The organism is Corynebacterium frankenforstense (assembly GCF_030211955.1).
GTDB classification, from domain to species: domain Bacteria; phylum Actinomycetota; class Actinomycetes; order Mycobacteriales; family Mycobacteriaceae; genus Corynebacterium; species Corynebacterium frankenforstense_A.
This window is the reverse complement of record NZ_JASODI010000015.1, coordinates 1-57,671: the sequence shown is the minus strand read 5'-3', so window position 1 is coordinate 57,671 and position 57,671 is coordinate 1. Positions and strand designations below refer to the sequence as shown.

Annotated in this window: 44 protein-coding genes (1 of these 44 running past the window's edge); 7 read left to right on the top strand and 37 right to left on the bottom strand. The window is 72.3% G+C overall.

Features of this window, described 5'->3' with window-relative positions; genetic code table 11:
- From resB to QP119_RS08525, 16 genes are all read right to left on the bottom strand, one after another.
- On the bottom strand, positions 1-1,037 hold the 5' portion of the coding sequence (gene resB, locus QP119_RS08600) for a cytochrome c biogenesis protein ResB (protein ID WP_284775305.1). The gene continues 628 nt to the left of window position 1, outside the view; the window shows 1,037 of its 1,665 coding nt (coding positions 1-1,037); the start codon lies at positions 1,035-1,037; its stop codon lies off the left edge, out of view.
- A 149-nt stretch (positions 1,038-1,186) separates the two neighbouring features.
- Complete coding sequence (locus QP119_RS08595) at positions 1,187-1,996, bottom strand: cytochrome c biogenesis CcdA family protein (RefSeq protein WP_284775304.1); 810 nt, start codon at positions 1,994-1,996, stop codon at positions 1,187-1,189.
- A complete protein-coding gene (locus QP119_RS08590; protein WP_284775323.1) occupies positions 1,993-2,532 on the bottom strand; it encodes a TlpA disulfide reductase family protein in 540 nt (179 codons plus the stop codon). The genes QP119_RS08595 and QP119_RS08590 overlap by 4 nt, the downstream gene beginning before the upstream one ends.
- Before the next feature lie 155 nt (positions 2,533-2,687).
- Positions 2,688-3,296 carry a histidine phosphatase family protein gene (locus tag QP119_RS08585; protein ID WP_284775302.1) on the bottom strand — a complete coding sequence of 203 codons (609 nt, stop codon included), beginning with the start codon at positions 3,294-3,296 and terminating at the stop codon, positions 2,688-2,690.
- A gap of 9 nt (positions 3,297-3,305) precedes the next feature.
- Positions 3,306-4,634 (bottom strand): glutamate-1-semialdehyde 2,1-aminomutase, encoded by a 1,329-nt coding sequence (hemL, locus tag QP119_RS08580; protein ID WP_423777785.1) that lies wholly within the window; start codon positions 4,632-4,634, stop codon positions 3,306-3,308.
- A 68-nt stretch (positions 4,635-4,702) separates the two neighbouring features.
- Positions 4,703-6,274: a protoporphyrinogen oxidase gene (gene hemG, locus QP119_RS08575; RefSeq protein ID WP_284775322.1), complete on the bottom strand. Its 1,572-nt coding sequence runs from the start codon at positions 6,272-6,274 to the stop codon at positions 4,703-4,705.
- Between the two features lie 47 nt (positions 6,275-6,321).
- Positions 6,322-7,398, bottom strand: coding sequence for a uroporphyrinogen decarboxylase (hemE, locus tag QP119_RS08570; RefSeq protein ID WP_284775298.1), 1,077 nt, complete (start codon positions 7,396-7,398; stop codon positions 6,322-6,324).
- 48 nt (positions 7,399-7,446) lie between these two features.
- Positions 7,447-10,182, bottom strand: coding sequence for a heavy metal translocating P-type ATPase (locus QP119_RS08565; RefSeq protein WP_284775297.1), 2,736 nt, complete (start codon positions 10,180-10,182; stop codon positions 7,447-7,449).
- A gap of 217 nt (positions 10,183-10,399) precedes the next feature.
- Positions 10,400-10,897: a hypothetical protein gene (locus QP119_RS08560; protein ID WP_284775295.1), complete on the bottom strand. Its 498-nt coding sequence runs from the start codon at positions 10,895-10,897 to the stop codon at positions 10,400-10,402.
- A 19-nt stretch (positions 10,898-10,916) separates the two neighbouring features.
- The gene (locus QP119_RS08555; RefSeq protein WP_284775293.1) at positions 10,917-11,651 is read right to left on the bottom strand and encodes a hypothetical protein; all 735 of its coding nucleotides are present in this window, start codon (positions 11,649-11,651) and stop codon (positions 10,917-10,919) included.
- Between the two features lie 90 nt (positions 11,652-11,741).
- Positions 11,742-12,740 carry a porphobilinogen synthase gene (hemB, locus tag QP119_RS08550; protein WP_284775321.1) on the bottom strand — a complete coding sequence of 333 codons (999 nt, stop codon included), beginning with the start codon at positions 12,738-12,740 and terminating at the stop codon, positions 11,742-11,744.
- Between the two features lie 147 nt (positions 12,741-12,887).
- Positions 12,888-14,639 (bottom strand): bifunctional uroporphyrinogen-III C-methyltransferase/uroporphyrinogen-III synthase, encoded by a 1,752-nt coding sequence (locus QP119_RS08545; protein WP_284775292.1) that lies wholly within the window; start codon positions 14,637-14,639, stop codon positions 12,888-12,890.
- 387 nt (positions 14,640-15,026) lie between these two features.
- Positions 15,027-15,446, bottom strand: coding sequence for a hypothetical protein (locus QP119_RS08540; RefSeq protein ID WP_284775290.1), 420 nt, complete (start codon positions 15,444-15,446; stop codon positions 15,027-15,029).
- Positions 15,447-15,464: 18 nt separating this feature from the next.
- Positions 15,465-16,382: a hydroxymethylbilane synthase gene (gene hemC / locus QP119_RS08535; RefSeq protein WP_284775288.1), complete on the bottom strand. Its 918-nt coding sequence runs from the start codon at positions 16,380-16,382 to the stop codon at positions 15,465-15,467.
- Positions 16,379-17,851, bottom strand: a complete 1,473-nt coding sequence (locus QP119_RS08530; protein WP_284775286.1) for a glutamyl-tRNA reductase — start codon at positions 17,849-17,851, stop codon at positions 16,379-16,381. Before QP119_RS08530 ends, hemC begins: the two co-directional genes overlap by 4 nt.
- Before the next feature lie 155 nt (positions 17,852-18,006).
- Positions 18,007-18,225, bottom strand: coding sequence for a glutaredoxin family protein (locus QP119_RS08525; RefSeq protein WP_075664795.1), 219 nt, complete (start codon positions 18,223-18,225; stop codon positions 18,007-18,009).
- Between the two features lie 414 nt (positions 18,226-18,639).
- Here QP119_RS08525 and QP119_RS08520 point away from each other — a divergent pair, with 414 nt between their 5' ends.
- The gene (locus QP119_RS08520) at positions 18,640-19,695 is read left to right on the top strand and encodes an HAD-IB family hydrolase (RefSeq protein WP_284775285.1); all 1,056 of its coding nucleotides are present in this window, start codon (positions 18,640-18,642) and stop codon (positions 19,693-19,695) included.
- 146 nt (positions 19,696-19,841) lie between these two features.
- Here QP119_RS08520 and QP119_RS08515 read toward each other — a convergent pair whose 3' ends face one another.
- The 5 genes from QP119_RS08515 to QP119_RS08495 form a co-directional block, all read right to left on the bottom strand.
- Entirely contained in the window at positions 19,842-19,943 is a 102-nt protein-coding gene (locus QP119_RS08515; RefSeq protein WP_075663151.1) for a 30S ribosomal protein bS22, read from the bottom strand.
- A 183-nt stretch (positions 19,944-20,126) separates the two neighbouring features.
- A complete protein-coding gene (locus QP119_RS08510; protein WP_075663150.1) occupies positions 20,127-20,318 on the bottom strand; it encodes a helix-turn-helix domain-containing protein in 192 nt (63 codons plus the stop codon).
- Between the two features lie 329 nt (positions 20,319-20,647).
- Complete coding sequence (gene proC, locus QP119_RS08505; protein WP_284775283.1) at positions 20,648-21,490, bottom strand: pyrroline-5-carboxylate reductase; 843 nt, start codon at positions 21,488-21,490, stop codon at positions 20,648-20,650.
- A gap of 216 nt (positions 21,491-21,706) precedes the next feature.
- Positions 21,707-22,756: a hypothetical protein gene (locus QP119_RS08500; protein ID WP_284775281.1), complete on the bottom strand. Its 1,050-nt coding sequence runs from the start codon at positions 22,754-22,756 to the stop codon at positions 21,707-21,709.
- An 11-nt stretch (positions 22,757-22,767) separates the two neighbouring features.
- Entirely contained in the window at positions 22,768-23,697 is a 930-nt protein-coding gene (locus tag QP119_RS08495; protein ID WP_284775280.1) for a Ppx/GppA phosphatase family protein, read from the bottom strand.
- 34 nt (positions 23,698-23,731) lie between these two features.
- On the opposite strand from QP119_RS08495, the gene QP119_RS08490 reads away from it, so the two are divergent.
- Positions 23,732-24,682 (top strand): hypothetical protein, encoded by a 951-nt coding sequence (locus tag QP119_RS08490; protein ID WP_284775279.1) that lies wholly within the window; start codon positions 23,732-23,734, stop codon positions 24,680-24,682.
- Positions 24,683-24,913: 231 nt separating this feature from the next.
- Here the strand turns inward: QP119_RS08490 and QP119_RS08485 are convergent, their stop codons facing one another.
- From QP119_RS08485 to mshA, 4 genes are all read right to left on the bottom strand, one after another.
- Positions 24,914-25,606: a response regulator transcription factor gene (locus tag QP119_RS08485; RefSeq protein WP_284775277.1), complete on the bottom strand. Its 693-nt coding sequence runs from the start codon at positions 25,604-25,606 to the stop codon at positions 24,914-24,916.
- A complete protein-coding gene (locus QP119_RS08480) occupies positions 25,603-27,018 on the bottom strand; it encodes a sensor histidine kinase (protein WP_284775276.1) in 1,416 nt (471 codons plus the stop codon). The genes QP119_RS08485 and QP119_RS08480 overlap by 4 nt, the downstream gene beginning before the upstream one ends.
- Positions 27,019-27,034: 16 nt before the next feature.
- A complete protein-coding gene (locus tag QP119_RS08475; protein WP_284775275.1) occupies positions 27,035-27,778 on the bottom strand; it encodes a phosphoglyceromutase in 744 nt (247 codons plus the stop codon).
- Between the two features lie 428 nt (positions 27,779-28,206).
- The gene (gene mshA / locus QP119_RS08470) at positions 28,207-29,469 is read right to left on the bottom strand and encodes a D-inositol-3-phosphate glycosyltransferase (protein WP_284775273.1); all 1,263 of its coding nucleotides are present in this window, start codon (positions 29,467-29,469) and stop codon (positions 28,207-28,209) included.
- A 251-nt stretch (positions 29,470-29,720) separates the two neighbouring features.
- Here mshA and QP119_RS08465 point away from each other — a divergent pair, with 251 nt between their 5' ends.
- Positions 29,721-31,442, top strand: a complete 1,722-nt coding sequence (locus QP119_RS08465) for a long-chain-fatty-acid--CoA ligase (RefSeq protein WP_284775271.1) — start codon at positions 29,721-29,723, stop codon at positions 31,440-31,442.
- 52 nt (positions 31,443-31,494) lie between these two features.
- Here QP119_RS08465 and QP119_RS08460 read toward each other — a convergent pair whose 3' ends face one another.
- On the bottom strand, positions 31,495-33,738 hold the full coding sequence (locus QP119_RS08460; protein ID WP_284775269.1) for an HNH endonuclease signature motif containing protein: 2,244 nt from the start codon (positions 33,736-33,738) through the stop codon (positions 31,495-31,497).
- 830 nt (positions 33,739-34,568) lie between these two features.
- Between QP119_RS08460 and QP119_RS08455 the strand changes: the two genes are divergently transcribed.
- Positions 34,569-43,952 (top strand): fatty acid synthase subunit beta domain-containing protein, encoded by a 9,384-nt coding sequence (locus QP119_RS08455; RefSeq protein WP_423777784.1) that lies wholly within the window; start codon positions 34,569-34,571, stop codon positions 43,950-43,952.
- Here the strand turns inward: QP119_RS08455 and QP119_RS08450 are convergent.
- Positions 43,892-45,013, bottom strand: a complete 1,122-nt coding sequence (locus tag QP119_RS08450) for a UDP-N-acetylmuramate dehydrogenase (RefSeq protein WP_284775267.1) — start codon at positions 45,011-45,013, stop codon at positions 43,892-43,894. The two genes, QP119_RS08455 and QP119_RS08450, sit on opposite strands and share 61 nt — an antisense overlap.
- Before the next feature lie 39 nt (positions 45,014-45,052).
- On the opposite strand from QP119_RS08450, the gene QP119_RS08445 reads away from it, so the two are divergent.
- Both QP119_RS08445 and QP119_RS08440 read left to right on the top strand, forming a co-directional pair.
- Positions 45,053-45,556 carry a DUF2505 domain-containing protein gene (locus tag QP119_RS08445; protein WP_284775264.1) on the top strand — a complete coding sequence of 168 codons (504 nt, stop codon included), beginning with the start codon at positions 45,053-45,055 and terminating at the stop codon, positions 45,554-45,556.
- A 150-nt stretch (positions 45,557-45,706) separates the two neighbouring features.
- Entirely contained in the window at positions 45,707-46,609 is a 903-nt protein-coding gene (locus QP119_RS08440) for a DUF2993 domain-containing protein (protein WP_284775319.1), read from the top strand.
- A gap of 93 nt (positions 46,610-46,702) precedes the next feature.
- On the opposite strand, the gene QP119_RS08435 is transcribed toward QP119_RS08440, so the two are convergent.
- From QP119_RS08435 to QP119_RS08400, 8 genes are all read right to left on the bottom strand, one after another.
- Positions 46,703-47,383: a hypothetical protein gene (locus tag QP119_RS08435; protein ID WP_284775262.1), complete on the bottom strand. Its 681-nt coding sequence runs from the start codon at positions 47,381-47,383 to the stop codon at positions 46,703-46,705.
- Positions 47,380-47,676: a DUF2516 family protein gene (locus tag QP119_RS08430; protein ID WP_423777783.1), complete on the bottom strand. Its 297-nt coding sequence runs from the start codon at positions 47,674-47,676 to the stop codon at positions 47,380-47,382. Before QP119_RS08430 ends, QP119_RS08435 begins: the two co-directional genes overlap by 4 nt.
- A 28-nt stretch (positions 47,677-47,704) precedes the next feature.
- A complete protein-coding gene (locus QP119_RS08425) occupies positions 47,705-48,340 on the bottom strand; it encodes a CGLAU_01105 family protein (protein ID WP_284775261.1) in 636 nt (211 codons plus the stop codon).
- Positions 48,341-48,438: 98 nt separating this feature from the next.
- The gene (locus QP119_RS08420) at positions 48,439-49,821 is read right to left on the bottom strand and encodes a DUF445 domain-containing protein (RefSeq protein WP_284775259.1); all 1,383 of its coding nucleotides are present in this window, start codon (positions 49,819-49,821) and stop codon (positions 48,439-48,441) included.
- Between the two features lie 290 nt (positions 49,822-50,111).
- The gene (locus QP119_RS08415) at positions 50,112-50,471 is read right to left on the bottom strand and encodes a hypothetical protein (RefSeq protein ID WP_284775257.1); all 360 of its coding nucleotides are present in this window, start codon (positions 50,469-50,471) and stop codon (positions 50,112-50,114) included.
- A 45-nt stretch (positions 50,472-50,516) separates the two neighbouring features.
- Positions 50,517-51,266: a succinate dehydrogenase/fumarate reductase iron-sulfur subunit gene (locus tag QP119_RS08410; RefSeq protein ID WP_284775256.1), complete on the bottom strand. Its 750-nt coding sequence runs from the start codon at positions 51,264-51,266 to the stop codon at positions 50,517-50,519.
- A complete protein-coding gene (locus QP119_RS08405; RefSeq protein WP_284775255.1) occupies positions 51,266-53,278 on the bottom strand; it encodes a fumarate reductase/succinate dehydrogenase flavoprotein subunit in 2,013 nt (670 codons plus the stop codon). The genes QP119_RS08410 and QP119_RS08405 overlap by 1 nt, the downstream gene beginning before the upstream one ends.
- Before the next feature lie 48 nt (positions 53,279-53,326).
- Positions 53,327-54,097 carry a succinate dehydrogenase cytochrome b subunit gene (locus tag QP119_RS08400; RefSeq protein ID WP_284775253.1) on the bottom strand — a complete coding sequence of 257 codons (771 nt, stop codon included), beginning with the start codon at positions 54,095-54,097 and terminating at the stop codon, positions 53,327-53,329.
- A gap of 365 nt (positions 54,098-54,462) precedes the next feature.
- On the opposite strand from QP119_RS08400, the gene ramB reads away from it, so the two are divergent.
- On the top strand, positions 54,463-55,923 hold the full coding sequence (ramB, locus tag QP119_RS08395) for an acetate metabolism transcriptional regulator RamB (protein ID WP_284775251.1): 1,461 nt from the start codon (positions 54,463-54,465) through the stop codon (positions 55,921-55,923).
- Positions 55,924-56,025: 102 nt separating this feature from the next.
- On the opposite strand, the gene ybaK is transcribed toward ramB, so the two are convergent.
- On the bottom strand, positions 56,026-56,544 hold the full coding sequence (ybaK, locus tag QP119_RS08390) for a Cys-tRNA(Pro) deacylase (protein ID WP_284775250.1): 519 nt from the start codon (positions 56,542-56,544) through the stop codon (positions 56,026-56,028).
- 14 nt (positions 56,545-56,558) lie between these two features.
- On the bottom strand, positions 56,559-57,632 hold the full coding sequence (locus QP119_RS08385) for a hypothetical protein (protein ID WP_284775248.1): 1,074 nt from the start codon (positions 57,630-57,632) through the stop codon (positions 56,559-56,561).
- Positions 57,633-57,671 lie beyond the last annotated feature (39 nt).

Here is a 57,671-nt window from a genome sequence, read left to right as displayed (position 1 = left end):
CCGGCCGGCGGGTCGAAGCGCATCGCGCCCGAGGACAGGAAGTTCGTCGGGTCGTCCGGGCGGAACTGGATGGTCTGGGTGCGGGTCTCGCCGTTGGGCCACTTGACCGTGAAGGTCGGCGCGAAGCCGTGGCCCTGCAGGTAGACGCGGTCGCCGCCGAGGCGCAGCGGGTGGTTGACCTTGAGCTCGTAGTCGCGCCAGGTCGCCGGGTCGCTGGTGATGTCCTCGCCCTCGGCGTAGGAGATGTTCGAGGTGAACATCTCGGCCTGGCCGTTGGGCAGGTAGTCCGCGGTGAAGTCGTGGGCGATGAAGCAGAACGGGCTGAGCTTGCCGCGGTAGAGCGGCCCGGAGCGGAAGGAGTCGAAGTTGGAGTCCGAGGTGTTGCAGAACTCCGTGGACTGGCCCAGGGCGACCGCCCCGGTCGAGCCCGACTCCGTGACGACGATGACCTGGCCCTCGTAGTAGACCATCCGGCCGGCGGCGATGGTGACCAGGATGGCCACCAGGCCCAGGTGGAAGACGAGGTTGAAGAACTCGCGGGCGTAGCCGCGCTCCGCGGACAGCGAGCGGACCCCGGCGCGGTCCTCCTCGGCGGAGAAGACCGACACACGCCAGCCCTTGAGCCGGCCGCGCACCTGGTCGAGCACCTCGTCGGGGGTCGCGTCGAGGTGGCCGGTGTGGTGGTGCGGCATGCGCGTCAGGCGCTTCGGGGCGCGCACCGGCTTGGCGCGCATCGCCTTGTAGTGCTCCCAGCTGCGCGGGATGATGCAGCCGACCAGCGAGATCGTCAGCAGGACGTAGATCGCCGTGAACCAGGACGAGGAGAAGACGTCGAAGAGCTGGAGCTTGTCGTAGATCTCGGCGAGGCGGCCGTTGTTGGCGATGTAGTCGTTGACCTTCTCCTCGTTGAGGCTGCGCTGCGGCAGCAGCGCGCCCGGGATCGCCGCGACGGCGACGAGGAAAAGGAGGATCAGCGCCGTGCGCATGCTGGTCAGCCAGTTCCATGCGCGACGCAGCCAGCGCGTCACCTGCTTCATCTGTTCCTTCTCCTCTGTCGTCTGGTCGTGTATCGGATTGTTCCGGGGTCGTGCTGCCCGGGTGGTGGCTGCCGCTGGGGGGCCATGGCACCGGCCGTGCACCGGTCGCGCGCAGGTCACGCCTGCGACGGCGCCGGCCCCGGGAGGCCCTAGATCACGGTCGTGCCGTAGCCGACCGTCCACTGCCGGACCCAGCCGACGAACTCGGCCCACACCCCGGTCACCAGCGCGAGGCCCACGAGGATCATCAGGACCCCACCGATGACCTGGATGGTACGGGAGTGCCTGCGCAGCCAGCCCACGCCCCGTAGCGCCCAGGTCGAGCCCAGCGCGAGCAGCAGGAACGGCAGGCCGAGGCCCAGGCAGTAGGCCACGATGAGCACCACCCCGCGCGCGGCCGTGGTGCCCTCGGTGCCGGCGGCCACCGAGATGATCGCCGCGAGCGTCGGACCCAGGCACGGCGTCCAGCCCAGGGCGAAGACGCCGCCGAGCAGCGGCGCGCCGACCCAGGTGGTCACCCGCTTCGGGCTCATGCGCGTGTCGCGCTGCAGCCCCGGGATGAAGCCCAGGAAGACCAGGCCCATCACGATGGTGACCACCCCGCCGACGCGCATGAGCGTCTCGGCGTTGAGGGTGAGCATGCCGATCGCGCCGAAGACGGTGGCCGTGCCGAGCACGAAGACCACCGTGAAGCCCAGGATGAACAGCAACGCGGCGATGACCACGGCCCACTGGCGGCGCCGGCCCACGGTCGGGCCGTGCTCGCCGGAGTAGTCCATCTCCCCGCCGACCGTGCCGGCCAGGTAGGAGAGGTAGCCGGGCACCAGCGGGACCACGCACGGGGTCGCGAAGGAGACCAGGCCGGCCAGCGCCGCGGCCACCAGCGCCAGCACCAGCGGGCCGCCGGCGACCGTCTCGGCGAAGGTGCCGCCCGCCGCCAGAACGTCAGCTTCCGTCACTGCTCCTCCAGGAGGCCGTCGACGACCTCGGAAATCTCGGTGTCGGTGATCCCGCGCAGGAAGACGGCGGCCGGACGGTGCTGCTTGTCCAGCACGATCGTCGTCGGCACCACGGAGGTCGGCACGCCGCCCAGGGCGGCCGCGGTGCGGAACGGCGGGTCGTAGATCGAGGGGTAGGTCACCCCGTTGTCCTTGACGAAGTCCCGCGCGATCTCCGCGTTGTGGTCGCGCACGTTGATGCCGAGCACCGTGGCCGGCTTGTCCTCCGCTCTGAAGGACTCCTGCAGGCGCTCGAGGTCGTCGACCTCCGCGCGGCACGGCGCGCACCACTGGCCCCAGGCGTTGAGCACGACGACCTGGCCGTCGAAGTCCGACAGCGAGATCGTCTCGCCCTCGTCCATCAGAGACTCACCCGAGAAGCCCTGCAGGGGGGCGCGCTCGGACTCGTCGTAGAAGACCTCGGTGCTGCCGCTCGGCGAGTAGAAGTCGAAGGTGCCGCCGATGGCCACGGCGTCGTCGCCGCCGGCGTCCTCCATCGAGCACGCCGACAGCGCACCCGCCGCCACCACGACGGCGCCGAACAGCCCGGCCACGCGCGCACCGCGGCGCACGCCGGTGCTCCCCGCACCCACGGCACGGGAACCGCGGCGGCGCAGGGCGGGACGTCGGAAATTGATGGGGTCCGCCACAGTCAGATCTCCTGCGCGGGCTCGGTGTAGACGCACTCGGCGACGGCGGCGCCGCGGAAGACCAGAGAGGTCACGCTCGCCAGCTCGCAGCGGCGGTCCCACGGCATGTGCGCGACGTCGAGGCCGGCGACCCAGCGCTGCACGGTCACGATCGGCAGCTGGTGGGTGACCAGCACGGCCTCGTGGCCCTCGGCGGCCAGGCGGGCGCGCTCGACGGCGTCGAGCATGCGCGACTGGATGTCGCGGTAGGGCTCGCCCCAGCTCGGCTCGGAGGGGTCGACCATCAGCGGCCAGCGCACCGGGTTGATCAGCTGGGTGCGCCAGCCCTTGGTGCGCAGCCCCTCGAAGCGGTTGCCGGCCTCGATGAGGGACTCGTCGACCTGCGGCTCCAGGCCGGTCACGCACGCCATCGGCAACGCGGTCTGGCGGGTGCGCTGCAGCGGCGAGCAGGCCAGGTGCGTCACGTCGTGGCCCTCGAAGGCCTGGGCCGTGCGCGCGGCCTGGGACTCCCCGCGCGCGGAGAGGCGGAAGCCCGGCAGGCGACCGTAGAGCACGCGCTCCGGGTTGTGCACCTCCCCGTGGCGCACGAGGTGGACGATCGTCGTGGACATGGCTGTCTCCTAGGAGTTCGGGTCGGCCACGGCGGCGGCGCGGGCGGCCGGGGCGAGCGCGGCCTCGATGCGCTCAAAATCATCGTCGGTGAGCGCCGACGAGACAAACCAGGTCTCGAAGACGCTCGGCGGGGCGTAGACGCCCGCGTCGAGCAGCGCGTGGAAGAACGCCGGGTAGCGGAACGTGTCCGCGGCCTTCATGTCGGAGAAGTTGCGGCCGGCGCCCTCGGCGAAGCGCACCGAGAGCATCGTGGCGGCGCGCTGGATGTGGTGCGGCACGCCCTCGGCCTCGAGCGCGGTGTCGATCAGACCGGCCAGGCGGTCGGCGTTGGTGCACACCGTGTCGTAGACCTCCGGGGTGGCGCTGGTCAGCGAGGCCACACCCGCGGCCGTGGCCACCGGGTTACCGGACAGGGTGCCCGCCTGGTAGACGGGGCCCTCCGGGGCGAGGTGCTTCATGATCTCGGCGCGCCCGCCGAAGGCCGCCGCGGGCAGGCCGCCGGAGACGACCTTGCCGAAGGTGGTCAGGTCGCCGGCGACACCGTCGACGCCGTACCAGCCGTTGTAGGAGGTGCGGAAGCCGGTCATGACCTCGTCGAGGATGAGCAGCGCGCCGTCGGCGTGCGCGATCTCCTTGAGCGCGGCGTTGAAGCCCTCGTCCGGGGCGACGGTGCCCATGTTGCCGGCGGCGGCCTCGGCGATGATGCAGGCGATCTCGCCCGGGTGCTCGGCGAAGGCGCCGCGCACGGCCTCCAGGTCGTTGTAGGGCACGACGATGGTGTCGGCGGCGGCCGCGCCGGTCACCCCCGGCGAGTCCGGCAGCGCGAAGGTCGCCACACCCGAGCCGGCCGAGGCCAGCAGCGCGTCGACGTGGCCGTGGTAGCAGCCCTCGAACTTGAGCACCTTCGGCCGGCCGGTGTAGCCGCGGGCCAGGCGCACGGCGGACATCGTCGCCTCGGTGCCGGAGTTGACCAGGCGGACCTCCTCGACGGAGGTGCGGTCGACGATCAGGCGGGCCAGCTCGACCTCGCCGTAGGAGGGCGTGCCGAAGGACAGGCCCTTGAGCGCGGCCTCACGCACGGCCTCGACGACGGCCGGGTGCGCGTTGCCCATCAGCATCGGGCCCCAGGAGCAGACCAGGTCGACGTAGTCGTTGCCGTCGACGTCGGTCAGGTGCGAGCCCTTGGCCGACTCGATGAAACGGGTCTGGCCGCCGACGGAGCCGAAGGCGCGCACCGGGGAGTTCACCCCGCCGGGGGTGAGCCGGCGGGCCTCGGTGAACATCTCGGCGGACCGGGCGGTGTTTTCGGAGGTGGGCTGGGAACCGGGGGTAGTCATGGGGACCATTGTAGGGGTGCCCGGGGCGCCGCCGGGAGGTCCCCACCGCCCGGCGCGCGCCCGGCGGGTCAGTCCCCCTGGCCGAGCAGCCGGGCCGCGGCGGCCCGCGCGTCGGCGATGACGGCCGGCACGCCCACGCCGCCGGCCCAGGAGCCGGTGACCTCGACGCCGGGCACCTCGGCGACGGCCGCACGGGCGGCGGCGACGTGCTCGAGGTGGTGCTCGTCGTACCGCGGGATCCCGCCGAGCCAGCGCTGCACGTAGATCTCGGCGACGCCGGCCTCGCGGGCGTCGAAGCCGGTGATCGTCTTCAGGTCGTCGAGGGCGTAGTCGACGAGGGTGTCCTCGTCCTCGCGGATCAGCGCGTCGTCGCCGAAGCGGCCGAAGCTGGCGCGCAGGATCAGCCCGCCGCGCTCGGCCAGGTGCGGCCACTTCTTCGACGAGAAGGTGAAGGCCTTGGCGTGCACGCCCGGCTCGTCGCCGGCGACGAGGACCCCGGAGTTCTCCGGGAAGCCCTCGCCGGACTCGAGGCGCAGCCCCACGACGACGGAGCCGGCGAGCTTGACCGGCCTGAGAGCCTCGGCGGTCGCCGGGGAGACGGCCGCGAGCAGGCGCGCGGTGGTCGGCGCCGGGGTGGCCACGAGCACGGCGTCGTAGGTGCCCTCGCCGGCGCCGGTCAGGCGGTAGCCCTCGCCGTCGCGGGCGAGCCCGCTGACGAAGGCGTCGAGGTAGATCCTGGCCCCGGAGGCCTCGGCGAGCGCCTCGTAGAGCTCGCGGAAGCCGCCGCGCAGGGTGCCGAAGATGACGGGGCGCTTCTTCCGCTTGCCGACGCCGTCCTGGTCGCCCTCGGCGCTACCCGCACCGTCGGCGGGCTGGGCGCCGTCGCCGGCGACGGCGCCGGTGGCCTGCGTCCCGGCCGGGTGCGCGGCGCTGGTGGTCGGCTCGGCGGTCGCGGCCACGGAGCCGCGTGCGCCCTTCTCCCCGCGCTTGGCGGCGGCCTGCGCGGCCCGGGAGTCGAGCACGCGCTTGACGGCCCCGGAGAGCGTGGGCTTCTCGCTGGCCTCGACCATCGCGTCGAAGGCCTCCGCGAGCTGCGGCACGGTCGCGCGCACGCCGAGGTCGTCGGCGGTGCAGGAGTAGACCCCGCCGAGCAGCGCGGAGACGGCCCGCTCGACGACCTCGCCGCCGTAACGCGCCCGCACCAGCTCGCCGACATTGAGGTCGCCGCCGACCGGCCAGTCGACCGGCTCGGCGTCGCCCTCGGCGTCGATGCGCGCGGCGGTCTCCGCGGAGACCAGGTGGGCCACCGGCTCACTGGTCGCCGGGATGCCCATGACGGTGCCCGCCGGCAGCGGCTTCATCACCCCACCGGTGAAGACGGTCGAGTGCAGCCCGGAGGTGCCCACCACGTCGTCGCCCAGGCCGAGCTCGTCGATGAGCTCGCGGGCCGCGGGCCGGCGCACCAGGAAGGCCTCGGCGCCGAGGTCGACGGGGCCGGCCTCGAAGGGCACCGAGCACAGCTTGCCGCCGATGCGGTCGGTGGCCTCGAAGACCTCGACCTCGGCCTCCGGGTCGCGGCGGTGGATCTCCCAGGCGGCGGTCAGGCCGGCGATGCCGGCCCCGATGATGGCGTAACGCAACGGGGTGTGCTCCTTCACTACTCGACTACCCGCGTGTCTCGCGGGCGCTAGTCCGTCTCGTGGACGATGCGGACGGCCTCGGTGACGGCCTCGGCGGGGGTCTCGGGCAGCACGCCGTGGCCCAGGTTGAAGATGTGGCCGGTGGCGTAGCCCTCTTCGACCGCCCGGCGCGCGGCGGCGCGGATGCGCTCCACCTCGGCGCGCACGACGTCGGGACCGGCGAACAGCAGCGCGGGGTCCAGGTTACCCTGCAGCACCTTCGGCCCGGCCGCGCGGAAGATGCGCTCGGCGGCGCGGTCCAGCGGCACGCGCCAGTCCACGCCGACGACCTCGGGTCCGGCCTGCGCCATGTCGGCGAGCAGCTCGCCGGTGGTCACGCCGAAGTGGATGCGCGGGATCTCTGCGCCGGCGACGGCCTCGAAGATGCGCCGCGAGTACGGCAGGACGTGCTCGCGGTAGTCGTACTCGGAGAGGTAGCCGGCCCAGGAGTCGAAGAGCTGCACGGCGTCGACGCCGGCGGCGATCTGCCCGGACAGGAACGCGGTGACCGTGGACACGAGGCGCTCCATGAGCGCGTGCCAGGTCTCCGGCTCGGTGTGCATCAGGGCCTTGGTGTGCCGGTGGTTCTTGCTCGGCCCGCCCTCAACGAGGTAGCTGGCCAGCGTGAAGGGCGCACCGGCGAAGCCGATGAGCACCTGGTCGTCGCGCAGGCCGTCGAGGATCCCGGAAATACCCTCGCCGACTGCGGCGACGGGCTCCTCGAGGACGGGCAGCGCGTCGACGTCGGCGCGGCTGCGCACGGGGTGGTCCATGACGGGCCCGCGGCCGGGCACGATGTCCACGCCCACGCCGGCGGCCTTGAGCGGGACGACGATGTCGGAGAAGAGGATCGCGGCGTCGACGTCGTGGCGGCGCACCGGCTGCAGCGTGATCTCGGTGAGCAGGTCGGGCCGGAAGCAGGACTCGAGCATGCCCACCCCGGCGCGGATCTCGCGGTACTCCGGCAGCGAACGGCCTGCCTGGCGCATGAACCACACCGGCGTGCGCGTCGGGGTCCGCCCGGCGACGGCGTCGAGGAACGGGGCGCGGGTGAGCCGGCGACGTGCCGGGGAAGGGGTGATCATGCCCCCGATTGTGCCCGAACCCGTCGGCGCCCGACCAACCGGCGTGCGCTACACGGCCACGGGGCGCGCGGCGAGGTTGGACATCCCCTCGATGACCAGGGAGGCGGCGAGCATCGCGACGGTCGCGCCGAGCGGGTGGAGCACGCCGGTCAGGGCGCCGACGACCGCGACGGCGTTGTAGCCCCAGGCGAAAAGGATGTTGCGGTCGATGATGCGGCACACGCGGCGGGCCAGGGCGAGCAGCTCCTCGATGGCGCGGACGTCCTTGCGCAGCACCACCACGTCGACGCCGCGGTCGATCTCGTCGCTGTCGCGGTCGGGCTCGAGCGGGACGGTGCCGGAGACGAGCACGCCGACGTCGGCGACGCGCAGCGCGGCGGAGACCGACTCGTCGCCGACCATGGTCACGGTGTTGCCCTGGGTGTGCACGGTGCGCACGGTGCGGGCCTTGCGGCCGGGGGCGATGCCGGCGAGCACCCGGGAGATGCCGACGCTGTCGGCGAAGCGGCGGGCGACCGGGTAGATGTCGCGCGAGATCATCATGGTCTCCACGCCGAGGGCCTCGATGCCGTCGACGGCCTCGGCCGCGTCCTCCTTGACCGGGTCGTGCAGGGTGATCACGCCGCGGTCCACGCCGCCGATCGCGACGATGATCGGGGTGCCCTGCACGGAGGCCAGGGTGGCCAGCGGCTCGTCGAGGTCACCGACGGTGCACGGGCGCCACAAACGGGCGTTGACGTGGCGCTCGCGGCGCTTGCCCTCGGGGCCGTCGACCGGCAGCGTGCAGGTGGCCACGAAGTCGCCGCCGGCGGTGACCTTGGCGCTGGTGACGGGCACGCGGCGGGGCACGACGGTGTCGCCCGGGGCGTGCGGGATGGAGCGCGCGGCGCGCACGATGGCGCGGGCGGCCGGGTGCGGCGAGTCCGCGACGAGGCTGGCGGCCACGCGCAGCAGCAAGTCACGGTCGTTGCCGGGCAGCGCCTTGACGGACTCGACGACCATGTCGGAGGCGGTCAGGGTGCCCACGCGGTTGAAGATCAGCGTGTCGGTGCCCTCGAGGCGGCGCATCACGCCGCCGTCGCGCAGCAGCAGGCCGTGCCGGGCGCCGGCCTCGGTGCCCAGGCGCAGCGCCAGCGCCGAGGAGAGCGCCAGGGCCGGCGGGGCCACGCAGGCGAGCACGGCCAGGCCGGTGGCGAAGGCCCCGGTCGGGTTGCCGGTGAACCACCACCAGCCGAGGAAGGAGACGACGGCCAGGAAGCAGGAGACGACGATCAGCCAGGACGCCGAGCGCGTCGAGAGCATGACCGCGTCGTTCTGCCGGCGGTTGACCTGGGCGACCCACCGCTCGACGGCGGCGATGCGGGTGGCGTGGCCGGTGCGGCGCACGCGCACCTTCAGGGTGCCGGACCCCACGCGGTCGCCGGCGCCGACGTGCCCGCCGACGCTGACCTGGTAGGTCGGCTTGGTGTGGCGGTGGTGGCCCAGGCCGTGGCCGCGCATGTGGGTGTGGCCCTCGCCATGGCCGTGGTCCGGGCCGCGGGCGGCGGAGAGCACCGAGGCGACGATGACGCCGGAGCCGCCGACGACCATGCCGTCGACGGGCACGAGCTGGCCCGGCGTGAGCACGATGTCGTCGCCGACGTTGACCTCGCCGAGCGGCAGGCGCTCGCCCTCCGGGTCGTTGGGGTGGCGGCGGCGCTGCGCGATGGTGACCTCGGAGTGCAGGTCGGGGCGGGCGGCGGCGAGCTCCTCGACGAGGCTGGAGCGCGACTGGATCGACCAGCGCCGGCCGACCAGCAGCAGCGTGGTCATGCCGCAGGCGACGTCGAGGAAGATGTCCGGCCCGGAGCCGCCGAACATCGGCGGGGTGAAGAAGCCCGACGCCGAGAGCCAGCCGGGCCGCCCGGCGTCGGTGAACAGCAGCGCGCCGAGCGACCAGACGAAGGCGGCGGCCACGGCGATCGAGCTCGCCCCGTCGAGGGCGGTCGCGCCGCGGCGCACGCCGCCGGCCAGGGCGCGGTGGAACGGCCAGGCGCACCAGGTGACCACGGGCAGCGACAGCGCGAGGGTGACCCACTGCCAGTAGTCGAACTGCCAGCCGGTCACGAGGCTGAGCAGCAGCACCGGCACGGTCAAAATCACGGCGGTGACCAGGCGCGGGGTCGTGATCAGCCCGCGGGCGGTGTAGAGGACGTCGCGGCTCGCGCCGAGGTTGCCGCGGCGCGCGGCGTGCGCGACGGTCGCCGAGGCGGGCGCGCCGTTGGTGCGGCGCTCGGCCTCGGCGTCCTCGCGGGCGGCGGCGCGCAGCCAGCCCTCGCGGCGGGCGCGCTGCAGGGCGCGCTCCTCGCCGACGGAGCGGCGCACGGGCCGCCGGTTGCGGCGCACCCGGGCGTGCCGGGTCTGCTCGAGCTGCTCCACGCGTCGGCGCGTGGCCGGCGTCGGGGTGGCGGTGAGCCCGAACTGCGCGAAGATCGCCGTGAGGCGCTCCCCCGGAATTTCCGACGGCGCGCTGACCCACGCCCTGGCGTCCGGGTAGATGATGCGCGCATGGACGCCGGGGACGGCCTCCAGGGCGGCGACGAGGTGCTCGACGTCGCTGGCGTCGACGGTCTCCTCGCCCAGGCCCTTCAGGTCGAAGGCCCAGGAGACGAGGGTGACCACGTCGTCCTCGACCTCGACGCCGGCGCGGGCGGCGGCGTGCCGGGCGCGCTGGATGACCTGGTCGAGGCCCTCGCCGGACGGCGGCGTCTGCTCCGCGCGGGCCGCCTGCTCCTCTGCGCTCACCCCGTCTCCGCCTCCTTGCGTGTGTCTCGGGTGTCCCGGGTGTCTCCCGGCGTCGGCCGGTGTGCGTCCGGTTACCGGGCGTTTCCCGGCCGGTTGATCCGTTCCACTGTAGACCGCCCGGACACGAAACGCCCGCCCGACCGGAGATCCGGCGGGCGGGTGCGGGCGCTGGCGGGGCCGACCGGGCGTCACCGCTGTCGGCCCCCGGCCCGGGGCGCTAGGCGCCCGGGGTGTCGACGCCGCTGTGGTAACGGATGAAGCCGTTGGCGTCGGGGCGGAACATCGCCACCGCGGCGGCGGCGAAGACGACCAGGCTCAGCAGCACCGCCGGGCCGACGACCTTGGCCACCAGCGCGATCATGTTGCCCACCACGAGCAGCACCAGGAACACAGCCACCCAGCGCCGCCAGACGCGCGAGCCGGCGCGCACCTGCGGGGCGCACAGGCCGACCAGCAGCGCGCCGACGAGATTGAACCAGGCGACGAAGCGCATGTTGGAGCGCACGTTCTCGGCGTGCTCAGCGTTCCACTCGACGATCTCCTGCGGCACGTCGGTGGTCAGCAGCATCAGGCCGGCCACGGCGCACAGCACGGCCCCGGCGGCGAGCAGCCAGTAGGCCACGTCGAGCGAGCGCGGCCGCCCGGACTCCGGGTCGTAGTGGTAGTCGCGGTTCGGGTCGGGCCGGTTTCCCCCGCTGGCGGGGGTCGGGAACATCGTCACGGCGGATCCTCTCTCAGCGGTTGCCCGGGTCGGTCCAGGTGCGGTCCTGCTCGGCGGCGGCCTCGGCCGTCCAGCGCACCGTCTCCGAGTTGAAGATGTACACCAGCGCCAGGGCCGCGGCCACCCCGGCGAGCACCTGCACCGAGCCGTCGACGGCGAGCAGCGCGACGGGGATGGAACCGGCCCCTGCCGCGCCGACGCCGAAGAGGGCGACGGCCCGGATGACCAGGTAGATGCTGAAGAACATCAGCAGCCGGCGCGAGCCGTCGGACCAGCGGTGGCGCCGGGCGATCATCACCGTGGCCCACAGCAGGATCAGCTGGATGGCGATGCCGACCAGCGCCGAGAAGCCCGCGGAGGCGTATACGGCCACGTCCAGCATCTGCGGGGAGACGTCCGCGCCCTCGGTCTGCTCGAGGGTCTCGCGGGCCATGGTGCGCAGCGCGCCCGGGTCCGCGAGCACGCCGGCCACGCTGAGCAGCTGGTGCAGGATCTCCAGGCCGACGATGCCGCGCCACAGCGCGACGAGGATGCGCACCGCCTCCGGCGGCCGCTTGGCGTCCTCCTTGCGGGACTTGCTGCCCTTGCCCGACGTGCCGGCTACACCGGTCGAGCCGGCCGTGCCCGGGGCACCGGGCGCGCCGGAGCCGTTGTCCACGGCGGCAGGCGCGTCGGCCGGCGCCTGCGGGGCGCCGGACCCCGTCCCCGGGGTGCCCGGCGCTCCCCGGCGGTCGTCTCCGGTGGTCATCAGGTGCTCCTCCTTCGTCCGCGGCGCACCACGGCCCCACGTTACGCAGGACGCCGCGCAGCGCGGCGTCGTCAATTCAACTCCGCGGCGTCAGTCGCGGGCGAGCGCGCGGGCGGCGTCGACGGCGAAGTAGGTCAGGATCTGGTCGGCGCCGGCGCGCTTGATGGAGGTCAGCGACTCCATCATCACGCGGTCCAGGTCGATCCAGCCGTTGGCGGCGGCCGCGTGGATCATCGCGTACTCGCCGGAGACCTGGTAGGCCGCGACCGGCACCGGGCTCGAGGTGGCGAGCTCGTGCAGGATGTCGAGGTACGGCAGGGCCGGCTTGACCATGACGATGTCGGCGCCCTCCTCGATGTCCAGCTGGGTCTCCAGCATCGACTCGCGCGCGTTGGCCGGGTCCTGCTGGTAGGTGCGGCGGTCGCCCTTTAGCGAGCTGCCCACGGCGTCGCGGAAGGGGCCGAAGAACGCGGAGGCGTACTTGGCGGAGTAGGCCATGATCGCCACGTCCTCGAAGCCCTCGGAATCCAGCGCCTCGCGGATCACGCGGATCTGGCCGTCCATCATGCCCGAGGGGCTGACGATGTGGGCGCCGGCCTCGGCCTGGGCGACGGCCATGGCCTGGTAGAGCGGCAGGGTCGCGTCGTTGTCGACATAGGAGTTTCCGTGGCGGTCCTCGCTGAGCGAGCCGCAGTGGCCGTGGTCGGTGAACTCGTCGAGGCAGGTGTCGGCCATGACGATGACCTCGTCGCCGAACTCCTCGCGCAGGGCGGCCACGCCGCGGTTGAGGATGCCGTCCTCGCGCCAGGCGACCGAGCCGGTGGCGTCCTTGTCCCCGTCACGCGGCACGCCGAAGAGGTCCACGCAACGCACGCCGGCGTCCAGGGCCTCGTGCACGGCGGCCTTGAGCGAGTCGATCGTGTGCTGGTACTGGCCCGGCATCGAGGGGATCTCGCGGGCGGCGTCGATGCCGTCGGCGACGAACATCGGCAGGATGAAGTCGCGCGGGTCGAGGCGGGTCTCCGCGACCATGCCGCGCATCGCCGGGGTGGTGCGCAGGCGGCGCGGGCGGCGGACAGGCACGGTCAGCGGGAAGGTCTTGTCCGGCTGCGGGGTGGGGGTGGACACGGTGAAAGGCGCCTTCTTTCTCGGGTTGCGGTCTTGCTTACCCGACCATCTTAGGTACTCCCCCGCGGCGCGGCCGGGCGGGGCGTTTCCGCCGCGGCCCCGGGCGTGCTACTTCGAGGCGTCCTTGCCGGCGTTCTTCCCGGCGTCCTTCGCCGTGCTTTCCGACGCCTCGTGCGCCGCGCCCTTGGAGGTGCGCTTGCGGCTGCGGCGCTTCTTGCGCGGCGGCGGCAGCTTGCGGGCGGCGCGCAGCGCGGCGACGTGGTCGGCCAGCGAGTCGACCAGGTGCGGGATGTCGGAGACCTCCGGCACGACGTCGACGCGCAGCCCCTGCTCGCGCACGGCCTGCGCCGTGGACGGGCCGATCGCCGCGATGACGGTGCGCTGGTGGGGCTTGCCGGCGATGCCGACGAGGTTCTTCACCGTCGACGGGGAGGTGAAGCACACCGCGTCGAAGCCGCCGGACTTGATCATGTCGCGGATGTCCGCGCTCGGCGGCGCGGCACGGACGGTGCGGTAGGCCACGACGTCGTCGATCTCCCAGCCGAGGCCCTCGAGGCCTTCGACGAGGGTGTCGGCGGCGATGTCGGCGCGCGGCAGCAGCACGCGGCCGACCGGGTCGAGGTCCTCGACGTACTCCGGGAAGACGTCGATGAGGCCGAGCGCGTTCTGCTTGGTCGCCGGGGGCACGACCTCGGGGGCCAGGCCCTGCACGCGCAGCGCCTCGGCGGTCTTGCGGCCGACGGCGCCGAGGTGGATGCCGGCGAAGGCGCGCGCGTCGAGCCCGAACTCGGAGATCTTGCGCCACACGGCGTTGACCGCGTTGACGGAGGTGAAGATCACCCACTGGTAGCGGCCCTCGACGATGCCCTTGATGGCGCGCTCCATCTGGTTGGGGTTGCGCGGCGGCTCCAGGGAGATCGTCGGCACCTCCTGCGGGATCGCGCCGTGCGAGGCCAGGCGCGCGCTCATCGGCGCGGCCTGCGACTTCGCGCGCGGCACGAGCACCCGCCAGCCGTAGAGCGGGCGGTTCTCCCACCAGGAGTACTTCGAGCGCGAGTCGACGGCGGTGCCCAGGGTCGCCACGAGCTGGCCGTCGAGCTCGGTGTCGAGGCGGCCCAGCGTCCCCAGGGTGGCGTCGACGGTGCGCTGCAGCCGGGTGGTGCCGTTGACCGTCACGGAGGCGGGCATCGCGGCGGGCAGGCCGCGGTCGAGCAGCTCGGCGGCGATGGTGGGCAGGTCCTCGCGGGTGGCCTGCAGCACGAGCGGCTGCGGCGCGGAGGCCAGCTGGTCCCAGTCGACGTCGCCGTCGGTGACGTCGGTCTCGGTGAAGGTGGAGCCGAGCGCGATGCCCGCGTAGGCCGGCACCGTCGAGGGCAGCGACATGCCGGGCACGACCTGGAAGTCGGCGTCGGCGGCGGCCACGGCGTTGATCTCGGCGAGCACGCCCTCGCGCGAGAGCGGGTTGCCGGTGACGAGGCGCACGACGTTCTCGCCCCCGGCGGTCAGCTCGACGAGCCGCTTGGCGACGTCCCGGGGGTCGTCGCAGGCGAGCTCCTCCACCTCGGCGGCCGTCGGCGGCGCCGGGCGGGGCGGGCGGCGGCGGGCACCGCCGGCCTTGGTCTCCTCGACGAGGCGCTTGTAGGCCTCCTCGGCGGCGTCGATCTTCTCCTGCGGGACGGGCAGCGCGCTCGCGACGACCGCGCGCACGCCGTCGAGGACCTCGGGTTCCACCAGCGCGGTGGCCGTGTGGGCGAGCACCTCGCGGGCGCGGACGGTCAGCAGGTCGGAGTTGCCTGGGCCGGCGCCGACGAAGACGACCGTGCCCTGGGGCTGGGGGGACTCCTGCTGGGCCATGCTCATGTACTTCTTTTCTCGCTCGCGGACGGGGACCGGGCACCGGGTGCGGGACGCCGCGTCCGTCGCGGCCGGCGGGCGGCGCGACGGGTGCCCTCCACCCCACGGACCGCGTCTCCGGGGTGCGTGTGTCGGGCGTCCCCGTGATGGGCAGTAGTACGGCCCGCCGGTTCGACGGGCCGTAAGAGGCGACCCCGTGGGCCGCCACTCCATCACTATGTGGTATACACACCATAATTTAGCGGGCGGCAAATGAAAAACCGTCGCCCGCGGGCGGCCCCGGCTTTTCCTTATTATCTGGGCCGCTTTCCGACGTCCCCGTGGTCGCCGTCGGCGGTGCCGGCGCCGTATGCGCGTGGGCGCAGGCCGCCCCTGGAGGCCCCGCCGGACGGCCTAGTCGCCGCCGTCTGCGTCAGCGTCCGGGTCGGCGAGGCCGGCGAGCTCGCGCAGGCGCCGCGCGTACTCCTCGGCGTCCGGGGTGGAGACGACGATGCGCCCCACGGTCACGCCCTCGAGGTCGACGGCGACGCCGGGCCGCGGGCGGCCGGTGGTGCCGTGACAGACGGCGAAGACGGGGCCGGCCCCGGGGGCGTCGGGAGCATCGAAGGTGCCCGTGACGGTCACCCCGCGGATGCGGGTGGCGGGCACGCGCTCGCCGCGGGCGACGGCCGGGTCGGCGAAGACGTCCTCGAGCACCTCCACGCCGGACACGGCGCGCAGCGGCACGCTCAGGTCCGAGCGGTGCGCGGCGAGTTTCTCCCACCACTCCAGCTCGACGGTCAGTCTCCGGTCGGAGATCTCCAGGCGGGCCACGGCGTCACTCCCCCGCCGTCATTCGGTGCCGAGGAGCTCGGCGGCCCCGTCGGCGAAGAGGCGCTCGGCGAGCTGCTCGCCGAGGGCGCGCGCGGTGCGCGGGTCGGCCTCGGCCTCGCCCTCGGCGCGCAGGGAGCGCGAGCCGTCGAGGGCGAAGACCCCGGCCTTCAGGTGCACGCGGTCGCCGTCGATGACGGCGTGGGCGGCCACCGGCGCGGTGCAGCCGGCCTCGAGGCGGGCGAGCACGCCGCGCTCGGCGAGGGCCGCGACGGTGGAGTCGCGGCAGATCAGGGAGTCGATCGCCGCGCGGGTGTCCTCGTCGTCGGCGCGGCACTCGACGGCCAGCGCGCCCTGGGCGGGCGCCGGCATGACCCGGTCGGTGTCGAAGACCTCGGTGGCGCGCCCGCCCTGGCCCATGCGGACCAGGCCGGCGTAGGCGAGGACGACGGCGTCGAGCTCGCCGGAGGTGACCTTGCCCATGCGGGTGTCGATGTTGCCGCGCAGCGGGCGGATGTCCAGGTCCGGGCGGTGCGCCTTGAGCTGGGAGATGCGCCGCGGCGCGCCGGTGCCGACCTTCGCGCCCTCGGGCAGGGTGTCCAGGGGCAGCCCGTCGCGGGCGATGAGCGCCTCGCGCGGGTCCTCGCGGCGCGGGACCACCAGGTGGAAGCGCTCGTCGGGGGCCGTCGGCAGGTCCTTGTGGGAGTGCACGGCGATGTCGCACTCGCCGCTGGCCAGCGCGGCGCGCAGCCGCTGGGTGAACACGCCCACGCCGATGCGCTCGACGGGGGCCATGTTGACGTCACCGTGCGTGGTGACGATGTGGAGCTCGGCGTCCCACCCGGCCTCCGTCAGGTCATCGCGGATGTGGCCGGCCTGCGTGGTGGCCAGGCCGCTGCCCCGGGTACCGATCTGGAGGATGTGGTGGTCGTCGCTCATGCAGTCTCCTTGCGTTCGGCGTGCCGGCCCTCCTCGTCGGACCGGCTGCGGAAGTCGCCGGCGGGCAGGTGCGCGGCGGGCACCGCGACGCTGCGGTCGGCGTCACCTGCGTAGTCTAGCCCGAACAGCTCCTGCAGGGCGGTGTCGTAGGAGACGGTGCCGGACTCGACGGCGAGCTGCTTGACGCGCACCGTCGGCTGGTGCAGCAGCTTGTCGACGACGCGGTGCACCGCGCGCGAGGCTGCGGAGAACTCGTCCTCGGTCAGCTCCGGGGTACGGTTGCGCAGGCGCTTCAGCTCGGCCTCAGCCAGCTCGTTGGCGTGGCGGCGCAGGGCGGCCACGGCGGGCACGACGTCGCGCACGCGCTGCTCGGAGGAGTAGGAGCGCAGCTCCTCGGAGATGATCGCCTCGGCCTCGCGGCGGGCGTCGGACTTGTCGTCCTCGGCGTCGCGGGCGGCGCGCAGGCCCTCGATGTTGATCAGGCCGGCGTTGCGGCAGTCCGCCACGCCCGGGTCGATGTCGCGCGGCATGGACAGGTCGACGAGCACGAGCCTCCGGCCGGCGGCGTCGACGTCGTCGCGGGTGACGGTGAAGGTGCCGGCGCCGGTGGCGGAGACGACCAGGTCGACGCCGGAGAGGGCTGCGGCGCGGTCGGCGAAGTCGACGACCTCGGCGGCCACCCCGGCCTGGCGGGAGTGCTCGGCGAGGCGCTCGGCACGCATCCGGGTGCGGTTGGCGATGACCAGCGAGTCGACGCCGAGGCGGCCCAGGTGGGTCGCGGCCAGCGAGGCCATCGCCCCGGCGCCCAGCACGAGCGCGCGGCGCCCGGTCAGCGGACGGTCGGCGCCGGCGGTGTCAGCGCCGGCGTCTGCGGCATCCCCACCGGAGACGGCGCCGTCGGCACCGGCGGCGCCCACCGGGGCGTCGTCAATCGCGGGCAGGATGTCCAGGGCGTGGTCGAGCGCGTAGGTGACCATGGAGGCCCCGGCGTCGTCGATCGCGGTCTCGGAGTGCACGCGCTTGCCGGCGTGCAGCGAGGCCTGCGCCAGGGAGTGCAGGCGCGGGCCGACGCTGCCGGCCTCGGCGGCGTCCTGGTAGGCGGCGCGGACCTGGCCGATGATCTGCTGCTCGCCGGTGACCATGGAGTCCAGGCCGGCGGTGACGGTCATGACGTGCTCGGCGGCGGCGTCGCCGTAGCGCACGTAGAGGTAGCTGCGCAGGGTCTCCAGGTCGACGCCGGAGACGTCGTGGAGCATGTTGAAGATGTCCTGCACACCCTTGTGGAATCCGCTGGTCACGGCGTAGACCTCGAACCGGTTGCAGGTCGAGACGATCATCGCCTCGGAGACCGACGGGCCGTCGAGGAGCTCCTCGGCGGCGGAGTGCTTGGTCTCCGTGTCCATGCTCAGCCGCTCGAGAAGGGACACGGGCGCGGACCGGTGGGACATTCCGACCACGAGCACGCTCACGTTTAACTCACCGCTTTCCTGGGCCGCCTGCTCCACCGCCGACGCCCGGCCGGTGCGCGTCTCCGACGGCTCCTCCACCCCACGCGCGCGAGGGTCCGCCCCGCACACGATAGGTAAATCAATCCAATGGTTTAAATTTTAATAGGCCGGAGAGGCTAGGACAACAAAGCTCGGCCTAACTCGTCGTTGTCCACTTCCCAGGCGGCGAACTCCTCGCCGTCGAGCACCACGACCGGCACCCGGTCGCCGTACTCCTGCGCCAGCTCCGGGTCGGCGTCGACGTCCCGGACGGCCAGCCAGGCCCCGGCTCCGGCGACGACGTCACGGATCTGGTCGAGCACCCGCAGGCACGAACCGCAGCCGGCCCGCACCATGAGTTCCACCCGGTGGTCGTTCACCCGCGCGCCTCCTCGCGGCGCCCGCGGCGCCCCTCGATCCTGAAAGTCAGACATTCAATAAGTACCACCCCCGCCGGGCGAACGCAGAGTGAGGCCGACCTATTCCACGACCCCGCGGCAGCAGGCAAAACGCACGGTCGACACCCCCGTGGGCGGCGCACCGCGCCGCCGAACCCGCGCACGGACGCCGCGGGGGCCGCGCACGCGGGGGCGACGGACGTCGGCAAGCGGAGACGGTCTCGACGCGCGTACCCGGACGCATGCGGCCTACGATGGTGGGGTGCGGCGACCGTCGCGAGGGCGGCCGCCACCGCATGGCGCCGGCCGCCCGAGTCCGCCGCGCGCCCGCAGCCCCCGAACCGCCGACCCGCCGCAGAAAGGCGCCGACACGTGACATCCCAGGTCCCGTCCCGCTTTCCGGGCAATCCGAGGGACTTTCTCGCCCAGTGGTCCGCCAGCCGGGGAAATCTGCGCAACTTCTTCGAGACCACCGCGCTGCCCCCGCTCGACGACGCCGCCCAACAGGCCGCCGGCGAGGCCGCGGCCGCCGCGGCCGTGCGCGAGGTCTTCGGCATCGACCTCGAGGAGTTCGAGCTCGGCGTCGAGTCCGTCTCCGGGTCGATCAAGGCCGCCGGCGGGCTGAAGGTCTCACCCGCGGACCCCGACATCCCCCAGGAGCCGGGCGTGGCCGCCTTCTTCGACGTGGACAACACGCTGATCCAGGGTTCCTCGCTCATCGCCTTCGCGATGGGCCTGGCGCGCAAGCGCTTCTTCACGCTCGGCGAGATCGTCTCGATCGGCTGGAAGCAGCTGAAGTTCCGGCTGACCGGCTCCGAGAACGCCGACGACGTCGCCGAGGGCCGCGCGATGGCCCTCGAGATCATCAAGGACCGGCCCGTCGACGAGATCGTCGCGCTGTGCGAGGAGATCGTCGAGAACAGCATGCAGCAGCGCGCCTTCCCCGGCACCCGCGACCTGGCCGACATGCACCTGGCCGCCGGTCAGCAGGTCTGGCTGGTCTCCGCCACCCCGGTGCAGCTCGCGCAGATCCTCGCGCGCCGCTTCGGGTTCACCGGGGCGCTGGGCACAGTCGCCGAGGTCGAGGACGGCCGCTTCACCGGCCGGCTCGTCGGCGACATCCTGCACGGCCCCGGCAAGAAGCACGCGGTCGCTGCGCTGGCGGCCATCGAGCACCTGGACCTCGAGCGGTGCACGGCCTACTCCGACTCCGTCAACGACATCCCCATGCTGTCGATGGTGGGCACGCCCGTGGCGGTCAACCCGGACCGCAAGCTGCTCGCCGAGGCGCACGCGCGCGGCTGGCAGGTGCGCGACTACCGCAGCCTGCGCAAGGCCGTGCGCACCTACGGGGTGCCGAGCCTGTTCACCGCCGCGTTCAGCATCGCCGGGTGGCGGCTGCGGCGGCGCTGGCGGCGCAGGGGGTAGGGCCGGCGCGGGCTCGCGGCGCGGGTGGACCCGGCGCGGGTGGGGCCGGCCGGACGGCGGAGATAAACCCCCTCAGACACGACGACGGCGCCGCCGCCACCGGGAGGATCCGGGGCGGGCGGCGCCGAGAGGCCGTGCGGGCGCGCTTACTTGCCGAGCTTGCGACGCTGCACGCGGGTACGACGCAGCATCTTGCGGTGCTTCTTCTTCGACATGCGCTTGCGGCGCCACTTGGTCACGGAACCCATGGGGCTTTTCCTCACTTCGTTTGACGATGTTCTCTGCCTGTGCCGCGCCGGGCCAACGGCGGAGACGGCGGGCGACACGAATGCGGTCCAGTGTAGCGGCAGGTCGCCCTGCAACCAAAAGGACCCCGGGTGCCACGGCGCCTGGCGGGCGTCGCGGCTCCCGGGGCCGGGGACCTGTCGGGGCTAGCCGGCGTCGTAGAACGACGCCTCAAGGTACTCGTTGACGGCCGACTCGTGGACCCGGAAGGAGCGCCCGACGCGGACGGCGGGCAGCTCGCCGGAGTGCACGAGACGGTAGACCGTCATCTTGGAGACACGCATGATCTCCGCGACCTCGGCGACCGTCAGGAAGGTCCCTTTATCTTCATTGGCCATAAAACTACCTAACCCTTCAGCAAGTGACGCGCTGCAGGCTTCCCCTCCCGCAGAACGAACACGCACATGCTCGGCCAAGCTTAGCGTGAACGGTGTTACTCGTGCGACCCACGTGCAAGAAAAAATTCTCTGCGCTGGGAGTGACCCACGATTGCGGATGGGACCACTCCCCCGGCCGGGGTGGATCGAAGAGAAGCGGCCGGGGAGCACCCGGAGGCTTCCCGGGCGCCCCTCCGGGCGCGGTAGGTGGCGTTTTATGGGGCGTTTTGTGCGGCGTCGGGCGCTGCTGCGCGCGGTACTCGGCCCCTCGCCGCGCGGCGCGGGGCCGACTACTCCTCGCCGCCCTCCTCGGCCTCCTCGTCGACGGCGCCGAGCTCCGCGGAGCGGCACGCGCAGGCCTCGGTCGCGCGGAAGAACATGCCGCGCAGGCCGGACTCCTCGAGCTGGCGCAGGGCGGCGACGGTGGTGCCGGCCGGCGAGGAGACGGCGGCGCGCAGCACGGCCGGGTCGGCGCCCTCCTGCTCGAGCATGGCGCCGGCGCCCGCGACGGACCCGGCGGCCAGCTGGGTGGCGACCTCGCGGCGCAGGCCCAGCGAGACGCCCGCGTCGACGAGCGCCTCGGCGACCAGGAAGAGATAGGCGGGCGCGGAGCCGGCCAGCGCGGTGACGGCGTCCATGTCGGACTCGGCGACGCGCACGACGTCGCCGACCGAGGAGAGCAGCTCGGCGACGGCGTCGGCGGCCGCGTCGTCAACGTAGCGGCCGGCGGCGATGGCGCTGACGCCCTTGCCCACGGTCATCGGGGTGTTCGGCATGACGCGCACGACGGGCGCGCCGGCGCCCATGGCGGCCTCGAGGGAGGCGAGCGTCACGCCGGCGGCCATGGAGGCGACGGTCGAGGTCGGCTCGTTGTCGTTGACGGTGTCCGCGATCTCCTCGGCCACGGCGAGGGTCTTGTCCGGCTTGACGCACAGGAAGACGATCTCGGCGCCGGTGGCGGCCTCGGAGTTGTCGGTCACGGCGGTCACCCCGTACCGCTCGGTGAGCTCCGCGGAGCGCTCCTCGCGACGGTTCGAGACGGTAACGGTCGCGGGGTCGACTCCGGCGGCGGTCAGGCCGGCGACGAGGGCCTCGCCGATCTTCCCGCATCCGATAACAGCGATTGAAGTCATGCGCACAAGGGTGCCACTACGCACCGCGCAACTCCACCCGAGCGCGCGACCTGCACCGATGCGCGTGCCTGCCGCGATTGACGACGTCCCGTCCCACCCCGTGCGCGCCCCCGCGCCGTCCGTGCGTGAGGCTACGGAAAACGGCGAAACCCGGCCGTCCCACAGGCGGGACGACCGGGTGTCAGGGCCGGGACCGGCGGGCCGGTCGGCGGACGATCAGAGGATCATCGGCAGGTAGGGCCCGAAGGTCATCAGCAGTCCGACGACGGCGGCCAGGCCCATGCTCAGCCCGTCGCGGGCGGTGCGCAGGGCGTGCACGACGCCGACCAGGACGGCCGTGACGGCGAGCGCCAGCACGGCGACCAGGATGCGCGAGAGGCCGGACTCCCAGAGCTGCTGGAAGCCGAGGAAGACGATCGCGCCGACGACGATGCCGAGGACCGCGAGAATGATCACGGAGCCGATGCCGCCGGAGGTCTCCTCGTCGTCTTCGTCGTAGTCGTAGTCGTAGTCGGCGTCCTCGTAGTCGGCCGCGTCGAGGTCGTCGGTGGGGCGATCGGTGCGGGCGTCGGCGTCGTCGCGGACGGCCTGGAGCTCGGTGGTGTGGTCCGAGGTGTCCTCGACGCGGGCGAGCTCGCCGGTCTCGGAGTCGCTCGGCGCGACGGTGGCGGCGGCCGAGCCGGCGGCACCGGTGGCCGTGGCGGCCGCGGCGGTGCCGGAGGTCTTCTTGTCGTTCTCCGGCTTGGCGACCTTCTTGTCCGCGGCGGGCTTGTCGGCCTTGGCCTGCTCCGCTGCCTTCTTCTCGGCGGCGGCCTTGTCAGCAGCCTTCTTGTCGGCCTCGGCCTTCTGGGCCTTCGCTTTTTCGGCAGCCTTCTTGTCGGCCTCCGCCTTTTCGGCGGCGCGCTTCTCGGCGGCGGCCTTCTTCTCAGCCTCCGCCTTCTGAGCGGCGGCCTTCTTCTCAGCCTCCGCCTTTTCAGCGGCCTGCTTCTCGGCGGCGGCCTTCTTCTCGGCGTCGTCGGAGGCCTTGCGGGCGGGCTCGGCCGGCGCGTCGATCGGCACCGAGGAGTGCCGCGACTCGGCGGGCTTCTCGCGGACGCGCGGCATGTTGCCGGTCAGCTCCGCGACGGAGATGCCGCCCTCCTCGAGGCTGCGGCGGTGGCGCCGCCGGCGGGACGACGATCCCGAGCCGGACCCGTCGCCGGAGCGGGCGAGAAGCTCGGCAACGGTCAGCTGCTGCTTCCCCTCCTGGCTGTCCTTGTCGCTCATGGTGTCCCTTTCTATTCGAGGCCCTTGTCGATGCGCTGCAGGATGACACCCTCACGCAGCGCCCACGGGCAGATGTCGAGCTCCTCGAGGCCGAGGGCACGCATGGACGCCTCCGCGACCAGCGCACCGGCGACGATCTGGTGCGAGCGGTCGGCGCTGACACCCTCGAGCTCCGCGCGGTCGCTGGCCGTCATGCGCGAGATGAACGCGATGAGCTGGCGCAGGCCGGGGGCGGTCAGGGTCCGCTTGGTGAAGGGGCCGGCCGAGGACGGCGCTGCACCGGTGAGGCGGGCGAGCGTGCGGAAGGTCTTCGAGGTCGCCGCAGCCACGCGCGGCTCGCCGAAGGCGCGCATCATCTTCGCGGGCTCGGCGAGCTCGGCGTCGATGTAGTCGCGCAGCAGGTTGATCTTCTTGCGCTCGGGCGGGTCCGTGTCGAACCACGCGTGGGTCAGGCGGCCGGCGCCCAGGTCGAGCGAGTACGCCACGTCGGGGTGCTCGTCGGAGCCGGTGCTGATCTCGAGCGAGCCGCCGCCGATGTCAAGGTTGGCGATCCGCCCGGCCGACCAGCCGTACCAACGGCGCGCGGCGAGGAACGTCAGGCGCGCCTCGTCCTCGCCGGAGAGGATCTCGAGCGTGATGCCCGTCTTCTTGGCGACGTGCTCGATGACCTCCTTCCGGTTGGTCGCCGATCGCACGGCCGACGTGGCGAAGGGGATCACCTCGTCGCACCCGAGCTGCTGGGAGAGCTCGGCGGCCTCGGAGACCGCCTTGGTCAGCTTCTTCAGCCCGCGCTCGTCGATCGCTCCGTCGTCGTCGACGAGCTCGACGAGCCGCAACGACGTCTTCCAGTCACTCATCGGGGTCGGCCGGCCACCGGCCGTCGCATCGACCGCCACGAGGTGGACAGTGTTGCTGCCCACGTCCAATACACCTAGTCGCACACCCATCAGGGTAGACGGTCTACCGTAAGCAGGTGTGAATCACCCGCAGTCGACCCCGGTGTTCCTCGGCTTCCCGGAGGCGTCCCCGGCCGGCCGCTCCATCACCGCCGGCCGTGAGGTGCCCCCGGACTTCGCCCGGGAGATCTTTGAGTTCCCCGACCCCGAGGACCCCCAGCACGTCTTCTCCGTGGACCTGACCTGGGTCGAGTCGTACTGGGAGTGCGCCTTCGGCACCCCGGAGTGCCACGGCATCGACGCCGCCCTCCCCGAGGTCGGCTGCTGCGTGCACGGCGCCTTCCTCAGCGACGAGGCCGACCGGGAGAATCTGGTCGAGCGTGTCGCGCAGATGCCGGCGCGCTTCTGGCAGCTGCGCCCCGAGGGCACCGACGACTGGCTGGCGGGCACCGGCGACTACGCCGGAGTGGCCGTCGAGGCCGAGATCGAGCCGTGGCTGGTCTGGGACGAGCTCGACGACGAGGACGGCGAGCCCGAGCCCGCCCTGAAGACGAAGGTCGTCGACGGGGCGTGCATCTTCGCCAACCGCGCTGGCTGGGCGACGGGCGCCGGCTGCGCGCTGCACCAGTGGGCCGTCGCGCAAGGCGTCGACATCACCGAGGCCAAGCCCGAGGTCTGCTGGCAGGTGCCCTTCAACCGCGACGAGCGCTGGGTCACCCGCGACGACGGCCGGGAGATCCTGCGCACCGTCATCGGCGAGTACGAGCGGCGCACCTGGGGCGACGGCGGCGAGGACCTCGACTGGTGGTGCACGGGCGCGCCGCGCTGCCACACCGCCGAGCGCCCCGTCTGGCAGCACCAGGAGTCGGAGCTGCGCGGCCTGATGGGCGACGCCGCCTACGAGCGGCTCGCCGAGCACTGCCGCGAGCGCGCCCGCCTGCGCGAGGCCGCCGCGGCCGCCGTCGAGGATCCCACGGTCGCCTGGCCGGCGCACCCCGCCACCCGCGCCAACCTCGAGTCGCGGAGCTAGCCAGAGCACGCTCCCTGCGCAGGCCCCGCCCGACACGGGGACACCCGCCGACGCACACCGACGCCCCTTCCCCGCGGCGCCGCGGGGCGCCGCCCCACGCACCTCGCCACAGGTGCGCGCCTGGGCGCGCTGCGGGACGTCGTCAATTGACGACGCCGCGCCCCGCCCCGAGCGCGCGAAAGTCCCGCTCCGCCGGGTGGGCGGGCGGGACGGTGACCGGGCCCGACCGGCTCAGGCCTCGAACTTGTAGCCCAGGCCGCGGACCGTGACGAGGTTGCGCGGGCGGGAGGGCACCTGCTCGATCTTCGAGCGCAGACGCTTGACGTGCACGTCGAGGGTCTTGGTGTCGCCGACGTAGTCCGCGCCCCAGATGCGGTCGATCAGCTGGCCGCGGGTGAGCACGCGCCCGGCGTTGCGCAGCAGGTACTCGAGCAGGTCGAACTCCTTGAGCGGCATGTTGACCGGCTCGCCGTCGACGGTGACGGTGTGGCGCTCGACGTCCATGCGCACGCGGCCGACCTCGAGGACGCGCTCGGGCTCCTCCTCGGACTCCTCGGTGTCGACGGCCTGGCGGCGCAGGACGGCGCGGATGCGGGCGATCAGCTCGCGCGAGGAGTACGGTTTGGTCACGTAGTCGTCGGCGCCCAGCTCGAGGCCGACGACCTTGTCGATCTCGGAGTCGCGCGCGGTGACCATGATCACCGGGACGTTCGAGGTGGTGCGCAGCTGCTTGCACACGTCGGTGCCGGACATGCCCGGCAGCATCAGGTCGAGCAGGACGATGTCGATGTCGTGGGCCTCGAACTCCTCGAGGGCGGTCGGGCCGTCGCCGGCGATGACCGTCTCGAAACCCTCCTTGTTCAGCAGGAAGGCCAGCGGATCCGCCAGTGACTCCTCGTCTTCGACGATGAGGATGGTGGTCATTGTGTCTTGTCCTTTCTCCTGGCGGTCACCCGCGAGACCGCCTTGCGCAGCGGTCCGTCTGCCTGCTGTTCACCATGGTCATCCCGTCCGTCCCGGCCGCCACGTCCGTCACGGTCGGCGCCGCCCGTCGACCCGGCCTTGCCGGGGTGACCGGCCTTGCCGACCCTGCCGGCCGCGGCCTGCCTCGCCTGGCGGCCCGGACGGTCCGGTCCACCGACGACGTCCTCGGCCGCCGGGTGGTCCGGGTCTGCCGGGTCGGCGGAGTCCTCGGGACGGTAGATGGGAAGTTCCACGGTGAAGGTCGAACCCGTGCCCGGTTTCGACCACAACCTAATGTTACCGCCGTGGTTGGCGACGACGTGTTTGACGATGGCCAGCCCCAGTCCGGTGCCGCCCGTGGAACGCGACCGGGCCTTGTCCACGCGGAAGAAACGCTCGAAGACGCGCTTCTGATCCTCGGCGTCGATGCCGATGCCGCGGTCGGTCACGCGGATCTGGATGACGTCGCTGTCCACGATCTTCTGCGTCAGGGAGACCGGCATGGACTCCGAGGAGTAGTGGATCGCGTTCGACACCAGGTTCGACACGGCGGTGACCAGCAGCGACTTGTCGCCGTTGACGTAGACGCCGGAGCGCTTGCCGCGGGTCAGGGTCATCTTGTGGTTCTCGGCGGCCAGCTGGTTGCGGGCGATGGCCTCGTCGATGACGGCGTCGACGGAGACGGGCTCCATCTCGGGCAGGGCCTCGGCGCCCTGCAGCTTGGACAGGCTGATCAGCTCGGTGATCAGGTCCGACATGCGCAGTGCCTCGGTGTGCAGGCGCTTGCCGAAGTACTGGACCTGCTCGGGGTCCTCGGCGGACTCGGTGAGCGCCTCGGCGAGCAGCGCCATACCGCCGACCGGGGTCTTGAGCTCGTGGGAGACGTTGGCCACGAAGTCGCGGCGGGCGTTCTCCATGCGCACGTTCTCGGACTCGTCGGTGCCGTAGACGATGGTGAAGCGGTCGTCGACCAGCGTCAGCGGCTTGACCACCACGCGCACCGAGGTCACCCGCGAGCCGGTGCGCCGCTCTGGCAGGTTGAGGTCGAGGGTGTGGGTCTCCTTGTCCTCGTAGGCGCGCAGCGCGAGCTCCCACACCTCGGGCAGCACGCTGCGTTCGTGGACGAGGCTCATCTCGTGGGCCCAGCCGTTGGAGAGCACCACCTCGCCCCCGCGGTCAAGGACGACGATGCCCGTCGGCGAGCCCTGGATCGCCAGGTGGAGCACCTGGCTGACCGTGGTGACCTGGTTCTCCTCGAGCGTGGCGGCCGAGCGGTAGCGCCGCAGGTGACGACGCAGGAACGCCAGAAGTGGCGGGAGCAGCCCTGCGAGGGCCGCCCCCGCCACGAAAGCGAGGAGGATCTGCCAGGTCAAGACGGAATTTGTTCCGTTACTTACCCTGCGAGGCGACGGCGGCGGCGCCGGCGGCGGCGGCCTCGGGATCCAGGTAGGTGCCGCCCGGGTTGGCGACGGAGCCGTCCTCGTTGATCTCGTAGACCAGCGGCTGGCCGGTCGGGATGTTCAGACCGGCGATGTCGTCGTCGGAGATGTTGTCCAGGTACTTGACCAGGGCGCGCAGGGAGTTGCCGTGCGCGGCGACGAGGACCTGCTCGCCCTTGGCGGCGCGCGGCAGGATGTTGTCGGTGAAGTACGGGACGAAGCGGGCGACGACGTCCTTGAGGCACTCGGTCAGCGGGACCTGCGGCAGGTTGTAGTAGCGCGGGTCGCCGACCTGGGAGTACTCGTTGTCGGCGTCGATCTCCGGCGGCGGGGTGCCGTAGGAGCGGCGCCACTCCATGAACTGCTCCTCGCCGAACTTCTCGCGGATCTCGGCCTTGTTCAGACCCTGCAGCTTGCCGTAGTGGCGCTCGTTGAGGCGCCAGTTGCGGATGACGGGGATCCAGTGGCGGTCGGCCGCGTCCAGCGCCAGGTTGGCGGTGGAGATCGCGCGGCGCAGCAGGGAGGTGTAGACGACGTCCGGCAGGACGCCCTTCTCCTTGAGGAGCTTGCCGCCGGCGATGGCCTCCTGGCGGCCCTTCTCGGTCAGGTTGACGTCGACCCAGCCGGTGAACTGGTTGGACTCGTTCCATTCGCTCTGGCCGTGCCGGAGCAGAATCAGCTTTCCGTTGCTCATGGCGACCATTCTGCCATGTTTTTGCCCGTCTCGCCGCCCACGGGTGCCCGACCGGGCATATCCGGACATTTACGACGGCGCGTCTGCCCTACCGCCGCGCCCGACGCGCGTCGTGGGCGCTTTCCGAGGCCCCCGCGGCACCCCCGCGGCGTTCCCGTGCAGCGTCGGCGTGTCCGTACGGGCGGAATCGGACAGTGCGAGAATTGTGCGGGGACCACGGCGGAGCGCACCGTTCATGCGCGGGAACGTGGCCGGCGGTCGATGCGGACGGGCACGTGGGTGGACGCACCGTTCATGCGCGCGGGAACGTGGCCCGCCAGGCACACGGCACGGGAACCGCGCACGGCGTGGGACACGCACGGAACGGGAACCGCGCACGGCGTGGGGCGCGGCGTCGGAAATCACCGGCGGCGCCGGGAGCTGAACTTCTAGCCGGCGGCGTTGCGCTCCTGGCAGTCCGGCACGCCGCGGTTGACCAGCGGGCGGTAGACGTCGAGCAGCGCGTCGGCGCTGGCAGCCCAGGAGAACTCGGCGGCGTGGCCGACGGCGGCCTCACCCATGCGGATGCGACGCTCGTCGTCGTCGAGGAGCTCGCCGAGGGCGCGGGCCCAGTCGGCCGGGTCGTGGCCGTCGACGAGCAGACCTGTCTCCCCGTCCGCGACGGCGTAGGGCAGCCCACCGACGCGCGCGGCGACGACCGGGGTGCCCGAGGCCTGCCCCTCGAGGGCGACCAGGCCGAAGGACTCGTTGTAGCTGGGCACGGCCACGATGTCGGCGGCGCGGTAGATGCCGACGAGCTCCTCCGGCGGGCGCGGGTCGAGGAAGCGGACCACACCGGCCGCGCCGAGCTCCTCGGCCAGGCGATGGTATTGCTCGGTCGTCGCCCGCGTGCCCGAGGCCCCACCACAGACGAGCACGCGCAGCGGACGGTCGGGGCGGGCGGCGACCATCTCGGCGGCGGCGCGGATGAGCACCTGCGGCCCCTTGAACTCCTGGAGCCGGCCGACGAAGGCGACCACCTTCGCCTGCATCGGCACGCCCAGCTCGCGGCGGGCGCGCTCGGTGTTGCGGTCGGTGCCCGGGGTGTAGAGCTCGGTGTCCGCACCCGGGGAAACGACGGCGATGTCGCGGCCCTGGGCGTCGTAGTGGGACATCAGGTCGCGCGCCTCCTCCTCGGTGTTGACGACCAGGCAGTCGGCGTTGTCGACGATCTGCTGCTCGCAGATGCGCCGCGCCTCGCTCTCCGCGGTGTCGCCCGCCGAGCGCGAGAGGTTCTTCACGGCCGCCAGGGTGTGCGCCGTGTGCACCTGCGGCACGCCCCACAGGTCGCGCAGCAGCCAGCCGACCTGCCCCGAGAGCCAGTAGTGCGAGTGGATCAGGTCGTAGCTCAGCCCCTCGCAGCGGGCGTGGGCGAGCACGCCGCCGGTGAAGGCCGCCAGCTGCGTCGACAGCTCCTCCTTGGCCAGCCCCTCGTAGGGGCCGGCGACGACGTTGACCACGTCGTAGTTGTCCTCGACGTGGACCACCTCGCCCTGGCTCGGCCGGGTCGCCCGCGTGTAGACGTCCACCTGCACGCCCTTGCGCGCGAGCTCGCGGGCCGTGGCGTGGACGTAGACGTTCATGCCGCCGGCGTCGCCCGTGCCCGGCTGCTCGAGCGGGGAGGTGTGCATGGAGATGATCGCAACGCGCATGCGTTCATCGTACGGCCGTCCGCGGGGCGGGGACGGGGAGTGCGCACCCCTCAGACTGAAGACCACGCGGGGTCACGCTTATACTCGGGGAAACAAGAACTTACGTTCCAGTAACTTCGACACCGACCACGCAAGCGACGACGCCGCACCGCGGCGACCGATCCGTTCACGCCCCGGGCGCGGGGCGCGGGCGTCGGAAAGCGCCACGGCGCACCGCACCCGGACAGGATCCCGGAAGGACCGCCCAGCACATGACCGAGACGACCGACAAAGACCGCATCTGGCTGCAGCACTACGGGGACTGGACCCCGCACCACCTCGACTACGGCGAGACCACGCTGCTCGACATCTACGACAACAACCTCGCCGTGAACCCCGGCAAGCCCGCCACCTGGTTCTTCGGCCGCTCGTTGACCGTCGCGGAGATCGACCGCCAGGTGCGCGCCGCGGCCGCCGGCCTGCGCGCCCTGGGCGTGCGCCCGGGCGACCGCGTGGCCGTCGCGCTGCCGAACTGCCCGCAGCACCTCGTCATTTTCTACGCCGTGCTCAAGCTGGGCGCGACCGTCGTCGAGCACAACCCGCTCTACACCACCCCCGAGCTGCGCGGGCCCTTCCAGGACCACGCCGCGCGCGTCGCCGTCGTCTGGGACAAGGCCGCGCCCGTCTTCGAGCGGCTGCGTGGGCAGTCCGAGCTGGAGACGATCGTCACGGTCAACATGATCGACGAGATGCCGAGGACCATGCAGCTGGCGCTGAAGCTGCCGCTGCCGATGCTGCGCAAGAAGCGCGACCAGCTGACCGCGCCGGCGCCGAACTCGCTGCCCTGGGCGATGCTGCTCTCGCCGCGACTGGGCGGCAACGGCGACGACGTCGAGACCCCCGAGGAGGTCACCCGCGACTCGGTGGCGCTGATCCTCTACACCTCGGGCACCACCGGCTCGCCGAAGGGCGCGCAGCTCAGCCACGGCAACATCTACGCCAACCTGCTGCAGGGCAAGTACTGGGTGCCGGGCCTCGGCGAGCAGCCGGAGCGCATGCTCGCCGCGCTGCCGGGTTTCCACGCCTACGGCATGACCATGAACTACGCGCTGATGATGCTCATCGGCGGCGAGCTCGTGCTGCTGCCGAGCCCGCAGATGGACCTGATCATGGACGTGTTCAAGAAGCATCCGCCGACGTGGATCCCGGGCGTGCCGACCCTCTACGAGAAGATCGTGGAGACCGCCCAGAAGAAGGGCGTGAAGATCGAGGGCGTGCGCAACTCCTTCTCGGGCGCGTCCACGCTGCCGGTCTCGACGGTCCGGCGCTGGGAGGAGATGACCGGCGGACTACTCGTCGAGGGCTACGGGCTGACGGAGACCTCCCCGATCGTGACCGGTAACCCGATGAGCGAGCACCGCCGCCCCGGCTACGTGGGCGTGCCGTTCCCGGACACCGACGTGCGCATCGCCGACCCGGAGAACCTGGACCGCACGATGCCCTACGGCGAGAAGGGCGAGCTGCTGGTCAAGGGCCCGCAGGTGTTCAAGGGCTACCTGAACAACCCGGAGGCCACGGAGAAGAGCTTCCACGACGGCTGGTACCGCACCGGTGACATCGCGGTGATGGAGGAGGACGGCTTCGTCCGCCTGGTGGCCCGCATCAAGGAGGTCATCATCACCGGCGGCTTCAACGTCTACCCGGCCGAGGTCGAGGAGGCGCTGCGCGAGCACCCGGCAATCGAGACCCTCGCCGTGGTGGGCGTGCCGCGTGGCGACGGCTCCGAGTCCGTCGTGGCGTGCGTGACCCTCAACGAGGGCGCGGCGCTGGATCCGGAGGGACTCAAGGAGTTCGCCCGTGAGCGTCTGACCCGCTACAAGGTGCCGCGCACCTTCTACCACTTCGAGGAGCTCGCCCGGGATCAGATGGGCAAGATCCGCCGCCGCGAGGTGCGCGAAGAGCTGCTCAAGATCCTGGAGAAGAACGAGAAGTAGCGAGCCCCGGTAGGCCTGCCCCGCAGGTCTCCGCCAGCCCTGCCCGCTCCGCTCACGCGGAGAAGAGGTAGGGCTGTTCGCCGTCTTCGGGGTCATCGTCTCGGCCGGCGCTGCCCGCGGCGTCGTCGCTGTAGTTGGCGTCGAAGGGCCCGTCGGGTTCCACCGCCCACTCGTCGTCTGCCTGCGCCCACGCCTCGCGGTCACGCTCGGCGCGCAGTTCGTCCAGCAGTTCCTCTTCCTCCCCCGACGGCTGGTCAGTGGGCCCCTCGTCCGACGGTTGGCCGGCGGCGTGCTCCCCCGACGATTGGCCGGCAGACCCCTCGGTCGGCGTACCCGGTGACGGGCCCACTGCTCCCGACTGACCGGGTGGCGCACCTGTCGTTTCGTCAGGTCGGCCGCCGGGTTCACCGCCGGTTCCATCGTCGGATCGGTCGCTCGACCGGTCGTCGGATTGCGTGCCCGCGTTGAGGGCACGGATGCGCGCCCCGGCCGAGAGTTGTGCCTGGGCCGTCTCGTTGTATTCGATCTCCGGGGAGCCGGGCCACTTCTGCCCGACCCGGCCGTCCGACCCGCGGGCCGCCCATCCCCTGGCGAGATTCGCGTTCCGACGGTCGTTGTTGTCCGTGTGGTGGGTGCGGCACCGCAGCGTCAGGTTCTCGATGTCGGTGCGCCCCGCGAGGAAGAACGCGATGATGTGGTGGACGTCGCACGCCTCGGCACGCTGGGTGCACCCCGGGAAGGAGCAGACCAGCTCGGTGGCCACCAGCGCAGCCTTCTGGATGAAGGTAGCCGAACGGTAGGCCCGGCCCGCGATCAACGGGTTTCCGTCCTTGTTGTGCAGCACCATGATGTCGTGGCGGGCAGCCTGCAGCTGCAGCACCGCGAACAGGTCGAGGTCTGCACGAGTGTTGGTCGGGTACGTCTTCAAGGGGCCTCCGGGTGAGCGCCCGGCACTCGCGGTGATGTCTGCGAGCGATCGGGTGTCGGTCGGAAGGTCGTGGACGGGGCCGGCAGGGCTTCTGCCCGGCGGCGCCGCCCCACCCGGAGCGGCAGCCGCGCCGCCGGAGCCGTCGTGGCCTCCGCCGGAGCCTCCGCCGCCGCCACCGGGGCTGCCCTCGGGACCGCCGCCAGGGCCGCCCTCGGGGCCGTCGACCCGGCCACCGTCGTCGGACCCCGCGTCCCGGCCGGCGCCACCGGCCGGCTCCTCCGGGGAGAGGTCGTCGAGGTCCGAGGCAGTGAAGGAGACCACCACGGAGGCCGCGCCGCGCTTCCTCGAGTCACACGAGGCCGCGTGCAGCAGCGCCTGGTGCAGGGCGTCGGCCCGGCGCTGGTCCAGCGTGCGCGCGTCATCCATCTCGACGCCCTCGGGGAAGTCGAAGCCGGGGCGACGCGCCGGCGACACCAGGCTCTCGATCAGCGCCAGCGTCTCCCCCGGCACATACCCGCCGATGCGGGCACCGCCGTGCGCGTCGGGCTTGCCGATCCAGAACTTGCGCAGACGCCGGGCCGCGAACGGGTCCCGTGCCAGCGCGTTCGCGCGACGCACCCGGTGGCGCACCCAGTCGCGGAGGTCCTCGACCCCGCGTCGATCCGCCTGCTCGAGAGCCTCGCGCAGCAGTTGGTCGTAACCGGGCCGGGCGGTCGGCAGGAGTTCCTCGAGCTCCGAGGCGATCACGGCCTTCTTCTCCGCGGCCACCCGCTTGCGGTACGCCTCCTTCCTGGCCTTCTCGCGTTCCTCGGCGGCGCGACGCCGCTCCGCCTCACGCCGCTCGGCCTGCAGCCGCTCCCACTCCTCCTGCCTCTTCCGCTGTTTCTCTTCCTCGCGGCGCTGCCGCTCACTCTGGGTGTCCGAGCCGTCCGATCCGTCGGACCCGTCCTGGCCGGCCTGCTGATCCTGCGCGCCCTGCTGATCCTGCTCATCCTGCGGCCGGCCGTCATCACCGCCCGAACCATCGCCGGCACCGTCGACCGAACCGGAGGGGACGTCCCTGGGCGGGCGCGGCTCACCGAAGGTCATCTCCGCGCGCCGGATGCGGTCGAAGGCCTCCTTGCGGGACAGGCCCAGACGGCGCACCAGGAACTGCTCGGCCTTGTTCGAGCCGACCATGTCGCCGGCGTGGTGCATCCCCGCCAGGTGGGCGACGACCTCGTCGACGAGCTCCTTGGAGCCCATCGCCTTCTCCAGGCGTTCGACCGCGGGAACGATCGCGGCGAAGTCCTCGGCGCTCATGTCCGGGGTCACCAGGTCCGGCAGCGCGACAAGGGCGTCGGCGGCAGCATCCAGCGCCGCGGCCACGGCTTCCGCACCCGAGGCGGAGTTCGCCTTCGAGCCCGGTCGCGTCGACGCAGAATCTTCGCCCCGAACATTCGAACTCCTGGACGTTTCCGCGACAGCTTCCCGGTCATTCATGGATACACACCCCCTCTCCCGGACCGAAAGAGTCTCCGATCAGCCACCACCCCGCCGAACCGCAGATCACTGCAGTAAAACGACTCAGAAGCCGATATTTCCTTGCCCCGGAGCCCCGTCACCGAACCGATGAAACGTCGTCCCCCGAGATTTTCCGTTCGCCCTTGAGCATACAGAACCATGAACACATTCGCAATCATGTTCGGTAAATTCCCGAACTTTTTCGAACCCGCAGGTCAGTGCACGGCGACCCCAAAGAGGACACCCGCCCCGACGACCCCGTCACCCGACGAGGCAGCACCCCACCCCACAACACCCCCTCGCCTCAACCGCCCCGACCCAAGAACGACCTTCCCCCACCCCAACCACTCCGACCTGCCACTCCGGCCCAAAAACGACCTCTCCTCCACTTCAACCACTCCGGCCTCAGAACCGCCCCACCTCAACCACTCCGACCCGAGAGCCACTCCGCCCAAAACCCTCGCCTCAAGCCCGAGACCCCCGCCTTAACCTACGCACACGTAACATTGCCTGAAGAAACATTTAGCACCGCCCACCACCGGAGACACTCTCAAACATGAGTGTTTCTTCACATTATCAGCCATCCTCGCTATAATGTTGCCTCGGCCAAAGAAACGTGCAGCCCAGCAGCCCGCCCAGACGGGCCGTCAGACCGCTGCGGCCGACCACTGACCGCCGATTCGCGAAGGATAAGCATGTCCCTCACCCCCCTTCTGTCCATGGAGCACCCGGCCCTGATCTTCGCCGGCCAGGGTTCCCCGTGGCAGCTGGCCGTCTCGACCACGGCCGCACAGCCCGGCGTCGCGCCGCGCCTGCAGGCCCTCATCGACCGCGTGCGCACCCGCACCGCGCCGCTGGCCCGCGAGATCGGCAGCACCGTGCCCGGCGTCTTCGAGCGCCTCACCGGACTGACCGGCCCGGACGCGACCGCCGCGGCACGCCCCGCCGACGCCCAGCCGGCCGTCTCCGTGCCGGGCATCGTGCTCGGCCAGATCGCCGCCGTCGAGCACCTCCGCGACCTCGGCCTGGACCTGACCGCCACCGAGTGCGCCGGTCACTCCCAGGGCGACCTCGGCGTCGCCGCCGTCCGCCACCCCGAGGCCGCGCTCGCCCTCGCCGTGCTCATGGGCACCGCGCTGTCGGCCCCCACCGCCTTCGACAACCGCTCCCGGATGCTGTCCGTGCGCGGGCTGCCGCTTGACGACGTCGCGTCGGCCGCCGATGCGGCCGACCGCACCGCCGTGGTGGCCGTCGTCAACGGCCCCACCCACCAGGTGCTCTCCGGCACCCCGGAGGACCTCGCGGCCGTGCGCCGCGCCCTCGAGGAGCTCGTCGCCGCGCACAACCGGCGCGTCGAGGAGCGCGAGACCGGCGGCGACCCGCTGGAGCCGCGCTTCGACGAGCTGCCTGTCGCCGCCGCCTTCCACAACCCGGTCAACGCGGAGGCCGCCGCCACCGCGATCGAGTGGGCCCGCCGTTGCGGCGTGGACGCCGACGTCGACGCCGCCGCGCTGGTCAACGAGATCTTCATCAATCACTTCGACTGGACCGCACGCGTCGCGGACCTGCGTGCCAAGGGCGTCACCCACGTCCTCAGCCTCGACACCGGCCTGGCCCGGATGACCGAGAACCTGCTGGCCGGCACCGGCGTGCCCGTCATCCCGGCCGGCTCCGCCGCCGAGCGCGACCGCCTGGCCACCCCGGGCACCGCTCTCCCGCAGGCCGAGACCTGGGAGGACTTCGTCCCGCGCCTGGTCCGCCTGCCCGACGGCGAAGTCAAGCTGCAGACCCGCTTCTCCAAGCTGACCGGCTACTCCCCCGTCATCCTCGCCGGCATGACGCCGACCACGGTGGACCCGGACATCGTCGCCGCGGCCGCCAACGCCGGCCACTGGGCCGAAATGGCCGGCGGCGGGCAGTTCTCGGAGGAGGTCTTCACCGCCAACAAGGACGCCCTGATCGCCCAGCTCGAGCCGGGCCGCGCCGCCCAGTTCAACTCCATGTACTTCGACCGATTCCTGTGGAACCTGCAGTTCGGCCAGCAGCGCATCGTCTCCCGAGCCCGCGCGGCCGGCGCCGCGATCAACGGCGTGACCGTCTCCGCCGGCATCCCGGAGCCGGAGGAGGCCCGCGAGCTGCTCGCCCAGCTGCACGCCGACGGCTACCCCTACGTCGCCTTCAAGCCGGGCACCTCGGTGCAGATCCGCGCCACCCTGGCCATCGCCGACGACAACCCGGACACCGCCATCATCATGCAGGTCGAGGACGGCCACGCCGGCGGCCACCACTCCTGGGTCAACCTCGACGACATGCTGCGCGCCACCTACGCGGAGATCCGCCGCCGCCCGAACGTCACCCTCGCCGTCGGCGGGGGCCTCGGCGACCCCGAGCGCGCCGCGGACTACCTGCTGGGCACCTGGTCGGCCGCCTACGGCCTGCCGGCCATGCCGGTCGACGCCGTGCTCGTGGGCACCGCTGCCATGACCGCCCGCGAGGCCAAGACCTCCCCGCAGGTCAAGGAGCTGCTGCGCCAGACCCCGGGCGTCGCGCCCGAGGAGAACGAGGGCTGGGTCGGCCGCCTGGCCTGCGCCGGCGGCGTGACCTCCGGCCAGTCCCACCTGCTGGCGGACATGCACGAGCTGGACAACGACTTCGCCGCCGCCTCCCGCCGCATCACCGAGCTGGACTCGGACTCCTACGCGGAGCACCGCGAGGAGCTCGTCGAGCTGCTGTCCAAGACCTCCAAGCCCTACTTCGGCGACGTCGACGAGATGACCTACGCCGAGTGGGTCGACCGCTTCGTCGACCTGGCCTTCCCGTGGATCGACCCGACCTGGCCGGACCGCTTCCTGGACCTGGTCCGCCGCGTCGAGGCCCGCCTCAACTCCGCCGACCACGGCGAGATCCCCACTCTCTTCCCGGACCTGGCCTCCGTCGAGGACGGCCCGGCCGCCGCCGCGCGCCTCAAGGAGGCCTACCCGGAGGCCGCCGAGACCGCCGTGGCCGCCCGCGACGCCGCCTGGTGGGTCGGACTGAACCGCAAGCACCACAAGCCTATGCCCTGGGTCACCGCCATCGATGGTGACCTCAAGCGCTGGTTCGGCCTGGACTCCCTGTGGCAGTCCCAGGACGAGCGCTACCCGGCCTCCGCCGTGCGCGCCATCCCCGGTCCGGTCTCCGTCGGCGCGATCACCACCGTCGACGAGCCCGTCGCCGCCATCCTGGACCGCTACGAGCAGGTCGCCGCCGGCCGCATCGACGCCGAGCCGGTCGCCCGCTTCGCCCGCCTCGAGGACGCCGCCGACGCCCGCGAGCTGATCACCGCCTCGCCGACGATCGTCTGGCACGGACACCTCATCGACAACCCGGCCCACGTCCTGGCCCCCGGCGCCTTCGAGCTCATCCCGGGCGACTCCGAGACCGAGTGGACCGTGCGCGTGCTCGCCGAGACCCGCTGGGACGACCTGCCCGAGCGCCCCTACGCCGTGCGCAACGTCGACATCCCGCTCGACCTCGGCCCGGCCGTGCACACCGGCGCCTCCCCCGTGGTCAGCGACGCCCGTCTGCCCGAGAGCGTCTTCGCCCTGCTCGCCGGCGTCGCCGGCGTGGGCTCCACCTCCGCCGCCGGCGACACCGTCGACGCCCTGCCGACCGTGGGTGCCACCACCGAGTCCGCCCCCTACGGCCTGGTCACCGACTCCTTCCACCTGCCGGAGCACCTGCTGCGCGCGCACAGCACCGTCACCGGCGCCCCGCTCGGCGTCGAGGCCGGCACCCCCGACGTGCTCGTCGGCCCCTGCTGGCCGGCCATCTACACCGCACTGGGCACCGGCCGGCTCGCCGACGGCTACCCCGTCATCGAGGGCCTGCTCAACGCCGTGCACTTCGACCACTCCGTCGAGCTGCGTCGCCCGCTCGCCGAGCTCGCCGCCCCGGGCGCCGGCCGCCGCCTGACCGTCGAGTCGCGTTGCACCTCCATCGACGAGTCCGCCTCCGGGCGCATCGTGCGCGTCGACCTCGACGTCTTCGCGGACGCCGGTGAAATTGACGACGTCGCGCACGCCGGCGTCGGCGCCGACGGCGCCGTGGGCGCGCCCACGGCGACCGACGGGACGTCGGCAAGCGGACGTGTGCTCGTGGCCACCCTGGTCGAGCGCTTCTGCATCCGCGGCCGCGCCGTCGGCCACGCCCAGCCGCCGGCCGCGCCGGAGTACGGCGACGCGCCGGCCGCCACGGGCATCCGCTCCGGGCAGCGCTCCTTCGTCGACCGCGCGACCGTGACCGCGCCGGGCAACATGACCGCCTTCGCGATGGTCTCCGGCGACTACAACCCGATCCACACCTCGGCGAACGCCGCCCGCCTGGTCGGCCTGGACGCGCCGCTGGTGCACGGCATGTGGCTCTCCGCGACCGCGCAGCACCTCGCCGGCCGCCACGGCCACGTCGAGGGCTGGACCTACAACATGTACGGCATGGTGCAGCTCAACGACGAGGTCGAGATCACCGTCGAGCGCGTCGGCCGCGCCGGGCTGCACGCCGCCCTCGAGGTCACGTGCCGTATCGGCGGCGACGTCATCTCGCGCGGGCAGGCGCTGCTCGCCGAGCCGAAGACCGCCTACGTCTACCCCGGTCAGGGCGTGCAGGCCACCGGCATGGGGGCGGCGGACCGCTCGGCCTCCGCCGCCGCCCGCGAGATCTGGCGCCGCGCCGACCGCCACACGCGCACCGCGCTGGGCTTCTCCATCCGGCACATCGTCGACGACAACCCGACCGAGCTGACCGTGCGCGGGCGGACCTTCCGCCACCCCGCCGGCGTGCTCAACCTGACCCAGTTCACCCAGGTCGCGCTGGCCGTCGTCGCCTACGCGGAGACCGAGCGCCTGCGCGACGAGGACGCCGTGGCCGACAGCCCGGGCGTGATGTACGCCGGGCACTCCCTCGGCGAGTACACGGCCCTGGCCAGCCTCAGCGACATCTTCGAACTCGAGGGCGTCATCGACATCGTCTACTCGCGCGGCTCCGCGATGGGCTCACTCGTCCCGCGCGACGAGACCGGCCGCTCGAACTACGGCCTGGCCGCCCTGCGCCCGAACATGATCGGCGTGGGCCCGGACGAGGTCCAGGGCTACGTCGACCGGATCGCCGAGCAGACCGGCGAGTTCCTCGAGATCGTCAACTACAACATCCCCGGCCAGCAGTACTCCGTGGCCGGCACCGTCGCCGGGCTCGACGCCCTGGCCGCGGCCGCCAACGCCGTCAACCCGCGCGCCCTGGTGCGCATCCCGGGCATCGACGTGCCGTTCCACTCCACCGTGCTGCGCCCGGGCGTGGCCGCCTTCGCCGAGAAGCTCGACGAGCTGCTGCCCACCGAGATCAACCTCAAGGCGCTGGTCGGCCGCTACGTGCCGAACCTCGTCGCCCGCCCCTTCGAGCTGACCGACGACTTCCTCGACGCCGTGCGCGCCGTCGCCCCGTCCGAGCGCCTCGCCGGGGTCACCGCGGACTCGCTGAGCCCGAACGACCTCGCCCGCGTGCTGCTCATCGAGCTGCTGAGCTGGCAGTTCGCCTCCCCGGTGCGCTGGATCGAGACCCAGGAGCTGCTGCTGGACTCCGTCGACCAGATCGTCGAGGTCGGCCTCGCCGCCTCCCCGACGCTGGCGAACATGGCCAAGCGCACCATGGACGTCCTCGGCCGCCACGTGCCCGTCTTCAACGTCGAGCGCGACCACGACGCCGTGACGCTTTCCGACGTCGCGTCCGCCCCCGTGGCGGCCGCTGACGTGACGGCCGCTGACGCGGCCGCCACCGGCCCAGAGGACGCACCCGAGGCGCCCTCCGAGTCCGAGACCGTCCCCGCCCCGGCCGCCGAGGCCTCGCCCACCCCGGCCGCGGTCGCCGAGGTCGGTTCGGCCGCCCCGACCGCCCCGACCGCCCCGGCCGCCGGCGGTTCCGCCGCCGACGCGCCCGAGCTGCCCTTCGACGCGGCCGACGCGATCATGGTGCTCTTCGCGTTCCAGAACAAGATCCGCCTCGACCAGATCAACGACTCCGACACCGTCGAGGAGCTGACCAACGGTGTCAGCTCGCGCCGCAACCAGCTGCTCATGGACATGTCCGGTGAGCTGGGCGTGCCCGCCATCGACGGCGCGGCCGACGCGGACGTCGCCACGCTGCGCGAGCGCGTGCGCACCGCCGCACCGGGCTACCACCCCTTCGGCTCCGTCCTCGGCGAGGCCGTCGACTCCCGCCTGCGCACCCTGACCGGTGCGGCCGGCCTGAAGCCCGCCGCGATCGGCGAGGCCGTCACCGGCTCCTGGGGCCTGCCCGAGAGCTGGGTCGGCCACGTCGAGGCCGAGATCCTGCTCGGCTCCCGCGAGGGCGAGTCCGTCCGCGGCGGCGAGCTGACCACCGTGCCCACCTCCGCCTCCACCAAGCAGGAGGTCACCGCGCTTGTCGACGCCGCGGTGGCCGCCGTCGCCGCCCGCGCCGGCGTCTCCGTCTCCCGCGCCGCCGCCGGCGGCCAGGGCGGCGGGGCCGTGGTCGACTCGGCCGCGCTCGACGCCTTCGCCGAGACCGTCACCGGTGCGGAGGGCGTGCTCGCGACCGCCGCCCGCGGCGTGCTCGAGCAGCTGGGTCTCAACACCGACGCCGACGAGGCCGCCGCCGCGCTCGCGGCCGCCGGGGAGGGCGCCGCCGAGGCGGCCACGCTGGCCGCCACCGTCGAGGCCGAGCTCGGCACCGACTGGCTGCGCCTGGTCACCCCGACCTTCGACGGCAACCGCGCCGTCCTCTTCGACGACCGCTGGGCCTCCGCCCGCGAGGAGCTCGCCCGCATCGCCCTCGGTGACGACGGCTTCGCCGCCGCCACCGGGAACAAGGACGCCGCCACCGACAACAAGAATGCCGCCGGCAGCGACGGCTCCGCCGCCGCTGCCCAGGACACTGACGAGGAGCAGATCCTCGCCCGCTTCGCCGGCACCGGCGCCACCGTCGCCGCCCAGGCCAACTGGTGGGCCGACAACGGCGGCGAGAACCCCGCCCTGCTGCGCCGCATCGCAGAGTCCGCGGCCCGGCCGGCCGCCGAGCAGCGCTTCGCCGACCAGATCGCCCTGGTCACCGGCGCGGCCCCCGGCTCCATCGCCGCCGACGTCGTCGCCCGCCTGCTGGGCGAGGGCGCCACGGTGATCATGACCTCCTCGCGGGTGCCCCAGGCCCGCAAGGAGTTCGCCCGCACCCTCTACGCCCGTCACGCCGTCAACGGCGCGGCCCTGTGGCTGGTGCCCGCCAACCTCTCCAGCTACCGCGACGTCGACGCCCTGATCGACTGGATCGGCACCGAGCAGGTGGAGACCCAGGGCAACCAGGCCACCGTGATCAAGCCGGCCCTGGTGCCCACCCTGGCTTACCCCTTCGCCGCCCCGTCGGTCTCCGGCTCCCTGGCCGAGGCCGGCCCGGCCGCCGAGAACCAGGCCCGCCTGCTGCTGTGGTCCGTCGAGCGCACCATCGCCGGGCTCTCGCTCCTGGCCCAGGACGCCGTGGACACCCGCTGCCACGTCGTGCTGCCCGGCTCCCCGAACCGCGGTATGTTCGGCGGCGACGGCGCCTACGGCGAGGTCAAGGCCGCCCTCGACGCGATCTGCGCCAAGTGGTCCGCCGAGGCCGGCTGGCCCGAGGGCGTCACGCTGGCCCAGGCCCGCATCGGCTGGGTCGCCGGCACCAACCTCATGGGCGGCAACGACGTCCTGGTGCCCGCCGCCCGCGCCCACGGCATCCACGTCTGGAGCCCCGAGGAGATCTCCACCGAGCTCGTCGGGCTGGCCGACGCCGAGACCCGGAGGAAGGCGGCCTCCGCCCCGGTCATCGCCGACCTCACCGGCGGCCTCGGCTCCGCCGCCATCTCCATCACCGAGCTGGCCGCGGAAGCCGCGGCGTCCGCTGACGCGAACGCCGCCAACCAGGCTGACACCGCAACGGACGCAGCGACGGCGACCGCGACGTCCGCTGGCGCGAACGCCGCCGGAGACAAGGAGCCCAGCATCACCGCGCTGCCGAACTCCCCGCGGCCCGTCCAGCCGAACGGCGAGGGCGTGCAGCTGGGCGAGGTCACCCAGGACCTCGACGACATGGTCCTCATGGTCGGCCTCGGCGAGGTCTCCTCGTGGGGCTCCGGGCGCACCCGCACCGAGGCCGAGTACGGCATCCACCGCGACGGCTCCGTCGAGCTCACCGCCGCCGGCGTGCTCGAGCTGGCCTGGATGACCGGCCTGGTCCACTGGGCCGAGGACCCGACGCCGGGCTGGTACGACGCCGAGGGCACCGCCGTGCCCGAGGAGGAGATCTACGAGCGCTACCGCGACGAGGTCGTCGCCCGCTCCGGCATCCGCGCGCTCAGCGACAAGTTCTTCCTCAAGGACGGCGGCTCCGTGGACGTCGCCGAGGTCTTCCTCGACCGCGACATCACCTTCACGGTGCCCACCCGCGCCGAGGCCGAGGACATCGCCGCGGCCGACCCCGCCAAGACCTCCGTGCGCGAGGCCGACGGCGAGTGGGAGGTCACCCGCCACAAGGGCGCGACCGCCCGCGTGCCGCGCCGCGCGACCCTCTCGCGCAGCGTCGCCGGCCAGATGCCGGACGACTTCGACCCGGCGCGCTGGGGCGTGCCCGCCTCCATGATCGACGCCGCGGACCGCATCACCGTGTGGAACCTGGTCACCGCCGTCGACGCGTTCATCTCCTCCGGGTTCTCCCCGGCCGAGCTGCTGCGCGCCGTGCACCCGACCGACGTCGCGTCCACCCAGGGCACCGGCATCGGCGGCATGGAGAGCCTGCACAAGGTGTTCGTCTCCCGCTTCCTCGGCGAGGACCGGCCCAGCGACATCCTGCAGGAGGCGCTGCCCAACATCGTGGCCGCACACGTCATGCAGGACTACGTCGGCGGCTACGGCGCGATGATCCACCCGGTCGCCGCCTGCGCCACCGCGGCCGTCTCCGTCGAGGAGGGCGTGGACAAGATCCGCCTGCACAAGGCCGACGTGGTCGTCGCCGGTGGCATCGACGACGTCCAGGTCGAGTCCCTGCAGGGCTTCGGCGACATGAACGCCACCGCCGAAACCGCGAAGATGACGGCCAAGGGCATCGACCCGCGGTTCATCTCCCGGCCGAACGACCGGCGCCGCGGCGGCTTCCTCGAGGCCGAGGGCGGCGGCACCGTGCTGCTGGCCCGCGGCTCCGTGGCCGCCGAGCTGGGCCTGCCGGTGCTGGCCGTGGTCGGCTACGCCGCCAGCCACGCCGACGGCGCGCACACCTCGATCCCCGCGCCCGGCCTGGGTGCGCTCGGCGCCGCGCGCGGCGGGGAGAACTCGACGCTGGCGCGCTCCCTGCGCGAGCTCGGCCTGACCCCGGACGACGTGCGCGTGGTCTCCAAGCACGACACCTCGACCAACGCGAACGACCCGAACGAGTCCGAGCTGCACGCCCTGATGTGGCGCACCGTCGGCCGCGACGAGGGCAACCCGCTGTTCGTGGTCTCGCAGAAGTCGCTGACCGGCCACGCCAAGGGCGGCGCCGCGCTGTTCCAGATGGGCGAGCTCGTCGAGATCCTGCGTTCCGGGCGCCTGCCGCAGAACGCCTCGCTCGACTGCGTCGACCCGGAGATCGGCACCAAGGGCGGCCCGCTGGTCTGGCTGCGCGCCCCGCTCGACCTGGGTGCCGGCGCGGTGAAGGCCGGCGTGCTGACCTCGCTGGGCTTCGGCCACGTCGCCGCGGTCGTGGTGCTCGCGCACCCGGCCGTCTTCGAGGCGGCGCTGCGCACCGCCCGCGGCGAGCAGGCCGCGCGCGACTGGCGGAAGCGGGCCACCGCGCGCCTGCGCGCCGGCGTGCACCGCCTGGAGGCCGGCATGATCGGCCGTGCCACGCTCTACGAGGCGCCGGACGCCCGCCGCCTGCCGGAGCAGGCCGGCCACGAGGCCGAGATCGCCCTGCTGCTCGACGCCGACACCCGCCTGGGTGCCGACGGGGTCTACCCGTCGAGCTCGACGCCGACCCAGACCGGCTCGGGGACCAGCGTGACCCCGAAGTAGTCGCGCACCCCGTCGCGGATCTCGCGGGCCAGGCCCACCAGATCCGCGGTGCGCGCCCCGCCCCGGTTCGTCAACGCCAGCGTGTGTCTGGTGGACACGCGGACCGGGGCGTCGGCGTCCGGGTAGCCGCGCGGGTACCCGGCGCGCTCGATCAGCCACGCCGCCGAGAGCTTCACCCCGCCGGGCGCGGGGTAGCGCGGCATGCCGTCGGCCTCCGCGTCGCCGTAGGTGGCGCGCACGATGTCGCACACCGCGTCGGCGGTCTCCGCGTCGACGACGGGGTTGGTGAAGAAGGATCCGGCCGACCACGTGTCGTGGTCGTCGGCGTCGAGGACCATGCCCTTGCCGCGGCGCAGCTTCAGCACCTCCTCGCGCACCTGCGCGGCCGGGAAGCGCTCGTCGGCGCGCTCCGCGCCGAGCGCCCGGGCCAGCGCGCCGAAGCGCAGCGGGGCGGAGAGCCCGTCGCAGGCCAGCTGCAGCTCGATCTCGAGCACGACGGCGCGGCCCGAGTACTTCAGGTTCGACCAGCGGTAGGCCAGCTCCAGCGAGGCCGCCGGCACCCACTCGTCGACGCGGCGGGCGCGGTCCCACAGGCGCACCCGGGTCAGCCGGTCGCCGACCTCCGCGCCGTAGGCGCCCACGTTCTGCACCGGGGTCGCCCCGGCCGAGCCCGGGATGCCGGAGAGGCACTCGATGCCGCCCAGGCCCGCGGTCACGGAGGTGGCCACCACCTCGTCCCACACGGCGCCGGCCTGCGCGCGCACCAGGCCGGTCGCGGCGTCCACGGCGACCTCGTCGCACTCGAGAACGACGACGTAGAGGTCGAGCTCGCCGTCGGCGACGACGAGGTTGGAGCCGCCGCCCACGACGAGCACATGCGCTCCGGCGGCGTCGAGTTGCCCCACGGCGGCGCAGACGGCCTCCGGGCTCGCGCACCGCACGGTGGCGGCCGGGCGCCCGCCGAGGCGCAGGGTGGTCAGGTCGGCCAGGCGCGTCCCGGTGTCGACGCGCACCGCGTCGATCTCCCCGAGCCGGCGGATGAGCTCGTTGTCTGGTGTCACGGGTTCAGCACACACGCCTTTAACGGTAGTCTGAAGGCCATGGCTACCCGTAGCGAGACAACCGTCACCATCAACCAGCCGGTCGAGAAGGTCCACGCCGCCCTCACCAACGAGGAGTTCTGGAAGTTCGACGTGGCCAACCTCTCCCCCGAGCCGGGCGAGGTCCACGAGTACGCCGCCACCGACGGCGGCGGCGAGGCGACCCTCTTCGAGGTCCTGCCCCTGGAGGTCCTCCCCGAGGCCGTGCGCTCCATGATCTCCCAGGCGCTCAAGGTCAAGCGCGTCGTCACCGTCGGCCCGCTCGAGGACGGCAACGTCAACCTCGACTACACCGCCGACGTCAAGGGCACCCCCGTCAGCTACGAGGGCGAGGGCACCGTCTCCGGCGACGGCGAGACCACCACCATCGACTACGACAACGAGGTCAGCGTCAACATCCCGTTCATGGGCGACGCCATCGAGCCGAAGGTCTCCGAGGCCCTCGGCGAGATCCTCGAGAACGAGGCCAAGCTCATCGAGCGGTGGATCGGCGACAACCTCTGATCTGCACCTGATCCGACCAGGCCGAGGCCCGGTCGCCCGCCCCGGGGCCCTCCCCGGGTGGGTGACCGGGCTTTCGCGTGCGGTTGACATGTGACTTTCAGGGGCACCACGTGGACCCGCGAGGGTCGGATGCGTCACACTGGTCAGGTGATGAAGACCCTGTGGAAGACCCTGCTCATCGTGGCGGTGGTGCTCCTGGCGCTGCTGCTCGTCGCCGAGATCGGCCTGCGCTGGTACCTGGGATCGCAGATGAAGACCCAGTTCCGCGAGGCCACCGAGGCCCAGGGCGTGACCGCCGAGGCCGACCCGGAGGTCTCCTTCGGGGCGGGCCCGCTGACCCTCGGCGTGCTGCGCGGGGTGATCCCGCAGATGGACATCGACACCCCGGAGTCACTCAAGATCACCGGCACCGACGCCGGCTCCCCCGAGGTCAGCGGCACCCCGGCGGCGAAGGTGCACGTCACCGACCTGGACCTGACCGACCAGGACAATCCGGTGGCCGGGCACCTGAAGGCCACGACCGACGTGCCCGACGAGTTCATGCTCGCCGCCATCCAGCGCGCCTTCGAGCAGGCCGGCTCCCGTTCCACCTCGGGTACCCGGGTCTCGGACGGGCAGAGCCTGGCCGAGGGGATCATGCGCCAGCTGATCAAGGTCACCGACGTCACCTCGGACCCGGAGTCACAGGCCCTCGAGCTCGAGTTCACCGACGGCGCGGCGACGCTGAAGATGCAGCCGCAGGTCGCCGACGGCACCGTGACCTTCAACGTGCTGGGCACCACGTTCTTCGGCTTCGACCTGCCCGAGGAGGTCACCGAGATGATCGAGCAGGCCCTGCAGGGCTCCGTCGACGACGCCGTGGACCCCGCCTCGACCGGCGGGCTGCGCGTCGAGGAGTTCCGCGTCGTCGACGGCGGCGCGGTGGTCACCGTCAGCGGTGACGACGTCCCGCTCTCCGAGGCGAGCGCCCCCGCCGAGCTGGGCGCCGGGCAGAGCGCGCACGCGAATGCGGCGGCGGTGGAGCCCCCGCGGCGCACCCCGGTGGCCGCCTAGTCGGGTGACGGCGCTGCGCGCCTGAATTGACGACGCCCCGCCGCGCCCCCGGCGGGCGCGCACGCGCGGCGTCGGCGGGTGCGCCGACGGTGCTCAGCGCGCGGCGTCGGCAAGCAACGGGTAGGGATCCGTGAGGAAGACGCGGCCGGCGCCCGCCTCGAGCGCGCCCGCGGCGGCCTCAGCGTCGCCGAGCAGGGCGTCAACGCGGGTGGCGGTGCCGCCCAGGCCCGCGCGGCACTCGAGCACGCGGCGATCCAGGTCCTCGGCGCTTTCGCGGGCGTCGAGCACCACGGCGTCGACGCCGGCGCGCGCGGCCGTGCGCACCAGGTACTCGAGCCCCGAGCCTGCTGTGGCCGCGGGCAGGAGCACGCCGAGCCAGACCTGCTCGGAGACGGCCTCGCGGGCGGTGACCAGGCGGGTGAGCACGGCGTTCTCGCCGCCGTGGGCGACCACCGCCGGGTCGAGGCCCAGCAGCACGCCGACGGCGCCGAACTGCACGGCCAGGCGCGCCTCGGAGGCGGCGACGAGGTCGTGCTGGCGGCCGTAGGGGAAACCGCAGGTCGCGATGACGGGTGCCGCAGAGTCGTCCTCGCCGGTGTCCGGGGGCAGCCAGCCCGAGGGCGCGAGCACGGCGCCCAGGCCGGCCTGACCGGCGCGCGCGGCGGCCTGCCGCACGGTCTGCGCGGGGGTCGTGTCCGGCACGGCGCCGGGTGCCGTCAGGTCGACGCCCAGGCGTGCCGGGGCGGCGGCTGCGGCGTTCGCCTCGGGGCTCACCAGCCGCCGGACCCGTTGATCAGGGAACGCAGCTGCGGGCGGACGTCCCACCAGTACAGGCCGATGATGACCAGCCCGATCCAGGACAGGAAGATCAGCGGCTGGCCGATGACCACGAAGAACGCGGAGAGCACGAGCAGGCCCACCCAGACCCACTTCTGCTGGCGGTCGGCGGCCGTGAACGCGTCCTCACGCGTCGTCGCCGCCTGTACGGCACCGATCAGCCCGAAGATGCCCGCAATCGCGTACAGGGCGAACTTGAACCAGTTCAGGGCCGTCAGCAGGACCGCCACTCCACCCAATGTCAAAAGTCAACCTCTCCTAGTTACCGGTACGGCCGTCGTCCACGACCTCGCCGTCGATGATATCGGGAGTGCCGGTGTCGCCGGCGGCCGCGTCCTCGGCGCCGTTCGCGCCGGCGGCACCGTTCGCGCCGTCGCCGTCCGTGCCGCCGCCGAGGATCTCATCGAGCCGGCGGCGCAGGTCGGTCAGGCGCTCGCCCACCCCGCCGTCGGAGGCGTCGTCGATACCGGCGCGCAGGCGCTTGAGCGCGCCGTCGACGGCGGCGCGCAGCGCGGAGGCGGCGTCGGTGACCGCGGCGCGGGCCTCGGCCGGGCGGCCGGACTCGGCGGTGCGGTCGCCGGCCTCATGCAGCCGCGCGGTCAGCTCGGAGACGTACGCCTCGACCTCGTCGGCCAGGCGCGAACCGGCGGCCTTGGCGTCGTCGACACCGTGGATCTCGCCGAGGGCGTCGCTGACCTGCCGGGAGGCCTCCTTGATGCGGTCGATCAGGCCGGGGCTCTCGGTCTCGGCGGCGTGCCGGCCGGACGGGGCCGCGTCGTCACCGCGCAGGTTGCCGGCGAATTCGCTGATCACGCCGCGCAGGCTGCGCGCCGCCTCCCCGATTCGGTCGAGGGGTTCGTTGCTGCGGTCCGGGCCGTCGGTGGGGTTGGTCATGGGGAGTCCTTCCTCGGTCTCCGGCGGCGTCGGGTTCGCCGGCGCCCCGGCTGCGGTGTCGTTGCGGTGGTGCGAACGGGAGGCGCCCCCGGCGTGAGTCACACGCCGAAGAGCAGCTGCGACCCAGTGTAAATAACAAGTCCGGCCAGCGCCCCGACGACGGTTCCGTTCAGTCGGATGAACTGCAGGTCCTTGCCCACCATCAGCTCGATCTTGTCACTGGCCTCCTTGGCGTCCCAGCCGTGGACGGTCTCGGCGATGATGCCGGTGATCTGGTCGGAATAGTTCTCCGCCAGGAAGGCCGCGGCGCCGACCACCCGCCGGTTGACGGAGTCGCGCAGGGCGGGGTCGGTCTCGAGGCGCTCGCCCCACTCGCGGGCCAGCCCGGCGATGCGACGGCGCAGCGCGGAGTCGGGGTCGGCGGCGGCCTCGGAGAGCAGCTCGGAGCCGCGGTCCCAGATGGCCGCGGCGGCCTCACGCACGGGCCGCGAGGACATCACGCCGGTCTTCCAGCGCTCGACACGCGCGATCATGGCGGGGTCGTGCTGCAGGTCCCGGGTGAACTCCGCCAGGCGGCGGCGCAGCGCCTGCCGCGCCGGGTGGGCGGGGTCGGCGGCGACGTCGGCGGTGAACTTGGCCAGCTCGCGGTAGATCTTCTCGCCGACGAGGTTGTTGACGAAGCGGGGCGCCCAGACCGGCTTGCGCTGGTCGACGAGGTCGACGATGAGCTCCTCGGAGCCCTGGACGGCGCGGTCGGCCCACCCGACGGCCTCGTCGATGAGCGGGTCGAGCTTGCCCTCCTTGATCAGCTCGGCGAGCATGCGCCCGATCGGCGGGCCCCACTCGGGCTCGGCGATGCGCTGGATGACGCTGCGGTCGATGACCTCGCGCGCCTCCTCCGGGTCGACGGCCGCCACGGCGTTGCCCAGCAGTCGGCCCGCCTCGGCGGAGACCCGCTCCGCGCTCTCGGGGCGCGCCAGCCACTCGCCGAGGCGCCGGGCGATGTCCGCGGCGGCGATCTTCTCGGTGATCAGCTCGGCGTTGAGGAAGTTCTCGCCGACGAAGCCGGAGAGCGCGTCGCCGAGCTGGTCCTTCTTGCGCGGGATCAGCGCGGTGTGCGGGATGGGCAGGCCCATCGGGTGGCGGAAGAGCGCGGTGACGGCGAACCAGTCGGCCAGCCCGCCGACCATGCCGGCCTCGGCGGCCGCGCGCACGTAGCCGACCCAGACAGGCGCCCCGTCGGGTCGGGCCTGCCACCAGGCGCAGCCGATGAAGATTGTGGCGGCGACCACGAGCAGCCCGGTGACGAGCGCCTTGTGGCGGCGCAGCGCGGCGCGGCGCTCGGCCTCGACCTCGGGGCTGGGCCCGGGCATCGCGCGGTGGGTGGTGCCGGCGGGCGCTGCGACGTCGACGGCACCGGAATCGGTACCGGGGCCGGACGCGGCGGTGTCGCCTGCGGGCAGGAGTTCATGTCGTCCCATGCGGCCATTATCCCCCGCCGCGGCACGCTGACCGCGGGCGGCCTCAGAGCATGTCGACGCCGGCGGCGATCAGCTGCACGGCGACGATCAGCGTGATCAGCGCGGCGCAGATCATCCCGATCTTGCGGAGCATCCCGGTCCTCCTCCCTGGCGCTCGACCCGCCCCCACGCTACCGGCGCCGTGCGTGCAGCAGAAAGCGGCGCGGGCGGCTCCCCGTTGAGGGAACCTGCCGCGCCGCCTGGAGGTGCCGGGGCGAGATCGACCCGGACGTGCGCGCGAAGGCGCCGGGCTAGTTCTTGCGCCCGGTCTCCTTCCGGTACTGGAAGTACTTGCTGCGTCCGCTGTAGATCAGGGAGGACCCGACGCCCAGGGCGATGACCGCCAGGACGATACCGATGATCAGGTACGTCGTGGTCGGGAATTCGAAGGACGCGCTACGCGTCTGCATGGCACCGACCCACAGCAGCATGCCGAGCGGGGCGAGACCGGCCAGGACCATGCCCATGCCGATCCAGGTGCGGGAGCGCACGAGCGACGAGTGCGGCGCGGCGAAGCTGACCGGGTCGTAGCCCTCGATGTAGTGCATCCGCCCCGTGTAGGCGGGGTGGGTCTCCGACGCCGTGTCGGCGACGACGCTGTGCTGGGACATCTGTCGACTTCCTTTTCTACGTGTCCGCCGTTGTGTTACTTCAGCTTAGTCGTCCTTGCCGCGGAAGGCGGCACGGGCGCGTTCCTTGGTGACGGCCGCCACTGCCGAGAGCGGGACGCCCGCCGGGCAGACGTCGGCGCACTCGCCGTAGAGCGAGCAGTGGCCGAAGTCCTGCTCGAGCTGGTCGACCATGTTGCGGGCGCGGCGGCCGCGCTCCTCCTTGCCCAGCGGGAGCTTGGACAGGTGGGTGAGCTTGGCGCCGGTGAACAGGTGGGCCGCACCGTTCGGGCAGGCGGAGACGCAGGCGCCGCAGCCGATGCAGGCGGCATGGTCCAGCGACCACTCGGCGAGCTGGTGGTTCTCGTGGAGCGTGTCGGCGTCCGGGGCGGTACCCGCGTTGATCGAGACGTAGCCGCCCTGCTCCATGACCTGGTCGAGGGCGGAGCGGTCGACGACCATGTCCTTGATGATCGGGAACGCGGCCGAGCGGAACGGCTCGATCTTCAGCGTGTCACCGTCGTTGTAGTTGAACAGGCGCTGCTGGCACGCTGGCGAGTTCTTGCCGGCGCCGTGCGGACGACCGTTGACGGTCAGACCACAGGTACCGCAGATGCCCTCACGGCAGTCGGAGGCGAAGGCGAAGGGCTCCTTGCCCTGCTCGATCAGCTTCCCGTTCACGTGGTCGAGAAGCTCCAGAATCGACATCTGCTCAACCGCGTCGTCGACGTCGAGAGACTCGAAGGCGCCGTCCTGGGTCGGCCCGGCCTGACGCCAGATCTCAAGATGAAGTTTCATTACTTGTAGTTCCTTGTCTGCAGCGGGATCGATTCGAAGTGCAGGGGCTCGGCGTGGCGGATGAACTTGCCCTCGCCGTTGTCCTCCCATGCCGAGACGAAGCACCAGTGCTCGTCGTCGCGCTCGGCCTCACCCTCGTCGGAGAGATGGTCGAGGCGGTAGTGGGCGCCGCAGGACTCGTCGCGGTCCAGGGCGTCGACGCACATCAGCTCGGCGAGCGTGAAGTAGTCGTAGAGGCGCAGGGTGCGCTCCAGGACCTGGTTCATCTCGTCGCCGCGGCCCGGCACGCGCACGTTCTTCATGAAGTCGGCGCGCAGTTCGCGGATCTTGGCGATGCCGTCGCGGGTGGTGTGGTCCTCACGAGCCACGCCGCACGCGTAGTACAGCAGCTTGCCCAGCTTGGTGTGGTAGTAGTCCGGGCCGTGCGGGTCCGGGCCGTCGTTGTTGAGGAAGTAGTCGATGTGCTTGCGGGCACGGTCGACGGCCTCCTGGATGGCCGGGTCGTTCTCGTCGATCAGCGGCTCGTTGAGGTGGTCGGCGAGGTAGTTCGGCACGGTGAACGGCAGGGTGAACCAGCCGTCGACCGAGGCCGACAGCAGCGAGTTCGCGCCGAGGCGGTTGGCGCCGTGGTAGGTCCACGAACACTCGCCGGCGGCGAACAGGCCGTCGATCGAGGTCATCTCGTTGAAGTCGGTCCACAGGCCGCCCATGGAGAAGTGGACGGTCGGGGCGATGCGCATCGGGCTGGTCAGCGGGTTGTCGCCGACGGCCTCGTGGTACATCTTGAACAGGTTCGAGTACCGCTCGACCACGGTGTCCTTGCCGAGGCGCTGGATGGCGTCGCGGAAGTCCAGGTACACCGAGTTGTGGTTCGGGCCGACACCCAGGTTCTTCTCGAGCTGCTGGGTGATGGCACGCGAGGCGACGTCACGGGGGACGAGGTTGCCGAAGGCCGGGTAGCGGCGCTCCAGGAAGTAGTCGCGCTCGTCCTCGGGGATGTCGTTGGGGTCGCGGTCGTCCCCCTCGGTGACCGGCGACCAGATGCGGCCGTCGTTACGCAGCGACTCCGACATCAGGATCGTCTTCGACTGCCAGTCCGCGTTGATCGGCAGGCCGGTCGGGTGGAACTGGATGAACGCCGGCGAGGCCAGGTAGGCGCCGCGCTCGTAGGCGCGCATCATGCCCGAGGAGTTCGAGTTGATGGCCAGCGTGGTCATGCCGTAGACGTTGCCGTAACCGCCGGTGGCCAGCACCACGGCGTGGCCGCGGAAGGTCTGGAGCTCGCCGTTGACCAGGTTGCGGGTCACGATGCCGCGGGCGCGCTTCACACCGTCGTGCTCGGTGATGATGAAGTCCTGCAGATCATTGTGCGTGAAGATCTCGACGTTGCCCAGGTGGATCTGCCGCTGCAGTGCAGAGGCGGTGGACAGCTGCAGCTGCTGTCCCGTCTGGCCACGGGTGTAGTAGGTGCGGGAGACCTGCACGCCGCCGAAGGAGCGGGTGGCCAGGGAGCCGCCGTACTCGCGGGCGAACGGGGCGCCGATGGCGTTCATGTGGTCGATGACGCGGACCGACTCGTAGGCCAGGCGCCAGCAGTCGGACTCGCGGCAGCGGTAGTCGCCGCCCTTGACGGTGTCCTTGACGTGGCGGTAGGCGGAGTCGTTGTCCACCTTCTTGCCGCGGGCGGCGTTGATGCCGCCTTGGGCCGCGACGGAGTGGGCGCGGCGCGGGGCGTCGTGGTAGGTGAAGGACTTCACCGTGTAACCGAGCTCGCCGAGGGCCGCGGCCGCGGCACCGCCGGAGAGACCGGTGCCGATGACGAGGATGGTGAACTTGCGGCGGTTGAGCGGCGAGACCAGGTTCATGTGGTTCTTCTGGTGCTGCCACATGTCCTTGGTCGGCACGCCCTTGGGCTCGTGCGAGTCCAGGACACTGCCGAGGCTGACGCCCTCGACGCTGCTGTCCGGTGCGGTGAACTCCGGACGTTCCTGGGTTTCAGTGTGAGTGCTCATGGAATTCCTTTTTCCTTAGTCGTCCCTTGATGGTCGCTGTCGCGTTACCTAGCTGACCCAACCGACGACGACGGAGAGCGGCAGGATGATGTTGCCGATCACGACGATCGCGGGGACGAGGTAGGCGAGGAACAGGATGACCTGACGGGTGCGCTTGCCCGTGATGCCCAGGTCGCTGGCGGCGAGCCAGATGCCGTGGGTCAGGTGCAGGAACAGCATCAGCATCGCGAAGATGTAGAAGATCGCGACCGGCCAGCGCGAGAAGCTCGCGACGACGTTGGCGTAGACCTCACCGTGCTCGAAGACGTCCGCTGCGGCCGGCTGGACACCCATGGTCAGGTCCATCAGGTGGAAGATGAGGAACAGCAGCAGGACGACGCCGGTGACCAGCATCGTGCGGGTGGCGAACGAGTTCATGCCGCCCATCAGGTTGCTGCGGCTGAACTTGCCGCGGGAGCGACGGGAACGCCCGTGCAGCGCGAACGCGCCGTAGACGTGGATGATCAGGCACGCCAGCAGGACGATGCGCAGCATCCACAGCAGCGAGGTGCGCGGGAACATGGGCTCGCCGACGGTGCGGAAGAACTCGCCGTAGATGTCGAGAGCGGGGCGGACGACACCGTGGGCGTCCTCGTGGGCGGGCAGGTAGAGCTTCAGGTTGCCCACCATGTGCACGACGACGAATGCACAGAAGATCAGGCCGGTGACGGCCATGCCGAGCTTCAGCGCCCAAGACGGGACGGCCGGCTTGTCGCGCAGGGGCTCGGTCGAGATTTTGCCGTGACGGATTGCTTCACGGTCCGGGTTTTTGACAGTCATGACACCTCCAATGTCCCCTCCAACTCTAGGGGGTCCCGCCCCGCGTTACCCACCCGTTAATGGGGGTACCCGATACGTCCGCCACCTCCCCCCCCATTTTTCCTAGGACAGGCTTACCTAGAGGTTTGGTCCCGTAGGTCCTAAAGACCGAAAATAACGGCGCGGACGATATGAGATGCAGTAGGTTTTTACTAATAGTGAGATTGGTCACCATTTATTCGACTCTCCTTTGCATCACCCCTAAAGGTGTCAACCTTTAGGTTGAAAGACCGCCGTTTCCTCCCAGTTTCCTGGCACGCGCCCCGGCGCCGCCTCCCGACGACCCCCACAGCCCGCGGGGAGGCCGGCGGCTAAGATGACGGGCCATGGGAAAGGTCTACGTGGGCAGCCGGCTGCGTCAGCTGCGCCGCGAACGCGACCTCAGCCAGGCCGCCCTCGCGGAGGCGCTCGGGCTCTCCGCCAGCTACGTCAACCAGATCGAGCACGACGTCCGCCCGCTGACCGTCGCGGTCCTCGCGCGGGTGACCGAGACCTTCGGCGTGGACGCCGCCTTCTTCTCCAGCGACGACGACTCCCGCCTCGTCGCCGAGGTCCGCGACGTCGTCCTCGACCAGGAGCTCGGCGCGCGCACCCCGGACATGCAGGAGCTCTCCGAGTTCGTCCGCCAGCACCCCGGCATCGCGCGCACCTTCGTCGAGATGCACCGCCGGTACCGCAACGTCAGCGACAAGCTCTCCCTGGCCACCGACACCCGCCGCCTGCCCGACGACGCCCACGGCGAGGACTCCCCCGGCGGCCGCCTCGGGCGCCGCAACCTCGGCATCCTGTCGACCTCCATGCCGCACGAGGAGGTCCGCGACTTCTTCTACACACGCCGCAACTACATCGACACCCTCGACCGCGCCGCAGAGGACACCGCCGCGGAGCTGAGCGTGCGCCGCTTCGGCGTCGCCGAGCTCGCCGAGACGCTGGCCCGGCGGCTCAACGAGCGCCACGGCGTGGAGATCGAGTACGTCGACCCGGCCGGCGGGGTGCTGCACAGCTTCGACCCGGAGACCCTGAGGCTGCGGCTGTCCCGCCTGCTCGACCCCGGCCAGGTCGCCTTCCGCATGGCCGCGGAGCTCGCCCACCTCGAGCAGTCCCCGCTGATCGAGCCGCTCCTCGACGACGAGGCGCTGACCGGCGAGGACTCCCGCAACCTCGCCCGCCGCGGCCTCGGCCTCTACTACGCCGCCGCCCTGACGCTGCCCTACCGGCTCTTCCACGCCGAGGCCGAGCGCACCGGCTACGACGTCGAGCTGCTCTGCCACACCTTCGGGCTGGGCTACGAGACGGTCGCCTCGCGCCTGTCCACGCTGCAACGGCCCCGCCTGACGGGCGTGCCGTTCACCTTCATCCGCGTCGACCGGGCGGGCAACGTCTCCAAGCGCCAGTCCGCCACGAGCTTCCACCTCACCCAGGCCGGCGGCACCTGCCCGCTGTGGAACGTCTACGACGCCTTCTCCCAGCCGCGCCGGATCTCGCGCCAGTTCGCGCAGATGCCCGACGGGCGCACCTACCTGTGGATCGCGCGCACCGTGCGCCACCACCAGGGCGCCTTCAACACCCCGGGCAAGCTCTTCGTCATCGGGCTGGGCTGCGAGACCCGCCATGCGCACCGCACCGTCTACGCCGAGGGCTTCGACTTCGACGACGTCTCCACGGCCGCGCGCATCGGCACCGGCTGCCGCGTGTGCACCCGCGCCGGCTGCCCGCAGCGCGCCTTCCCGCCGATCCAGTCCGAGCTGTCGATCGACCCGCACCGCTCCTCGATCGCGCCGTACTGACGCCTCTTCAATTGACGACGTCCCGGTGCGCGCCCCCGGCGCGCACCCGCGCCCGGGGTGCGTGGTGCAGCCCCGGTGACCGGCGGGACGTCGGCAATCGAGCTAGTGGTGGTGGCGGGTGAAGTCCGCGATCGCGGCGTAGGCGCCCTGCTCGCCGACGGCGGCGAGCAGGTCGTCGGGGGCCAGCGCCAGGGACCAGCCGCGGCGGCCGGCGCTGACGAAGATGTTCTCCTGCAGGATGGCGGACTCGTCGAGGAAGACGCGGTGGGGGTGCTTCTGGCCCAGCGGGGAGATGCCGCCGGCGACGTAGCCGGTGACCACCTGCGCGCGGTTGCGGTCCATCATCTCGGCGTGCTTGCCGCCGGCGGCGCGGGCGAGGTTCTTCAGGTTCAGCGTCGCGGTGGCGGGCACGATCGCGATCAGCGCCTCGTCGCCGTCGAGGACCGTCATCAGCGTCTTGAACACGGCCGCGGGGTCCACGCCGAGGTGCTCGGCGGAGTCGAGCGCGAAGCCGTCGGCGGAGTGGGCGTCGGCGTTGTAGCGCTCGAGGCGGTAGTCGATGCCCGCGGCGTCGAGCTGCTCGAGGGCGGGAGTGGCGGCGGCGGATTTCTTCTTCGACATGGTGACGTCTGATCTTACCCCCGCACCTGCTGCGAACCGTCCTCCTCGTCGTAGTAGCCGGAGCGCACGCGGCGGGCGTACTCGCGCTTGGAGTAGGTCGCGCTGCGGATGGTCACGTCACGGTCGAAGTTGGAGCCCAGCGCGCCGCCCATCGTGCCCAGGCAGGCGGCGAACCAGGCGATGGCCAGGTAGGTCGCGGGGCCGACGGGCGCGGAGATTTGCTCGGCCAGGTAGTCCGGCGGGACGACCACGACGGCGAGGAAGAGCATCATCGCCACCGCCGCCAGGTAGATCGCGCAGGTGGCCAGGCCAACGGTGCCGAGCGTGGACAGGTTGTCCAGGCGGCGCCGCCACGGCGAGACCCGCCCGCCGCGGTGCCACATGCCGTTGTGGAAGACGAGCCAGCCGCAGAGCACGGCCACCGAGACCAGCGCCGTCAGCGCCAGGCGCCACGGCGGGATCGAGTGGGCCATCTGCCAGATCGAGCCGTAGAAGATGCCGAACCCGCCGGTCGCGGCGACGGCTGCCAGGCAGCCGGTCAGCGCGCGCAGCAGCGTGGCCGGGCGGTTGCAGCGGATCATGCCGGCCAGAAGCCGCAGCCGGGCCAGCGGCCCGCGCAGGACGTGGGTGGCGGCCAGTTCGTCGTCGGAACCCTCGCCGTCGCCGCCGGTGGCGGTAGTGGTCTCACTGTCGTCCCCGGACTCCTCGGCGAAGGCGTGCAGCGCGGCGAGCTGGCGGCGCAGCCGCCGGGAGACGCCGAGGACGCCGAGCGCGGGCAGCGAGACGACGGCGACCGAGCCGTCCGGGCGGGACTGGCGGACCACGGGGCGGCGCTCGGCCGTCAGCGGCAGGTCGGTGACGTAGATCAGCCGCGACCAGCCCTCCTCGCGGCGCATCCGCTCGCCTGCCCCGGCCAGGTCCAGGTCGCCGTCGGAGTTGAGCGGCACGGTGCCGACCACCGTGCGCACTCGGTCGCGCTCCTCGACGGCGCCGCCGACGCGGGCGGCGGCCAGCCCGTCGTCGGAGACGATGCCGACGGCGGCGCCGGTTGTGGTGTCTGTCGGGGTCGTGTGGTCGGTGGAGCTCATGGCCCCAGGCTAGGAGAGCCGGCCGGGCCCGCGGTGGCG

What these genes read in the sequence shown, in the direction of transcription:
- QP119_RS08515 (WP_075663151.1), bottom strand. Translation starts at nt 19,943, where the DNA reads ATGGGTTCCGTGACCAAGTGGCGCCGCAAGCGCATGTCGAAGAAGAAG.
- QP119_RS08420 (WP_284775259.1), bottom strand. Translation starts at nt 49,821, where the DNA reads ATGGGACGACATGAACTCCTGCCCGCAGGCGACACCGCCGCGTCCGGC.
- QP119_RS08545 (WP_284775292.1), bottom strand. Translation starts at nt 14,639, where the DNA reads ATGAGCATGGCCCAGCAGGAGTCCCCCCAGCCCCAGGGCACGGTCGTC.
- QP119_RS08525 (WP_075664795.1), bottom strand. Translation starts at nt 18,225, where the DNA reads ATGGTGCGGGCCGGCTGCGGTTCGTGCCTGCGGGTGCTCGACCAGATC.
- QP119_RS08485 (WP_284775277.1), bottom strand. Translation starts at nt 25,606, where the DNA reads ATGACCACCATCCTCATCGTCGAAGACGAGGAGTCACTGGCGGATCCG.
- QP119_RS08400 (WP_284775253.1), bottom strand. Translation starts at nt 54,097, where the DNA reads ATGACTGTCAAAAACCCGGACCGTGAAGCAATCCGTCACGGCAAAATC.
- ramB (WP_284775251.1), top strand. Translation starts at nt 54,463, where the DNA reads ATGGGAAAGGTCTACGTGGGCAGCCGGCTGCGTCAGCTGCGCCGCGAA.
- QP119_RS08465 (WP_284775271.1), top strand. Translation starts at nt 29,721, where the DNA reads ATGACCGAGACGACCGACAAAGACCGCATCTGGCTGCAGCACTACGGG.
- QP119_RS08445 (WP_284775264.1), top strand. Translation starts at nt 45,053, where the DNA reads ATGGCTACCCGTAGCGAGACAACCGTCACCATCAACCAGCCGGTCGAG.
- QP119_RS08405 (WP_284775255.1), bottom strand. Translation starts at nt 53,278, where the DNA reads ATGAGCACTCACACTGAAACCCAGGAACGTCCGGAGTTCACCGCACCG.
- hemL (WP_423777785.1), bottom strand. Translation starts at nt 4,634, where the DNA reads ATGACTACCCCCGGTTCCCAGCCCACCTCCGAAAACACCGCCCGGTCC.
- hemE (WP_284775298.1), bottom strand. Translation starts at nt 7,398, where the DNA reads ATGATCACCCCTTCCCCGGCACGTCGCCGGCTCACCCGCGCCCCGTTC.
- mshA (WP_284775273.1), bottom strand. Translation starts at nt 29,469, where the DNA reads ATGCGCGTTGCGATCATCTCCATGCACACCTCCCCGCTCGAGCAGCCG.
- QP119_RS08475 (WP_284775275.1), bottom strand. Translation starts at nt 27,778, where the DNA reads ATGAGCAACGGAAAGCTGATTCTGCTCCGGCACGGCCAGAGCGAATGG.
- QP119_RS08410 (WP_284775256.1), bottom strand. Translation starts at nt 51,266, where the DNA reads ATGAAACTTCATCTTGAGATCTGGCGTCAGGCCGGGCCGACCCAGGAC.
- QP119_RS08455 (WP_423777784.1), top strand. Translation starts at nt 34,569, where the DNA reads ATGTCCCTCACCCCCCTTCTGTCCATGGAGCACCCGGCCCTGATCTTC.
- QP119_RS08555 (WP_284775293.1), bottom strand. Translation starts at nt 11,651, where the DNA reads ATGACCACCGGAGACGACCGCCGGGGAGCGCCGGGCACCCCGGGGACG.
- hemC (WP_284775288.1), bottom strand. Translation starts at nt 16,382, where the DNA reads ATGAGCGACGACCACCACATCCTCCAGATCGGTACCCGGGGCAGCGGC.
- QP119_RS08585 (WP_284775302.1), bottom strand. Translation starts at nt 3,296, where the DNA reads ATGTCCACGACGATCGTCCACCTCGTGCGCCACGGGGAGGTGCACAAC.
- proC (WP_284775283.1), bottom strand. Translation starts at nt 21,490, where the DNA reads ATGACTTCAATCGCTGTTATCGGATGCGGGAAGATCGGCGAGGCCCTC.
- QP119_RS08385 (WP_284775248.1), bottom strand. Translation starts at nt 57,632, where the DNA reads ATGAGCTCCACCGACCACACGACCCCGACAGACACCACAACCGGCGCC.
- QP119_RS08415 (WP_284775257.1), bottom strand. Translation starts at nt 50,471, where the DNA reads ATGTCCCAGCACAGCGTCGTCGCCGACACGGCGTCGGAGACCCACCCC.
- QP119_RS08425 (WP_284775261.1), bottom strand. Translation starts at nt 48,340, where the DNA reads ATGACCAACCCCACCGACGGCCCGGACCGCAGCAACGAACCCCTCGAC.
- QP119_RS08510 (WP_075663150.1), bottom strand. Translation starts at nt 20,318, where the DNA reads ATGGCCAATGAAGATAAAGGGACCTTCCTGACGGTCGCCGAGGTCGCG.
- QP119_RS08590 (WP_284775323.1), bottom strand. Translation starts at nt 2,532, where the DNA reads ATGGAGGACGCCGGCGGCGACGACGCCGTGGCCATCGGCGGCACCTTC.
- QP119_RS08440 (WP_284775319.1), top strand. Translation starts at nt 45,707, where the DNA reads ATGAAGACCCTGTGGAAGACCCTGCTCATCGTGGCGGTGGTGCTCCTG.
- ybaK (WP_284775250.1), bottom strand. Translation starts at nt 56,544, where the DNA reads ATGTCGAAGAAGAAATCCGCCGCCGCCACTCCCGCCCTCGAGCAGCTC.
- QP119_RS08560 (WP_284775295.1), bottom strand. Translation starts at nt 10,897, where the DNA reads ATGTTCCCGACCCCCGCCAGCGGGGGAAACCGGCCCGACCCGAACCGC.
- QP119_RS08500 (WP_284775281.1), bottom strand. Translation starts at nt 22,756, where the DNA reads ATGAGCGACAAGGACAGCCAGGAGGGGAAGCAGCAGCTGACCGTTGCC.